We start from the raw sequence: 57,671 nt of genomic DNA on the forward strand, positions 1-57,671 counted from the left end.
TCAAAATAGTTAAAATAAACAATAGCGAGTTTTTATTCACTATTGTTTATTGAGCAGTAACAAGTATTTACGACACTTGTTACTGAATTATTTTTATCAGGTTAAAGCTACCTTTATTTTTTAACTTTAGGTCTTAGCTTGAGATCATGAAAATCAAAACTAAAATCTGTGGCATGAGATACCGCTTTCATTGTGACATATTCAATTTCACCGACTTCATTCAAGTGAAAATTGACAAAAGCGTCAGCTTCAAGGCTTCTATCATCCCAACGTACAATAAAAGTATTGTATTGATAATGCTCTAACTTACCTTTCAACTCAGGTGTGTTAGTAAATTGCATATTAAGTTGGTTGTTTTTATAAGTAATATTAATATCACCATACCAATTGTCAGTATACATTTGTGCATAGGCTTTTAGTCGCAATGAGTGAGAAGAATTTTTATCAACAACATCTGCGGCTTTGGCAAGTCGAACAGTTTCTTTCGCTTTTTTAGCTTGTCGTTTGTCATGAAAATAAGTTACCCAATCTTTAGGTGTCAGCTCAAGGTACTCATTTAATATATCTAAATAAATAGCGTTAAATGCATCACCTGATTGCTGATTCGTTAAAATAACCATGGCTAAATTTTCTTCTGGTACTACAACAACTTTTGACACCATACCCAAGATACCACCACTATGATGGATTAACTTCACGCCATGATAATCCTTTAAAAACCAACCTAAACCATAAGCAGCAAAATGGGTTTTATCTTGTTTAGTCTCAGCCGCAGAAACAGGTAAAATTGTACGCGCTTGCCACATGGCAGTGCTTTGCTCTGCTGAAAACAAGCGAGCTTCTTGATTAGCAATATTCGTATATGCGCCTTTATTTAACTGTGCTTTTAACCAGAGTGTCATATCGTTAACGCTTGATGCGACAGCACCAGCAGAGGTGAATTTTTCTAAGAAATTACCACCAACCACGGTTAGTTCACCGTTTACCGGCACATGCGCTCGTGCAACGTTGTGGTTGTTCTTAGGAATAAGAGAAAACGTTGGACGAGTATTGCTCATTCCTAACGGTGTGAAAATTCTCGTTTGAATAGCTTCTTGCCATGTCATTGAGGTTAACTTAGCAATAATTTCGCCAGCAATAACATACATTAAGTTGTCGTAAGCAAATTCACTTCGAAAACTAGAAACTTGCGGTAAATGTTTTAGCCCTTGAATCACATCAGCATTAGTTAACGTGGTTTGTGGCCAAATCATTAAATCGCCAGCACCTTTACCTAAACCAGAATTATGTGATAATAAATCGATAATGGTAAATTCTCGAGTAACATAAGCATCTGGCATTTGAAATTCAGGGATAATATCAATTACCTTGGTTTCCCAAGTTAACTTACCTTCGTCAACTAGGCTTGCCAAAAGTGCTGTCGTCATCGCTTTCGTGTTTGAAGCAATACCAAATAAAGTATCAGGCGTAACTTTGTCACTTTCGCCTTCTTCAATAACACCAAAGCCCTTGCTCATAACAACGTTGTTATCTTTGATAATAGCAACTGCAACACCTGGAACTTGAAAGGTCTTCATTGCTTTTTCTATTGTCGCTTCAATATTATTGTTTTTTTCTTTCAGGCTACTTGCTTGCGCCGTCAATGATGAAAACAATACTAATACTGTAAGCGTTTTCTGTATTAAGTTCATGTATATACCTAAATTTTTGTAGACTAAATTATACTATTTCAATACCAAGATTAGATAAACCTTCTGACAAAACCATCTCTTTCGCTAACTGACATGAGCGTTTGTTTTCTGCAGCTAACTTTAAAAAATCAAAGAGTTCATCTTGAGTTTCTTTTTCCCATACTGATAAAGGATGTTCGTTTACATCCTCAGTTTTAACGTCGGTTGCACCTTCATCAAGCAGTAGCAGTTCAACGTAATAACTTACGCTGTTATGTGATAGTCGGCTGATGCTTGTAATGTCTTCATGGTCTTTGTCTTTACCGTTAGACTGAATAAGCTGTAATAGAGACATCATCGCCATACAAACATCAAGTGCTGGAAAAACACCAAAAGAATCGAAGGCTTCTGGATCTGGCGTTTGCTCTTCTAATTTATTCAGCTGCGCATTAATATTAATTTTAACTGAGTTGTTTTTATCTAACCATTGCCACACTAAATCAAGTTGATTTCTCAAAATGGCATAATCGCCAAACTGGCTGCTTTCACTAAACATTTGATAGTTAGGTAACATGCGTTCTAATAATGCGCTAGCAAAGGCGACTTGTTGCCAATGACTTAATTTTACAAAGGGGATATGTATAGCCAAATTTTTTCTCATTTATGATAACAGCGAGACAACCATTATAAATGAGCTGCCCTCTTTAGTGGAGGTGTATTTTTTAGTAATAGAAACAAAAAAGGAGCACAAGCTCCTTTTTTAATATTAACTATTCATGTGAATCTAGCTTGCTGCAGCTGCTTCTTGAACAGGAAGAATTTGAACGTTTGACACTTTAGTTTCAGAAGAAAGGTTACGTAATTTAACTAAATTGTTAACTTGCGATAAAGAACCTAACATTGAGTAAATAGGTACAAATAAACCACGTTTATGGAAATCTAGTACTTTATCATCTGATAAGCCTTTTACTTTTTCTTCATTAATAGTGAATATGCCTACTAATTTCTTTTTCTCGCCTGCTGCTAATGTGATGTTTAGCTCAATTTCTTGAAGTAAGTCATTTTCTTGTAATTCTTTAATGAAGTTTTCTGTCATTCTTTCATTATCATACAAACGGCCTAATGCTTTTTGTACGTTAACAAGTACTTCAGACTCTTTACCATCTTCTTCAAATAATGCTAAATCTTTATCTTCGCCTACAAATTCACTATCAACATCAATACAAGCTGTTAATGTGTTTTCTTTCTCTGGATCTAAACCTAGTGAAAAAGGAACCATTGAAATGCTTTGTGGCATTGATAAGGCTGTCCATTTTTCATCTTTTAAAAATAAATTCTCGCCTGCTTCTAAACCTAGCATAGCAACACTGCGGAAACGCTCAGAATCTGGGTTTTTAACGAAAACAAGAGGAAAGCTTGCAGATGCTTGTGCATATTCAGCTGCTGCAACAGGGATAATATTTTGTCCAGCTACGTGTGAGATATTGCGTGTGTTCGAAATTTTTAAGTTTTGATGTTGTTCTTTTCTTACTGGAACGAAATTCGCCATGATTTATTCTCTTGTTTGGTGCTACTATTTATACACTGTTTAAATATAGGGGCACGTTTGTAATAATGTAATTGAATCAGTGAATTTAATTACTGTGTTCTTTTTTGGTATAAGTAAGTTATGGAGGCACCTGTTTTAGCTTTCAATGCTAAATTTAAAATAATTTACTAAAAATTTAATTTTCTGGTAATTATTTACGAAACTTATTATAAAATAAGGACTAATTTATGTTCAAGGTAGGGTTATGATGGTTAATAACATAGTTAAAACATTGGCTTCTTTTACTATACTAATATTAGCAACCTCAGCATTTTCCCAGCCTAAATTTTCACTTATACATCAACGTAATGATCAAAACTTAGCTGAAATACAGATTAAAAACAATACGTTAGAAACTTTAATTTGTTATGTTGCCATTGATGGCCATAAAATATATTTTCGCTTACCCGCCAACCAACCTTCAACTTGGTATAACGCAACAGATCCACGCTATAATTTTAGTAATTTTAGTACCTGGTGTGACTATTTATCTTTGCATCCCAGATATATGCCCAAGAAAAGATAAAAAATATACACGATGACAAACCACACCGCATAATTATGTTATGTGCTCTGACAAATACTCCACAAGTAATCTGATTTTTGGTGATAAGTGGCGATTGTGAGGATAAAGTGCCCATATACCTTCATCAAGCTCTCTCATATTGTCTAACAGTGAAATTAGTTGTCCGTTTTGTAAGTAAGCCTGAACGTAGTAATCAGGTAATTGTACTATTCCCAAGCCTTTAAGAGCTGCATCTACTAGGCTATATCCACTGTTATAACGTAATCTTCCAGTCACTCGGATATTTTTTTCTTTGCCTGCATCGCTAAAGTGCCAATAATCTAAAGTGCCTAACAAGCAGCTATGCTTGCTAAGTTCAGATAAAGAATGTGGTACACCATACTGATTTAAGTAAGCAGGTGAAGCACAAAGGTAGTTGGTTCGCTTGCCTAGTTTTTTAGCCATCATGGTTGAATCAGGTAACTTGCCAAGACGAATAGCCAAATCATACCCTTCTTCCACTAAGTCTATTTTTTGATTACTTAGATTTGCATAAACCTCTACATCACTATATTTTTTTACAAAATCATTTACCAAAGGCATTATTTTTTGTTCGCCATAGGTTGTTGGCGCTGTGAGTTTAATTTTTCCATGGGGCCTTGATTGCAAGTTAGAAATAGCGCGTTCTGCTTCATCCAAACCATCAAGAACACTGCGACAGTGCTGATAAAAAACACGCCCTTCTTCTGTTAATGAAACTTTGCGAGTGGTGCGATAAAACAATTTTGTATCTAAACGAATTTCTAACGCACTCACTTGTCGACTTACTTGCGCTGTAGAAATGGCCAATTTTTTTGACGCTTTGGTGAAACTCTCTGTTTCTGCAACATGAACAAACTCGCTAATACCTTCCCACTTCATTATTGTTACCTGTGTGTAAAAGTGATTTACAATAGAGGCATATTATCATCGCTGAAGAAACAAATATAATAGATGTTACTTTCGCTAGACAACAATCACCAACAAAGCAGTGAGAATTAACATGTCAGATAAATTTATTAAATCAAAAGCCGCTATTGCCTGGGGTCCTAAACAAGCCCTGTCAATTGAAGAAATCGATGTAATGCTACCTAGAAAAGGTGAAGTATTAGTTAAAGTGATTGCGTCTGGCGTATGCCATACCGATGCCTTTACTTTATCGGGTGAAGATCCTGAAGGCATTTTTCCGGTAATTTTAGGCCATGAAGGCGGCGGTATTGTTGAGCAAGTAGGCGAAGGCGTAACCAGCGTTAGTGTGGGCGACCATGTTATTCCGTTATACACACCAGAATGTCGAGAGTGTAAATTTTGCTTATCTGGTAAAACTAACCTTTGTCAAAAAATAAGAGAAACACAGGGAAAGGGCTTAATGCCAGACGGTACAACCCGCTTTTATAAAGACGGACAACCAATTTTTCATTATATGGGCTGCTCTACCTTTTCTGAATACACCGTATTACCCGAAATATCATTAGCAAAAGTTAATAAAGAAGCACCATTAGAAGAAGTTTGCTTATTAGGTTGTGGCGTTACCACAGGTATGGGCGCGGTAATGAATACAGCAAAAGTTGAAGAAGGCGCAACAGTCGCTATTTTTGGCCTTGGCGGTATTGGTCTTTCTGCCGTTATTGGTGCAACCATGGCAAAAGCCAGTCGTATTATTGTTATTGATATTAATGAAAGTAAATTTGAATTAGCGAAAAAATTAGGGGCGACTGATTGTATTAATCCAAAGAACTTCGATAAGCCAATTCAAGACGTTATTGTTGAATTAACTGATGGTGGTGTTGACTACTCTTTTGAATGTGTAGGTAACGTTAACTTAATGCGTTCAGCGTTAGAGTGCTGCCATAAAGGTTGGGGTGAATCTGTCATTATTGGTGTTGCAGGTGCAGGACAAGAAATTTCAACGCGTCCGTTTCAATTAGTGACTGGTCGTGTATGGCGTGGCACTGCTTTTGGTGGCGTTAAAGGTCGTACAGAATTACCAGACTATGTAGAGCGTTATTTAGCAGGTGAGTTTAAATTAAGTGATTTTATTACCCATACAATGAGCCTTGAAGAAATTAATGAATCGTTTGAATTAATGCACAAAGGCGAAAGTATTCGCAGTGTTATCCATTTCGCTAAGTAACCCTTTTATTATAGTCCACATTTACTCGCTCTTTTGTTATTTAAAATGAAGTCTAAAATGAAAGAGCAGTACAGTAAGGTTTTAACATGACCATTGAAAACTTAAGTGTAAATAAAAGCTTTGGCGGTTGGCATAAGCAATATAGTCACCGGTCTAGCACGTTAAATTGTAACATGCGATTTGCTATTTACTTGCCTCCACAGGCATCAAATGGCGAAAAAGTTCCAGTATTATATTGGCTTTCTGGGCTGACATGCTCTGATGAAAACTTTATGCAAAAAGCAGGGGCGCAACGTATAGCCGCAGAGTTAGGTATTGCCATTGTAGCCCCTGATACTAGCCCTAGAGGTGACAATGTCGCAAATGATACCGGTTATGATTTAGGGCAAGGTGCTGGTTTTTATGTCAACGCAACGCAAGCACCTTGGAATAGCCATTTTCACATGTATGATTATGTCGTTAATGAATTACCTAAACTGATAGAGTCTACCTTCCCAGTAACAGATAAACGTGCAATATCGGGGCACTCTATGGGCGGGCATGGCGCATTAACTATCGCGATGTTAAACCCTGAACGTTATCGTTCAATGTCGGCGTTTAGCCCTATTTGCAATCCTGTAAACTGTCCTTGGGGACAGAAAGCATTTACCGCTTATTTAGGTAAAAATAAAGCAAATTGGCAGCGACATGACGCAAGTGAATTAATGCGAGTTGCAGAGCACTTTGTTCCCGCTAAAGTAGATCAAGGCGGAGCAGATGACTTTCTTACAGAGCAGCTAAAACCAGAATCATTAACACTGGCAGCACAAGTAAGTGGTTACCCTTTAGATCTACAGATGCACGAAGGTTATGACCATAGCTACTATTTTATTGCGAGTTTTATTGAGGAGCATCTGCGTTTTCACGCAAACTATCTAAAAAAATAACTATCACTATCAACTGCGTTGTGGCTTTTAAAAGCCACAACGTTATTTTAGACCAAACGATTGACTAACCACGTCAATTATTAACCAAGACGGTGTAAAGCACAGATCTTGTTACCCGATGGATCTTTAAGATAAGCCAAATAAAGTTGAGTTTCTCCTAACCCTCTAACGCCTGGTGCATCTTCACAAGCAACACCCCCATTAGCAATACCTGCAGCATGCCATGCATCCGCCTGTTCAGGGGAGCTTGCAGCAAAACCGATAGTCGTCCCATTGCCATGGCTAGCATCGCCACCATCAATAGGTTTAGTTAAGGCGAAAATTCCCGTTTCTGTAAAATAGAAACAACGGCCTAATTCGTCTATAACGCCTGCTTTATGACCCAATTCACCTAAAATAGCATCGTAAAATACTTTTGATGCAGCTATGTCGTTGGCACCTATCATAATATGACTAAACATTTTCTCCCCTTTTTTTAAGTTAAATAAAAAAATAAAGAATAGCACTAAAACGAATCAAGCAATCTATTTTTCTCTTTTTAAATAATACAAAAAAAAATGAACTAATTCATTTTATCTTAAGTTGATTACCTTAAGAGTATTGCTCTAAAAATAGTTATGATATAACATATCATATTAGAATTTATACCACTGGAAATTAAGATGCTCAAAATATCACGAGTAGCTGCCCTAATTGGTTTGCTACTACCTACAAGCTTAATGGCACAATCAATACAAGGCGAAGTAAAAAACAGTAATGGCGAATCTATCGCTGGTGCAACTGTTCGCGTTGAAGGCACAAATACAGTAACGGTTACCGATAAAAATGGTCATTTCTCTTTGAAAGATCTTACTTCTGGTATGAATGAATTTCATATTACCGCGACAGGTTTTGCCCATTTACATCAAGATATTGTTTTATCCGACGATAAAATGAAAACAGTCAGTTTGGTACTAGAACGCTCACCTATTGAAGTCATTGATATAGTTTCCACCCCTATGCATATGTCGGTAATGGAATCAGCAGCACCCGTTAGTGTACTAAGTGGCGAAACCTTACGTCGCCAACAAGCTGCAACTTTAGGTGATAGCCTTGAAAAGTTACCTGGTGTGCAAAGTAATTTTCATGGCAATGTGGCGAGTACGCCTATTATCCGTGGCTTAAGTGGTCCGCGTGTGATGATTGCACAAAATGGTTTAGATGCGAGCGATGTATCAAGAGTAGGGCCAGATCACTCTGTGGCATCGGAAGCGTCTACCTCTCAACAAATAGAAGTACTTCGTGGTCCTGCTACTTTATTTTATGGTAGTGGTGCCATTGGTGGTGTAGTAAACGTAGTTGATGGACGCGTACCATCAGACAGCACGACTAAAGGCGAATGGCTACTTGAAACCAACTCTGTTGATGATCGTAAATTAGCTTCATTTAATGTAACCACGGGCACCGAATCATTTGGCTTTTATGCAGATGGTTACTGGCGTGAATCAAATGACTACGAAGTACCTGTAGAAGCCGAGTTAGAAGAAGATGATGGGCATGACCATGATGAAGATGAACATAGTTCTGGTGATTATACTGTCGACAGCAGCGCTGAAGAGTCGAATGGTTTTACCTTAGGAACAAGTTACTTGTTTGATGAAGGTTATGTTGGTGTTGCTGTTGAACAATTCAATCGTAAATACGGTGTTCCAGGGCATTCTCACGGCGATGAAAAAGTTTATGCTGACTTAGAGCAAACACGTGTGCAATTGTTGGGTGAATACAATTTTCAAAATAAATTCGTTAAAAAAGTAAAATTAGCGTCTGGTTTTACTGACTATGAGCATGCTGAAATTGAAGGCGGTGCAGTAGGGACATTATTTGAGAATCAAACTCAAGAAATTAAGTTGGATTTAACTCACAACATTTTATACAACTGGAATGGTGGTATTAGCTTTCATTTTAAAGATAGTGATGTTGCCGCGCAGGGAGAAGAAGCTTTTACCCCACCATCAAATACCCAAACCTTCGCTGCAGCCTTAATGGAAGAAAGACATTTTGGCGATTTTTTAGTGCAATTGGGCGCTCGTATTGAGCATGTTAAGTTAACAGCCGATAATGTATTACTGCCAACGCTCGATGCACATGCTCACGATGAAACCGAAGAAGACGCTCATGATCATGGCCACGAAGAAGAAGCTAGTGCTACAAGAGTATTCGCTGTTGAGCAAACGTTTACCCCAGTGAGTATATCAGCAGGTTTAGTGTGGGATTTTACCCCAGGTTATAACTTAGGCTTGTCACTTTCTCGCTCGGAACGCGCACCATCAGCGTCTGAATTAATGTCATTCGGTCCACATATCGGTACTGCTTCATACGAAGTAGGCGCATTATTTTCAACCAATACTGATAATGGCTTAATTGGGTTATCTAATGAAGTTATTGATCTAGAAACAGCCAACAATATCGACTTAACGTTCAGAAAAACTCAAGGTGAAGTCGCCTTTGTATTTAATGCTTTCTACAACCAAGTAGACAATTACTATTATCAAAATGATACGGGACTTTATGCGGAAAGTGGTCATGACCATGGTGAAGATGTGCACGATCATGATGAACATAGCGATGAATTACCTGTTTACATATTTCAAACAGATGATGTAGTACTGCATGGTTTTGAAGCGCAAGTGGCTTGGCAAGTAAGTAATACTTTCAAAGCGACGGTATTTTCTGATTATGTTCGCGCTAAATTGAAAGACGGCGGTAATTTACCACGTACACCACCGCTTCGCTTTGGTAGTCAATTCAGCTATGAAAATGAACAACTTAGCGCACACCTTGATATCACTCGTTATCAAGATCAAAGCGATACAGCTGAATATGAAACGTCAACCGATGGCTATACCTTGGTAGATGCTAGTGTGTCTTACGATTTAGGCATATTGAATCATGATGTTGCGCTGTACTTAAAAGCTACAAACTTAACCGATACAGAAGCACGCGTGCATACGTCATTTATTAAAGATATTGCACCACGTCCAGGTCGCAGCTTTGCACTGGGCATTAGAGGCTACTTCTAAAAAAAATAATAATACTAATTTGATTATACCAACCGAGCTAATTAACTCGTTTGGTATTACATTAACTAATTAAGGAAAATAACTAATGAAAAACTCATTCCAACTTAATCTTATTGCGGCTTCTCTGACGGCTTTATTTCTCAGTGGTTGTGGCGATGCAGAAACCAATATTGTTGAAAAAGATTCGATAGAAGTACCTGATGATAGCGATGACCATGATCACGACGATGATGGTGATGACCATGATCACGGTGACGAATATACAATTGAATCATTGGGACGACTAGCGGTGTTATCTGCCGAAAGTAATACCACAACCTTATATGATTTAGACGACGGCGATCTACTTGATACATTTTCATTAATTTATGATGGTAATGCCATAACTGCTTCTGCAGGTTACCGCTTTGCCGTAATCGCTAGTAGAAATAACGATTATGTTGGCTTTATTGATAGTGGCTTATGGCGTGAAGATCACGTTGAGCATTTACACGATTACCAACAAGCACCGGTAATGAGTGATTATCAATTAAACGGTAGTAGCCCAACACACATCATCAAAAGCGATGATGAAATGATTATATTTAATGACGGTAATGCTGATGCAGGTGTATCAGCCTCTGTAAAAGTGTTAAAAGATACTGATATTAGTGGTGAAACAAGTGAACTTCCGCATATTGATTACAGTATCAATATGCACGGCGTAGCACTGGCTCATGATGAATATTTATTAAGTACTGTTCGTCGTGACGATACTGAGACTACGTCTGCAGGCACATTACCTGATCAGGTAGCTGTTTATCATTTACACGGTAATGAATATGAACAAGAACAAATTTTAGATATTACTTGTCCTGACTTACATGCCGCATCACAAAACGATGATTACGTTGTTTTTGGTTGTACTGATGGAGTTTTAGTTGCTCATGAACATGATGGTGAATTTGAAGCAGTAAAAATTGCAAATATTGAATCAGTAGGTAGCTCTCGTATAGGTAGTATCTACGGTCATGAAGAAAGTGATTCATTAATTGGTGTTGCTGCTGATTTGCTATTCGCTATTAATCCTGAAGTCAACACGATGGAAAAACTTGAATGGCAACTTGCTGAGGGTGTTAGTGCGGTTTCTTATGCTTTTTCACATGAAGCAGAATACTTTTTAGTGTTAGATAGCGCAGGCTACCTTAACATTCTAAATTCGCATTCACATGATGGCGAAGCACATTGGGAGTTGGCAACTAGCATAGATATTTCTGAAGAAGATATTTCTACTATGCCTGAAGGTATGTCATTTAGTATGACTGCCGCTCAAAATGGTGATCATGTATACGTGGCCGACCCTATTGCAAAACATATCCTTCAAATAGACTTAGCAACAATGACTATTGAAGACGATATTGAAATAGGTTTTTCTGCTAGTGCTATAACTTGGTTAGGTATTGCTGAAGAAGCGCACGATCACTAAGTATTGTTCACAAAACTTAGTTAAGTAGAGGCTCCAACAATGATGGGGTCTCTATATTTTATTTACCTTTCGCCCACATATAATCAATAACAGGCGATAACCTCTCTGCAATTCTCGCTATTTTTATCAGCGTACATAGCCAACACGTCAGCTAAAACACAATAAATTTGTCAAAAGTAACCATTCAATTGAAAAAAAATAAAGGTTTCTCCGCCATTACTGTTACAGTGTTTAAATTCTCTAATATTAGCTAAACGCAGATCATGATATTATAGAAATATAACAAGGTTCGACAACACTTAACGCGATAAATGAAATTAGTTTGAGATAAAAAAATGAATAAAGTTGACGAAATTATCGTACATGCAGAGCAGTATTGTAAAAAACACGGCACCCGTTTAACACCGAAAAGAAAACAAGTATTATTCTCTCTTATTAAATCGGAAAAAGCGCTTTCTGCCTATGATTTAATTGATTTATTTGAGAAAGATTTTGGTGAGAAAATACCGGCTATGTCGGTATACCGCATTTTAGAATTTCTTGAAAAAGAACACTTAGTACATAAATTAAGTTTAGCGAATAAATATATCGCCTGTGCACATATCACCTGTGATCACGCCCATGGTGTACCGCAATTCTTAATTTGTGGTACATGTAATGACGTTAAAGAAATCACGATCAACAAATCGACCATTGATGAACTTAAACAGAATATTGAAAACGCCGGTTTTCAACTCGTTAGCCCGCAACTAGAAATGAACTGTATTTGTAATAGCTGCTCTGAAAAATAACTTAGTTATTGTAAGAGCCATTGCTCCCCTCTGGACTTAGAAATACAATAAAAAAACAGTGACTTAACATCAAATAAAAAATAATACGTTAAGCTTTCGTGTTTAAAAAATTGTTCAGGCCTTCTTCAAACCAATAGTCAAATTCTTGCTGATGATTAGGGTAAACTTCAAAAAGTAGTTGTTCAATATCATCTTCAGATAACACAGTACAAGGGTCTTCCATTTCCTTTGCTAATATTGCCCAAAGAACTTGCCTGCCATTTTCATTACTCATCAAAAAATAGAACAAAGCTTTACTTTGCTGATAAAGCTCGTGTGTTTTAACGCCATGCCAATCGGTTTTAGAAAACAATATTGTCGATATCTGCTCGGGGTATTGTCGATGTTTCAACCAAGTAAAATCAAATAACTGAATATCACCATTTTCTGATATTGCTTGGTAGTACTCTGCCATGCCTTCATTAATAAAACGTAAGGTGTAGCCAAAATATGTGTAATTAAGTGCATGTATTGCTTCGTGAACACCGACTTTAATCCCTTGTCCATAGTTTTTCACGTCAATTAAAGAGACGTTATAATAGGAAATGTACATTCCCTGAGTTCCTTCAGGTTCACGTCTATATTTTCTGGCTAAATCTTCATAATCTGCTCGGGTACTACTAAAGAGCATAGTTAACAACACTGTTTGATTCAATTCAATATTAAGTGATCTTTCAATATGCTGAAAAGCTGTATTCAACTTCTTTTTTAGTTCAAGGGTAAAGCTATCAGATTTAGCGTTGAGATTAGTATTAAGCTGAAAGTATTGATTTGTTAATACTAGCTTCTCTGGTCTTTTACATTGAACGTTTGGTGGTTCAACGAAGCTTGGTCGATTCACTTGAAAAGAATCAATGTCTTGATGAGATTGATCAACATCAGGCATGTGCGACTGAGCAGCACTTTTTACTTGTTGGTTTTTTGCAGGGACAAGCAGCTCAGCGGTATTTTCGTCCTCAATATTAGGTAGAAGTGTATTTACGACTAAATCAATGTAACGCTCACCGACAGTGAATGTTAGGGTGATAAGAATTACAGCAATCAATAAATAATAAATTTTTTTAGTCATTATGTTTCTAGTACACAAACAATAATTATTTGCTTTAGTGAAAGGGGATTACGATAAAAAACATACGGTTCATCATTCCCCATTACACATAAATCAAGGCTAACGCTTAGGCCAAATGGTGTTGCAACAATAACAATATTAAGGTCACAGAGCCAATATACTAGCAATGCTTAATTAAATAATTATTTTAATCAATAAAATCAAGTGTTAGCAGTAACCGACGTTCACCATTTGGTGCAGCAGGAGAACGGTGAACCAAACCAAATCCTTGGGTTTCATCCCAATTTTCGCCTTTTAGTAGCGCAACATCACCTTGATTAAGATGATTGATATTGTTTAGATCAGAAAAAAGCCCAGACTCTTCATCTGATTTTCCTTCATTCCCTGCGCCTAGCTTTGTACGATCAATCAAAGCATGTTCAAGCCACTCACTTGCGATACCTTGATAAGTTGTCACTAATCGACATGGGATACGATCTACATGAAAACGTGGGCACATTGCCTTCTCTAATAGTGTTAACCGTAACCCTGCATACTTAAGATCAAAAAAACAACAAAACATATCAACTAATAAAGCGATATCTTTACTCAGAGTTACGGCTGCATTATCGCTACCTAAAGCGTTACATAGCAGATCAAATGCATCCTCCGGTGACACAGTTAATCTCGTTGACTTTATCGGGCTTTCTTTTATAAACAACGCTACTGCAGAGTCTAGTTCTGGTGATAATTTACGTTTCCAAATGGCTATATTTATCTCTTCTTGGTATATATTAGAAAGCACTTGTGGATTAAATTCTTCTACTGAGCTCTCTGCTTTTAGGGTGTCTGCTGCAGGGCTTTGTGTGATTGCTTTTACTGCATTTTTCTCATTATTGCCATTAAGAACATCAGTGATCAATTCAGTAGTGGTAGCGGCTATTACATTCATTATTCTTCCTCCCACTCAGGGAAAGGGTCATGCAAGGTTAGCCAGTAATCTTTCCCTTTCAATAATTCTTCTTCTGATAACAAACAGCTATCTAGTGCTGTAATCATTGCGGCTTCATCTAAATTTTGACCGATAAAAACAAGCTCTTGACGCATATCACCAAAAGGTTCAACCCACTTTTCTTCAATTGCATCTAAAGACTCTTCATCTGTAGGCCAGTTTTCTCTGGGGATAGCTCGCCAAAACATTCCCGCAAAACCGTATCGTGCAATGCCCCCAGCTTGACTCCATTGTCCACAAAATTGAGGACGTGTTGCCAACCAAAAGTAGCCTTTTGAACGAATAAGCTTGCCAAATTGTTCGGTGTTATGAAGAAATTGATAGAATTTTTCAGGATTAAAAGGAGAGCGTGCTACGTAATTAAAACTAGCAATACCATACTCTTCTGTTTCTGGTATATGCTCACCACGCATCTCTTTAAGCCAGCCAGGTGCTTGCTGCGCCAGTTCAAAGTCAAACAAACCTGTATTCAAAATATCGTTTATATCAACTTTCCCTGAAGATATTGGGATTATTTTAGCGCGCGTATTAAGCGCTTTAATCGTAGCGATAAGCTGGTTGAGAGCTGAAGTATCGACCAAATCGGTTTTACTAATAAGTATTACATCGGCAAATTCAACTTGATCAACAAGTAAATCAGCAACACTACGCTCATCTTCCTCGCCAAGAGACTCTGCAGTGTCTTGCAGATACGTTGCCTTGTCGTAATCTTTTAAGAAATTAACAGCATCAACAACGGTTACCATCGTATCTAAAGTGGCTACATCTGATAATGACACGCCATCTTCATCAGCAAATGTAAACGTTTCAGCGATAGGTAATGGCTCAGATATTCCAGTAGATTCGATAACAAGGTAATCAAAATTGCCACTTTTTGCTAACTTGTTCACTTCTAGCAATAAGTCTTCTCTTAATGTACAACAAATACAACCATTGCTCATTTCAACGAGTTTTTCATTACTACGATTAAGTGATACTTCATTCTTAATGGTAGCCGCATCAATATTTATCTCACTCATGTCATTAACAATAACAGCGACTTTCTTGCCCTCTCTATTATTAAGAATATGGCTTAATACCGTTGTTTTCCCTGCGCCAAGAAAGCCCGAAAGTACCGTAACGGGGAGCTTATGTTCAATCATATGTAATTTATCTCTGATTCACCTACTAATTAAAGATATGTTACAACGTATCATTGTGTTTTTCTAGTATACTCTTAACAATTATTTTTTAATGATGCGAAGAAAAATGTTTTCTAGCCTAAACTAATACCGGCATACATATTTAGAAACAATTAGGCTGGTCTTAATCTTCAAACTATGAAATTTATTTAATGTTCTGAAGGTCTTTTCAGTATCGATATTTTATAACCCCTTCTACTTAACCTTATAGGCATTTTTTATAATGATAAATTTTAAACCCTTTCTAATTAGCTTGTTAATTTCACTAAGCTTTATGTCGGAAGCCGCACTAGCAAAAGATTTAGACACCGATGTAAAAATACAACCCAAAGTAATTTTCTTTGATGTTAATGAAACATTATTAGATCTTGGTAATGTCGGTAAATCAGTTTCTAAAGCCTTGGGCGGACGAGATGAGCTTGTTCCTTACTGGTTTACCACAATGCTACACTATTCTTTAGTGGGCAATATGATTGGTGAATACAATAGCTTTGGTGAAATTGGTATCGCATCACTAGAAATGATTGCTAATCAGAAAAACATACCACTAACGAAAGAAGAAGCGCGTAAGGCAGTACTTACTCCTTTTAGAGATTTAGCCCCTCACCCTGATGTAGTTGAAGGATTAAAAAGATTACGTGCAATGGGTTATACCTTGATCACATTAACCAACTCATCTGATGCAGGTATTGCTGCTCAATTAAAAAATGCCAAACTAGCAGAGTATTTTGATGGTTCATTAACAGTACAAAACTTACAAACCTTTAAACCTGACTTAAAAGTTTATCAATGGGCGCAAGAGCAAATGAACGTTGCTCCTGAAGATGCCATGTTAATTGCGGCTCATGCATGGGATATAGCTGGTGCAGAAAAAGCAGGATGGAGCACAGCTTTCATTCTTCGCCCGGGTAAAGCGCTTTATCCGCTAGCAGGAAAGCCTGACCTTACAGGTAAAGATTTACTAGAAATAGTTGACCAATTAGAACCTAATGCTGCAACTAAGTAATAGTAAATATTCATTCTGTAGATATTTATTGTTTGGTATTAATGTATTCAAACACTAAACATAAAATATAAGACATAAAAAAAGCGGTCAATATCAATTGAACCGCTTTTTTATTTCACTAAATCCGGGTGAAAATCTCCTATGCCTTAACTCTTGATCAGGTTATCAAGTTCCTTTCTTGCTAAGTACTTGTCCATGGTTGAGCGTAATAACTTGTAAAGTAAAATTGAACCGTCAATTTCTTCTTTACGGTTCGTTAAACTTTCAATATTTAAACCGAGTGGTAAATCATAAGGTACTAACGCATCTAATATTTGCTGTAAGCTATTACAACAAATGCGAATAGACTCATATAAAGGTTTTTCTGCATTAAGTATACGCAAGCTGGTTGCTTCAGGAACACGCACACCTAACCAGTCAATAAACTCTAACGTTTTTTTACTACCACAAGGTGAAAAGGTTAAAATAATACGTTGTGGTTTTAAGCCTTGCTGTTGGCATTCAATAGCGTAACGAGTCAACATATCAATAGTGGCTTGAGGGTCATAAATTGCTTGTGATATAAAGAAATTACAGCCTTGTTGATGCTTTTCAATTAAGCGTTGGTGTTCATTACCTTTTTTAGCATGACGCTCGGCAATCGTAATGCCGCCAATAAAAAAATTGTTCTGATTTTGTACCAGCGTTTGGTATGCTTCACCAAGCGGTAAGCTAATTTCATTATTCTTTGATGGGCTACCCACCAGCACTACATCACGAACACCAAACTTTTGCCATGCTTCATCAGCCCAAGTATTAAATGCTGCTGCATCTGACTGCACTACACTTTTGTATGTAATAACTGGACGTTTTGATTTTTTGTTTAATAACGACGAATATAAACGTGGATCATGTGTACTTTTAAACGGAAAAGGACGAGGAACATTCGTTCTTGAATCTTCATCTTGAATGTCATAAATAATTAACCCGTCAAAATCGATATCACTGACACGATCAAGTAATTTAGTAGCAATATCTTCTACTTGTTCAATAGGAGTATCACTTTTTGGCGGTGTAGTGCCAATAAAGTAAACACCACGGGAATTATCGTTATACCTAATTCTTAATTCTGATTCATTTTCTAGCATAATTATTTCGCAAGTTATGAGTGAAAGCCGATTTTGATGATGAAGGCTCATTAATGAACAGCAGTATATCAGTAAACTTTACACTTTTAAATAGACGTTTAGCCGTCTAGAAGACAAAAAGGCTAATCGCATCTTTTTAGGTTTATTTCGCTAGTATGGGTAATTACGTATGGAGAAACAGGTAAAGAAATAGGATTTTTAAATTTAGAATTAATAAGTTAGATAAAAAACTTAGCTAACCTCATATATGATTTACTTCCATATATGAGGTTAAATGAGGATTACCTTTAAAACTGGTAAGAGGCGGTTAATCGAATATCTCGTCCTGCTTCTTTAATCCCTACAATGCTTTCGTAACCGTCAATATGTCCATAATCAGCAACACTACCATGACTTCGGTAAGATTCATCAAGCAAGTTTTGCACAGCTAAATCGAATGTTAAATTTTCTATCGGTGAATATTTAACATAAGCATCAACTACCGTATAACTAGGCTTATCAATTGTTTCAAGCTCGGTAAGCCAACCTAATTCAATAGAGCGATGGAACACTTCAATGTTATTTAAGCTGGCAACATAGTTGATGTTAAAACCCATTTCTAGTTCATCGGTCATTTCATAGTTAACATTTACGTTTAATGAATCGCCAACTGCATTACCTAAACCACCATATTCATATGCCGCTAAATCAACACCGTCTAAAATAACCGTGCTAGATCCTGACGCATCATTGGCATCAGGCCAAACAAATGGGGCATTATTTAACTCGACGTTATTACTGTTGTAGCTAACGATCACGTCAAAATTATTGGCTTGATAACCAACAACTAACTCAAAGCCAGTCGACTCTAAATCACCAATATTTTCATAAAAAACACCTTCGCCACCTTTAAATTTATCAAAAACAACATCGCTGATTTCGCTAATATACGCTGAAGCTTCAAAAATAAACGTGCCATCATTGTATTGTAAACCAAGCTCTTTGTTAGCAACGTTTTCAGGCTCTAAATTATTGTTATGGGTCAATTCTCCCACCGTGAACGCATCAGCAACTTGTCTGCCACGTAATGCTTCAGCATAGCTAGCCGATAGTTTTAAGTTGTCGGTTAAACTATAAACTACACCAAAGTTACTGCTAAAACCGTCTTGTTTTTTAGTTGAGAAAGTTTCGCTTATCGTTACTGGATCTCCACTCGTATCAGTTTCAACAACCCAATTACCATCAACTTGTATCCAATTGGCTGACTGGCCTACATGGTCTAGTTCATAGGAATCATGACGTATACCAAAGCTAACGAGTAAATCATCATTAAATTGCCAATGATCTTGCACATATAACCCGGTAACAGTTCCTTCTTCATCATAAATACCACCAAAGTCCTCATAAGATTGCGCATGTACTTTGTCAACTTTACGTTCAACACCATAAGTTAATGAGTGATCGCCTAAGTCACTGGTATTGCGGATGTCAAAACCTGTGGTTTCTATTGAGGCATCCCAGGTGTACAACTCACGTTTAAATGAGGAATCGGTTTGATATAGCGTGGTTTCTAGATTAATTAAATCACTTAGATACCAAGTATGATTGAGGACTATCGTTTCACGCTCACCCCAAGATTCATATAATGGATCATCAGCTAGCGGTGCCCAGTTAGTTTGCTTGCCGAATTTACCTTCTTCTTTGCGACTTTCATAACTAACTGTAAGCTTTTGATTTTCGGTTAAGTCCGCATTTACTTTTACAAAGGCGAGTGTTTGATCTGCAGCAGAGCCAGGAATTTCTTTTCCGTCACCATCTTCCATATTATCTCGGCTAACATTAACAAAAGACGCTAAAACACCAACCTCTTCTGTCGCTTTACCGTATAAAGAAATACTTTCTTTATGGCCGCTATTTGAGAAATAGCTAGCCTTAGCAATACCACCAAACTGCTCACCTTCACTCAGTAAGTTATCAGCACTTTTGGTTTTAAAACGAATAGCACCGCCAACAGCTCCTGTGCCTGCTGTTGCTTCACCCGCGCCAGCTTGCACTTCAACACTTTGTAATAATTCAGGTTCAATTGATACTCGACCAATATGATGAAATAACGTACTTGTTTGTGGGGCACCATCAACGGTTACATTTACCATTGAGTCTTCTAAACCACGTACATAAACTTTTTGTGCGACACCTAAAGATCCACCCACAGTCACAGAAGGAGTTTGACGAAATATGTCTGCTAAATCATTTGCTTGATATTTCTCAAGCTGCTCTGGCGTTATTTTTGTGTTGGTAGTAGCACCAACAACAACAATTTTTTCAATAGCTTTTACTTCCGCTACATTCTCTTGTGTATTAGCATATACGCTAGTATTCACGAAAGCTGCGGCAACACCTACACTTACAAGTGCCTTACGAAACACGTTTTTTTGCTTGGGTATAAATGACATGATAAATTCTCAGTTGCTTTATTAATGAGAATTATTACTATTTAGCTTAGCTATTAATACAACTTTTACATTTGTTACATTTACGTAATAGGAATCATTATCGTTACATTAAGGCCGCCTGCTTGATGATTTTCCGCAAATATATCTGCCCTAACACTATTTAAAAGACGTTTCGCTAGTGCTAAACCAAGGCCAAAACTGTCACTGCCATCTTCACGTGAGTTATCTACTCGAAAAAAAGGCCTGAATATTTTATCTAAATATTGCATTGGCACTCCAGGTCCTTGATCAGTAACCTCAATGCAATAATGACTGTTTTGTTGGCTTAATTTCACTCGTACTTTTTTACCTATAGGTGTATAACGCAACGCATTACGAATAATATTCTCTAACGCAGGACAAAGTGCTTGGTGACTACTATTACTAATAACCGCATTGTTAGGCGTTTCAAGTATTAATTCTCGGTCTGAAAATTCAAATTTAGCATCATCAATAACAACATCTAGTAAATCCACTAAATCTACCGCTTCACGCTGAATAATAGGCTTTTCATTATCTAGCCAAGCGAGTGTTAACGTGTCTTCTACTAATTTACGGATATAGGTAGACTCTCTCGATATTCGTTCGAGATGTTGATGACTATTGTCAATTTCAAAGTTATTTACTGCAATATCTAAGCGAGTTAATGGTGTACGTAATTCATGTGACAAATCTGAGATAAGTTGTCGTTGATTAGCAATTAATTCGCCAATTCGGCTAGCCATTTGATCAAACGTAGACGCTAAATGAGCAAGTTCGTCATTTCTGCTACCAAGTAATTTTCTCACTCTAACGTCAAAGTTTCCTTTACTAAACGCCGAGGTCGCTTTGTCTAATTGATGTAAGGGCGTGATAATGTGTCGATATAGCCATGTTGAAAGTAAAACTAATACCGCCAATGGTAAAATTACTTGTAAAACGATTCGAGTAGTTAACCAGTAAGCGCCAGGCCTCATTCTCTCTGGCAATTCAATTAAAAAACTGGCGTTACTATCCGGAAACTGCAACTCCATTGTCGGATTACGCTCAAAATATAAATGTATTTTCCAGTCAACATTACGCCCAAAATGCTGACCCGTTATTAAATCCTCTTTAAGTTGCTCACCGGCAATATGCTCAATATCAAAGCTAGCTACAGCCATCCATGTATTTTCTTGTTTGTGCAAGATATCTAACCATTGGTTTAGGCTCTTCTGGTCACCTAATGAATAAAGGCGTTCAGCTTCGGCTCCCCACGCCTTTAATTGAGTGCGATCTTTTTCAGCAATAAAGCTCATTCCTTCTTCAGCTTTAGAGGTCAACACACTTAAAACATAAAAAAAAGCAACAAGTCCAGTAGCAATAATTAAACATGATTTCCAAAGATATTGCCTATTCATTTAAAACAATATCCTTTGCCATGCACTGTTTGTAAGCGATCACCTAACCAATTAGCTTCATTAAGTTTTCTGCGTACTCGGCTTAAATGCATATCTAAACTGCGGTCATATACTCCTAGCTTTTTATTTAATACCGCTTGATATAAATCAGCTTTACTAATAATTTCATTCTGCTGTGATATTAACTCCCACAGCAACTTAAATTGTATGGTAGTGAACTCTACTTCTTCACCATTTACCTTGATGAACTGCTTAGCAGCATTGAGTGTTAAGCCATCAATAGTTATTTCAGTAGCTTTCTTTGGTGATATTTTTGGCTGACTTCGTCTAAGTAAACCTTCTATTCTTAATAGCAGCTCTTGGCTATTAAATGGTTTCGCGACATAGTCATCTGCACCGTGAATTAACCCCAAAATTCGCTCTTCTTCAGCGCCTTTCGCAGAAATCATAATCACCGGTTGTTGACTTGTTTCTCTTAACGTTTTTAATAAAGAAACACCGTCTAATTGAGGTAACATTTTATCAAGTAAAATAAGCTGATGCTGTTGTGTTTGAGCTAGTTTCAACCCTGAAACACCATCAAAACATTGCTCGACGATATAGCCTGTTTTAGTTAATAAGTCGGCGAGGTAATTATTTAGAATACTGTCGTCTTCAATTAACAAGACTTTTATTTTTGACACAATATAGATCCGACACAACAATGAATGATAACTATTACTATTTGTAACACTAATATTAATGTCTGTAAAAGTAAAAATAGATGAAATAACGGAAGTAAGCTTTTCTCCGCCGCTTAACTGTCACTTTCATATCCGCTTTACCCGGGTTTTCAATCACCACAACGTCGTTATTAGAGAAAGGACTTAAAGGGTTAACAGCAATCACTGTCAGTAAAATACCTCAGACCACAATTAAACGTCTCTAATATTGATATTTACTTAGCTTGCTAAGTAAATTGATCGCTGTATAATACTTAGCAAGCTAAGTATTATGAAAATTGTGAGAATTATTATGTCAAAGCCACTACCTAATAAACAAAATGTCAATAATCCAAGCCTAGGTTGGTTGCTAAGTAGAGTAACTCGTCTATGGCGTGGCGTTATATCTCAAGCAGTGAACCCCATGGAAATGACAGAAGCGAGATGGTCAGCGATGATGAATCTTAAAATGTTAGGAGAAGGGACTTCACAACATATGTTAGCTACCGAATTAGGTATAGAAATGCCTTCTTTAACCCGTACAGTTAACCAACTCGTTAATTTAAACTTAGTCGAACGACGTCCTCATCCAAGCGATGGTAGATGTCATTGTTTATGGTTTACCCCTGCAGGAAGTGAATGCATAGAAATGTTAACCGGTAGTGTAAACATGGTTCGCGCAGAGCTTACTAAAGGAATATCTAACGATGAACTCAACGCACTATTTAAGGTACTTCGCAAACTAGAACAAAACGCTTCTATTATGCTTAACAAATATCATGAAGGTGAGAAATAACCATGGCTCCAGATCAAATCTTTAAACGTTGGGTGCATGTTGCACTTGTCGTCTTTGCTATTTCTTTTGTCTATTTTTTATATGCCGATTTATGGATGCCGATTAGTACACAATCTAGAGTATTGCACCCTGTAGCAAATATTTCAGCCAAAGTGAATGGCCAAGTAAATAAGGTCTACATCAACAATAATCAAAGCATACAACAAGGCCAGCTACTGTTTAGTTTAGATAAAGAACCTTATAAAATTGCTGTTGATAAAGCAAAATTAGCCTTAGAAAGTGTTGCCCAAACTAACCATCAATTAGACGCTGCGATTACCGCTGCACAAGCGATGGTAAAAGTATCAAAAGCCAATATTGACGAACTAAAACTAGAGGTAGAGCGAGTAGAACGTTTAATTAAATTGGATACCGTTTCTCGTCAACTTTATGATAAAATCATGTCTAATTATCAGTCGGCACTAGCTCAAGTAGACGCATCTAAAGCCGATGTATTGAAGCTTCAAACTCAACGAGGATACGCTGGCGGTAACAACTTACTCTTACGTCAAGCCGAAAACACCTTACAAAACGCTGAACTGCAATTAAGCTATACAGACGTACATTCAGCAGTCTCTGGCCGGGTAACCAATTTACAATTACAACCAGGAAAATATGCACAAGCCGGTAACCCTGTTGCTGCAATCGTGTTAAAAAAAGGTGACATTGTCGCTGATTTTCGGGAAAAATCATTAAGCAACGTGAAAATAGGCAATAAAGCCTCAATCGTATTTGACGCTTTGCCAGGTAAAGTATTCGCTGGCACAATAGTCGCCATTGATGCCGGAGTAAAAGACGGTCAACTAAATGCTGACGGCGTGCTTGCTGATCCTGTTAACTCAGACCGTTGGGTGCGCGATGCACAGTATATGCGTACTCATATAGCCATCACTGATCAGCCTACATTACTCGAAACGATGCCCTCTGGCGCCAGAGCGACGGTACAATTACACCCAGGCGAAGGGCTGACGCATTGGTTAGGCAGCGCGCAAGCTTATATCATCAGTATCATTCATTACATCTACTAGTCGCAATATAATGAAACGTATCCTTAAAAAGCCCCTGTCTGGCGAAAGCAATATACTTAATCTTTCGCATAGAGCACTTACTGGCAACGAAATACAACAATGTTTACGGGTCGCTTTTGGTGCTACTTTAGGTTTCACTATTAGTAAATTAATGGACTGGAATTACGGCACCTTCTTTACTGTGTATCCGATGTTGTTATTGGGTTTAGTACCGGTACTCAATGCGCATATTATTCGTCAGTTTTTAGCAAATATGGCGGTAGCGAGCGTATTTATACTGCTAGTACACGGCATGATTGGTGACCAACCCATTCCCATGACTATTGCTGTCTTTTTGATGTTCGCTTTTATGTTTCGATGCATGTCTCAAGGCCCTTATTTTTTATTTGGAGCCTTAGGCATCGTCAGTTTATCGGTGCAATTACATTTTGTTAGTTACAGTAACGTGTCAGCAAATGATCTCGTTATGTCAAACGCTACCGCCTGCATTTTAACGGTTTTTCTGGCCATTTTAATGCATATAATATTTCCTGATGTGGAAGGCAGAGGCAAACCTCCTATTGTTAATAAACCGAAAAGTAACAGTCGTCACGAAGTTATTTTGGCCGCAACTGTCGCAACCTTATCTTTTGTTGTTTTTCAGGTACTCGATTTACAAGACTCGCTATCAGCACAAGTTTCTTCGGTATTAATTTTATTTCCTCTTAACTGGTACGGCGCTGGTCGTGCGGCACTAAACCGAGCAATTGGTACACTAGTAGGATGTAATGTTGGATTAGCTTGGCAACTGATATTACTGCAACATTCCGGTATTTTATGGTTTGTTAGCATCGCTCTGTGGATTAGTATCATGCTATTTGCGCGTTACCATGCCCTCGAAGGCGGCGGCTCTGGTGCAGGGTTTGGCGCAATGACAACCATGGGGATTTTATTTGGTCAATATTTAACGCCACAGCAAGACTTAGTGTATAACAGCCTATACCGTTTTACTTCGGTGTCTGTTTCTGTGGGATTAACATTAATAGTTGTCTACTTAATGCACCGACTGCTAAATAAATTTGTCAGTACTCGATTTGTGCTAGATCAGCCATAATTAAAAACTCACGTTTTCAGGAATCGTTTATTAAATTTCTAATGACTCACTGTTTTTGAAAATACATTGATAACAACGGCTTACACCAAAATCAGCAGCATTCCTATTATTGCCGGTAAGTCTAGTATTTGTTTATACAATTATTGAGGCAATTAAGACTATACCCATTCCCGCCCAGATAGCATACGCGATACCTATTGGAACCGTTTTAAGTACAAGCGAAAGGAAATAGAATACAACCACATAACCCACTACTGCGTTCTTTATTTAATAATTAGAACAACTAGTTATTAAAATAAATGCTTTTATTTGGCCGTTTTTCCTGCGTATAAAGTAGATCACTTAATTAATGAAACTGGTATAAACAATAACGTTAACGTTACCTAATGCACAGTTTGTTATACAAAAAAACCTAACTTAATGTATCGAAACAAATTAAGTTAGGTTTAGTTTTTGCTCATCATTCAATTTATTTTATAGCACTTAATAAGTTACATACGGCGTCATACCTTGATAATCAACTGCCATTGCAATGCTTAATGCCGTAATATTAATAATTGAAAACGCAAATACCTGACGCGCCCAACCAACAATATCGATATCACGACGATATCCGCGCAAAGCCATAAGTAACCACCAAAAACTGGTTGTACAGGCAACTGCCATAAAGGCTGCCCCGGTAAAACCACCAATAGGTAATAACATAACAACAAGCGCATATATTGCAATGTACATAACAATGTGATGTTTCGCTTTATCGATACCCTGTGACACTGGTAATACTGGAATATTAGCCGCTTGATAATCTTTAAAGCGGAAGATGGCAATTGCATACGAGTGCGGCATTTGCCATAAACAGAACATCACTAATAAAATTAAGGCTTGCATATCAAACGTTCCCGTTACCGCACAGTAGCCAACAACAGGCGGAACCGCACCTGAAAGACTACCGACAAAAGTACCGTAAACAGAATTACGCTTCATATATAGGCTGTAAACACCGACATAGATAAAGTAACCAAAAGCTGCAAAAAACACAGCCACAGGCGTTGTATAGGCGATTAATAAACCAAAGCCAATAATCCCTAATACAACTCCATGACTTAATGCTGTGATAGCAGACATTTCGCCAGTAACTGTCACGCGTTTACGGGTTCGAGCCATGATGATATCTATATCTCTATCAATCACGTTATTAATGGCACAACCCGAAGCAATGACAAACGATAAACCACTCAGGGTTGCAGCCATTAACCAAGGGTCAACAACGCCCCGAGAAGCTAATAAAAAACCACCTGCTACGCTGATGAAATTCCCCATAATAATGCCCGGTTTAGTCACACTTAAATACCGACGAAACATATTAACCTCTCTTAACAACATTTATTAGCTGCAATTAGTACATCATCATTGCGTTGGATGCGTAAATAATCCAAACAGATAACCCAACCACCATAATGATAATGAGCGCACTGAACAGAAACGAGAAACTACTTGCTCGTCCATCTTCAGTGATAAAGTTAAGATGTAAAAAATACTTCAAATGCACGAAAATTTGGATGATAGCTAAACTGACAATACTCCACAGTGTCGTCACTTTTGAATAATCGCCACTCATCACTAGATAAAATGGAATCGCGGTTAAGATAATCGATAATACAAAACCTATTAGGTAACTTTTAACGTTACCGTGCGATGCATCATGATGTGTTTCATTATTGCTCATTACATTGCCCCCATTAAATAAACAACCGTAAATACGCAGATCCATACAATATCTAAAAAATGCCAAAATAAGCTTAAACAACTTAAACGGGTGACCGTCGCTTTACCTAAGCCACGACGAGCAACTTCTATCATCATAATGGTCATCCAAATTAACCCAGCGGTTACGTGTAAACCATGTAAGCCAACTAAGGCGAAAAATGAACTCAGAAAAGCACTTTGCTGTGGACCATTACCGTGTGCAATTAAATGCTGGAATTCATAAATTTCCATTCCAATAAATACCGCACCCAAACAAAAAGTAATCGCTAAGAATACTAATGTCAGGGCTTTCTTTTGGCTATGGGCTGCAATCATTGCAAAACCAAACGTAATACTACTTACCAATAAAGCAGCTGTTTCAATCGCGACAAAATCTAATTCGAAAATATCTTTACCAGAAACGCCCCCCGCCGTGTTCATAAATAACACGGCATAAGTCGCAAAGAATGAGGCAAATAATAGGCAATCAGTCATTAAATATAACCAAAAACCAAAGACAGTATCACCCGAAGTGTCATGATGTTCATGTACTGGGTGTGTTGATACCGCGTCTACGTTTACAGAAAGTGTACTCATGCTTTTACTCCTTCACGACCACTTAAATTATAAGCTTGTTCAGTTTTTGCTATTTCTTCAGGTTGTACATAATAGTCAACATCATTGCTATAGCAACGTTTAATAAATACGCTAATAGCGCCAACAAGCCCAACAATAGCCAACCACCAAATATGCCAAATCATTGCAAAACAGAACACAGATAAGGTTGCTCCCATGAATACACCCGCTGATGTATTTTTAGGCATATGTATTGGGCTATAACTTGTTTTACCTTGATAATGCAGACCTTTTTCTTTCATATCAGTCCATGCGTCAATATCATCAACATGCGGAATTTCAGCAAAGTTATACGCTTGTGGTGGCGATGACGTTGCCCACTCAAGTGTGTGGCCGTTCCATGGATCACCCGTTTTGTCATCTAACACTTCGCGATCTCTAAAGCTCACATACAATTGAATAACTTGCGCAATGATGCCAAACATAATAATCACGGCACCTACCGCTGCAATATATAACCAAATATTCCAATCTGGATTATTAGTGTGGTTTAAACGACGTGTCATCCCTAAGAAACCCAATACATATAACGGCATGAAAGCAACAAAGAAACCAACGATCCAGCACCAAAATGACACTTTTCCCCAGTATTCATTGAGCTTAAAGCCCATGGCTTTCGGGGAACCAAAATGCAAAACCAGCAAGGTAACCAAATACTGCACCACCAATAATAGTGTTATGAAAATGCGCAATGAGGAACAAACTGTTATGCAGCACATAATCGGCACCAGGAATAGCTAACAATACGCCTGTCATACCACCAACAGTGAAGGTCACCATAAAGCCAATAGTCCACAATACAGGTACTGTGATACGTAAACGGCCACGATAAATGGTAAATAACCAGTTGAAGAGTTTAACCCCCGTTGGAACAGCAATAATCATAGTCATTACACCAAAAAATGCATTAACGTTGGCGCTTGAACCCATAGTGAAGAAATGATGCAACCAAACAATAAAGCCTAAAATTGAAATAGCACCACTTGCATAAATCATTGATTTATAGCCGAATAAACGTTTACTAGTAAAGGTAGAGATAACTTCAGAGAAAACACCAAAAGCAGGTAATACTAAAATATAAACTTCAGGATGACCCCACGCCCAAAACAAATTAATGTACATCATGGCGTTACCGCCACCATCATTAGTGAAAAAATGAAAATCCATGTATCGATCAAGCGTTAACATCGCTAATACTGCGGTTAAAATTGGGAATGATGCGGCAATTAATATGTTTGCCCAAGTACAGGTCCAAGTGAAAATAGGCATTTTCATTAGTGTCATACCTGGTGCACGCATTTTAAACACGGTGACTAAAAAGTTAACCGCCGTTAATAGTGTTCCCAGCCCAGATATCTGCAAGGCCCAAATATAATAATCGACCCCCACCCCAGGGCTAAAACTCAACTCCGACAGTGGTGGATAAGCAACCCAACCTGTTTTAGCAAATTCACCAAAAACTAGTGAAAGATTAATTAATATTGCACCACTAGCGGTTAACCAAAAGCTCAAATTATTAAGAAAGGGGAATGCCACATCACGCGCACCAATTTGTAATGGCAAAACGATATTCATTAAACCAACCATAAATGGCATTGCCATAAAGATGATCATAATGACACCATGCGCCGTGAAAATTTGGTCATAATGTTCAGGGGGCAGATAACCTGCAGCACCACTCGTTGCAAGTGCTAACTGCGCTCGCATCATAATGGCATCACTAAAACCACGAAACAGCATAATTAAAGCAAGTAAAATGTACATAACGCCTAAACGTTTATGGTCAACCGAGGTGATCCATTCTCGCCACAATATCCCCCATTTTTTATACTTTGTAATAAGCGCAAAAAGAACAAGCCCTACAAATACAATGACAGCCATAGTAACCATAATAATGGGTTCATGAAATGGAATGGCATCTAACGTTAAATTACCTAAAAATGGCATAGTTATTCCTCGCCTTGGATGTGAGATGATTGCGCTGGATGTTTATCCATTTTATGTTCCATTTTTTTCATACCGGTCATGTCTTTCATACCTGACATGCCTGCCATATATTTCATAATAATGGTATGGAACAAGTCTTTTTCAACATCGCCATAGTAGCTTACAGGGTTGTTTTCACTGGCTTTGGCTAACTCATAATATTCAGCTTTGGTTAATGTGTTTTTCTGTGCCTTAACTTCACTTACCCATTTATCAAAGTCCGCTTGGGTAGGTGTGGCAATAGCATTAAACTTCATTCCTGAGAAACCAGCACCACTGTAATTTGCAGAAAACCCTTTAAAAGTACCTGGTTCATTCGCAATTAAATGCAATTTGGTTTGCATCCCTGCCATGGAGTAAATTTGACTACCCAATTGCGGAATAAAAAAAGAATTCATGGTGCTTTCTGACGTGATTTTGTATTCAACGGGTACGTTAGCCGGAAAGACCAATTCATTCACCGTAGCAATACCTTGCTCTGGGTAAATGAATAACCATTTCCAATTTAACGAAACAACTTCAACGGTAATATGTTTACCATCAAGCGGCTTATAAGGGTCTAACCGATGAGTAGATTCCCAGGTTATAATACCTAAGATAATAACGATAATAATCGGAACAGCCCAAACGACAGCTTCAATTTTATTAGAGTGCGCCCATTTTGGGGCATAAATTTCATGAGTACGTGTATCTCTATATTTCCAAGAAAAATATAAAGTCATCACAATAACGGGGATAACAACAAGTAGCATAAGAACAGTGGCGATAATGATTAAGTTTTTTTCATCAATACCTACCTGCCCTTTCGGATCAAGCACTCCGCCTTCACAGCCTGACAATATCAGTACAATGCTAGCTAAAGCTATATTACAAAGGTTTCGAATTAACAATGGAATATCCTACTAACACCAATGCCATTAAATTATTGTCTACTTGTGCTGATTAAAATAAGTCAAAGTTGCGTTGTTTTTAATTACAATAGCCAGCTATCGCTCAATCAAACGCCTTACCTTGATCTATTTTTTCTTCGCACAACAAGATCAAAAATTTAATGTAAATGGTATAACCTAAATTCAAACAAATTATTTTATTAGATAAAACAACAATATAAGTTTTTCCCGACGAATTTTAAGCAGCAGAATGTCCACTATTAAAAGGTGAGAAAATATAATGAAGTAGTTGAAATACAGACGTACTGCTGCCACAAGAGAGAGCTAAACAGTTAAAAAATAAAAGTCGTAATCAACTATTTATATAAGGGAGGTGCACGACAACCGTGCGTATGTATGCCTATAAAAGACTGTAAAGATTCGCTAAACTCAAAAGCTGTTTTGCGTAAAACAATACCTGCCCTATGTGTAGGGAAGATAATAAAAAATAACCAATATAAACCGATGAGCAAACAACCGTTCATGGCTGGTTGCATAAAGAAATAAACAATATTCGTAAGAATTGACTCAGATAAAGCCCCTTCGTTGAATAAATAATTTAATTCAGAGAGATCTTCAATAAAGCCACTTAATAACATCATCGAACTGATGATTAATATACTAAGAGCGGTAAAGAGTCTTGCACTAAAAAAAGTGACAGGCACACTCAATTTCAACTGACTTACTGTCGATTGAGTATTTGTATGCGGGCAGTTTTTACAGCTCAAACCTATAACCTTAATGATGATCTAACCAGCTTACGATTAAATAAGCCTTACTATAGTTTGCACTTTTTATTGATGATGTAGATCAATAAAAGCGTAATAAACTAGAATTTCGCCATTGTATCAAGGTTATTAAATAGTGACTAGTCTGTGGTAACGCTATTTTGAGGTAGTTGCATAAAAATGCGTTTGAGTGGTTTGATTGTTATTTATAGATCAATTTAATAAAAATACCACAATAACGCGTTGAGGTATAAAGCCAAGGTTTCCTCCTTGCTCATAGAAAAGAGGAATTTAATCATGTTAAGTAATTAATCTTTTAAAAATGTGTATTCATCGCAACTAAGTATCTTTTTAATCATTGTTACTTGATAACATGGTAAGACTGTTTAACAACAAGGAACAAAAATGAAAATCTTTTCCCCTCTAACGCTTTTAGCTATGGTCAGTTTTTCTGGCTTTGCTAGCCAACCAGAGTCCACACTGCAACTTGAAAATGTCTTTGATCTTGAATATGCCAATCAACTTGAAATGACTAACAACGGTAAAACCGTTTATTTTGTCCGTAACCGTATGGATATTAAAAGTGACCGTAAAGTCAGTAATATCTGGTCAGTAGATAGTGATTCGACATTATTACAGCCGTTAACATCTGGCGTTCATATGGATTATTCGCCAGTACTTTCACCTGATGAATCTCGCTTAGCATTTATTTCAACACGAGACGGTAGTAGCCAAATTTATATCAAATGGCTAAAAACTGGCGCTGTAGCCAAAATAAGTAACTTAATCGAAAGCCCTAGCAGCTTGCACTGGTCACCAAACGGTAAACAATTAATATTTAGTAAATTTGTACCTGCTAAAGTTGCTTCGCCTGTTAACTTACCTGGTAAACCTGAAGGTGCAGATTGGGCCGATCCAGCCAAATATATCGATGAAGTGTATTACCGTGCTGATGGCGGAGGCTATACTAAACCAGGCTTTAGCCACTTATTTAGTATTGATGCAAATGGCGGTAATGCTAGTCAACTAACATCAGGTAACTTTAATCACGGTGGTGCTATTAGCTTTGCTGAAGATGGCAATAGTCTTTATTTCTCATCAAATCGTTACGATGAATATAAACTTAAGCCAACAAATTCTGAAATATACACGTTGGATTTAACAAGCTTAACCATTACAGCTGTAACAGATAGAGTTGGCCCAGATAGCCAACCGAGAGTATCTCCTAATGGTCGCTACCTTGCCTATACAGGTTATGACGACAAGCGAACTAACTATGAAAATACTCAACTTTATATTCGTGATTTAAAGTCAGGTAAAACAACAAGTTTAACTACTGATTTTGACCGTAGTGTTGGGCAAATTAAATGGGCTGACGATTCCAAGGGTGTTTACTTTAGCTACGCCAGCGAAGGACAAACAGTACTTGCTTATCAACCACGTAATGGCAAACGCAAAGTGCTAACTGAGCGAATTGGCAGTGTTTCTTTTGGTCGTCCTTATTCAGGTGGTGATTTTGATGTAAGTGAAGATGGTGATGTGGCAATAACTTTTGCAGATACTCAACGCCCTGCTGATGTTGCTTTAGTTAAACGCGGTAAAACCCAACGTTTAACGCATTTAAATGATGATGCGTTAGGCAATAAACAATTAGCAAAAGTCGAAGAAATTTGGCTTAAATCAAGTCATGACAGCCTGCCTATTCAAGGTTGGGTTGCGTATCCACCAGGGTTTGATAGCAAGAAAAAGTACCCGCTTATATTAGAGATTCATGGTGGACCGGTTGCTAATTATGGCCCGCACTTTAGTGCCGAAGTACAATTATTTGCAGCGAAAGGTAATGTTGTTTTATATATGAACCCACGTGGTAGTGATTCTTATGGTAAAGAATTTGCCCAAACCATTCATCATAATTACCCAAGTAACGATTTTGATGACTTAATGACGGGTGTTGATGCTTTAATTGCCAAAGGGTTTATTGATGAGTCTAATTTGTTTGTTACTGGCGGCTCTGGTGGCGGCGTATTAACAGCATGGATTGTTGGTCATACAGACCGTTTTGCTGCTGCAGTAGTTGCCAAACCTGTTATCAATTGGATAAGCTTTGTCTTAACGGCTGATTTTTATCCTTTCTTTGCTGATTATTGGTTCCCTGGTAAACCATGGGATCACATTGAACATTATATGAAACGCTCACCTATTAGCTATGTAGGCAATGTTAAAACTCCAACAATGCTATTGACTGGTGAAGCTGATTACCGCACCCCTATTTCAGAAACAGAGCAATTTTATCAAGCATTAAAATTACAAGACGTTGATACTGCCATGGTACGCATTCCTGATGCTTCACATGGCATAACAAAACGACCGTCTAACTTAATGGCAAAAGTGGCTTATATTCAATGGTGGTTTGATAAACACAGCAATAAATAGCACTAATGATTTTGACAAGGGAATAACCATTCTCTTCAATCAATAATGCCTTGCCGACATGGATGTCGGTACTTAAGTTATGTTTGGAACGTATAACTTGTGCCTCTAAACCTTTTAACTCTCGTTGAGTGAGAAGAAACTTATTGGAATTGGTATAAGCCCCCTTATACAGTGTTGTGAAAGGGGGTCTTATAAAAAGATATTAACTATTTATTTTTCAAGTGGTTAACAAAATAATTAATCATTAACTAAGCAGTTAACGCGCCAATTTTTCTTTTAAGTTTAGGTAGGGCAAAAGCTAAAAAGCTTTTCATTTTTTGCGGCATATACTTTTTAGATTTATGTATTAAATGTACTGGCACAGTCTCAGGTTCAAATTCCGGTAGGATAATACTCAGTTCGCCGGTATCTACCGCGTCTTTAACTTGATAATGCAATTGTTGTGTTATCCCTACGCCATTTATCGCAGCGGTAACCGCAGATTCACTATCTGTAACGGTGAGTCTAGATGAAATGTTTATATTAATATTCATTTGAGCATCAGGAAGGTAATAGCGCCAATGTGGAGGAGTATTTTCTGTGTTTAGTAAGATACATGCAAAGTTAGATAAATCGTAAGGCGATGATAATTGACTATATTGCTCTAAAACTTGCTGATTTGCGCAGGTAACAATTCGAATCTTTCCCACTTGCGTTGCGATCATTGAGCTGTCAGGTAAAACCCCAATTCTAACGGCCATATCAACTTCATTTTCAAACAAGTTCATATTTCCATCTGATAAAATGAGTTGCACATTTATATTTGAATATAAAGACAGAAATTCAGTAACAATAGGCAATACATACTTTTTTCCAAACATAACCGGCGCAGTAATAACCAACTCACCTCTTGGCTCCAAATATTCACCTTTGACTTCACGCTCGGCTTCTTCAACCTGTTCAATAATCCTTTTACAGGCTCGAATATAGTCAGTGCCAGCAATAGTTAATGACAACTTTCGAGTTGTTCTATGTAGCACTCGCACACCAAGTTGATTTTCAAGTTCAGATACTTTCCGACTTAATGTAGGTAACGGCACATTCAATGCTTTGCTTGCAGCAGAGAAGCTACCAAGCTCGACTACCTTAATTAACATTGTCATTGCTTGTAATCTATCCATCATTATCTCATTTATTGAAAATATCATTGTCAAATTTACAGTATTATCTTTTAAATAACAAAGTGTCATAGTGGATCTATTAAAAATCAACCAAAAATCTTATAAACGGTTTACATATGATGAATTCACAAATTGCGATTGCCTATGACCATGTCGGAATTAGAGTAAGCAACAGACAACAATCTATTAAGTTTTATGAATCGCTAGGATTCAAAGAGACTTATCGTATTCCAGAGGCTGAAGCCAATGAAATGATGACCTCGGCTGGCGTTAGAATTAACCTTATTTTTAATGGCGCAACCACAAAAGATCGAAAAAATGTGCTGCTTGATGAGGCAATTAAACAACCAGGGATTACACATCCGGCATTCGTTATTAATGACATAAATCAGTTTGAAAGCTGGCTATTAAAAGAAGGAATAGAAATCACTGAGGGGCCTAAAAAATTGGGTCCGAGAAGAATGACTTTATTTATCCGTGATCCAGACGGCAATGTACTGGAATTTAACCAACTACTATCTGAGGAAAAAAACAATGAAATTATATGACTTAGAACTATCAGGCAATTGTTATAAAGTAAGATTATTTGCATCACTTATTAATGCTCCATTAGATACTGTACCTGTTGATTATCTTCAAGGAGAACATAAAGGAGAAACGTTACTTAAACTAAACCCGTGGGGTGAAATTCCAATTCTAGAAGACGGTAACGTCGTATTAAGAGATGGCCAAGCTATATTAGTATATTTAGCGAATAAATATGGTGGTGAAGCATGGTGGCCTAGCGAAGCGCATTTACAAGCTGATGTTATGCAGTGGTTATCGGTTGCAGCTAACGAAATACAACATGGGCCAAATACCTCTCGATTAATTGAAAAGTTTGGTGTTGAAAGCGACCTTGCTTTGTCGTTAGCACGTTCAACTCAGATATTAACGTTAATCAACAACCATCTTGCTGACAAAGATTGGTTAGCGGTAAATCGTCCAACAATTGCAGACTGTGCCGTTTATCCTTATATTTCAATTGCACACGAAGGTGGTGTTTCAGTTGATGAATATACTCATATTCAAGCATGGATGAAGCGTTTAGAGCAATTACCTGGTTATATATCGATGCCTGGTAATTAGCACAATAGGTGACAGGTTCAGTGTGAATTTTTGAAAGTATTAGGAAGGAATATTGAATTTCATAAATAAGCTTAAGCTATTCTACTTTATCAGAATAGCTTAAGCTGTATGATACTTTATTGTTCACTTACAGGTTAAAATCACCCTAAATTCAACTTATTCAACCGTAACCGATTTTGCTAAATTTCTTGGCTGATCAACATCTGTACCTTTAATAATAGCAACATAATATGAAAGTAATTGCAGTGGTAAGGTGTAAACAATCGGTGCAATTATGTCATCACAATGCGGTACGTTAATAACCTTCATAGTGTCGTCACTGGCAAAATGTGCATCTATATCAGCAAATACATACATTAAACCACCACGAGCACGTACTTCTTCTACGTTTGATTTTAATTTTTCAATTAAATCATTTCTCGGTGCAACAACAATAACTGGCATTTCAGCATCAATAAGGGCTAGCGGGCCATGCTTAAGTTCACCAGCGGCATAAGCTTCTGCATGAATATAAGAAATCTCTTTGAGTTTAAGTGCACCTTCCATCGCAATTGGGTATTGATCACCACGACCTAAGAATAATGCATGTTGTTTGTCTGCAAAATCTTCCGCAAGATCTTCAATTGAAGGCGCTAATGCCAATACTTCTTCAAGTTTGTTAGGTAAGGTTAATAGCGATTTAGCAATGCTTTCTTGTTGTGCTACCGGCATACCGTGATGTTTACCTATCGCCAGCGTCATCATTAACAAACCAACAAGCTGAGTTGTAAATGCTTTCGTTGAAGCTACACCTATTTCAGCGCCCGCTTTTGTCATAAATGATAAATCTGATTCTCGAACTAACGATGAACCCGGTACGTTACAAATACTTAAACTTGATGTGTAGCCAATTTCTTTTGCTAAACGTAAAGCCGCTAATGTATCAGCTGTTTCACCTGATTGTGACAAGGTTACAATCATTGAGTTTTTAGGCACAAATGATTTACGGTATCTAAACTCACTCGCGATTTCGATATTACAAGAAATACCCGCAAGCTCTTCTAACCAATAACGTGCAACCATACCTGAATGGTAACTAGTACCGCAGGCAATTATTTGTACGTGTTCAACATTTTTAAAAATGTCGTCAGCGCCATTACCAAAGGTTTCTATATTAAGTTCAGTTCCTAATAAACGCCCTTCTAGCGTGTTTCTAATAGCTGAAGGTTGTTCATAAGTTTCTTTAAGCATGTAGTGACGGTATTCACCTTTATCACCACTATCATGGTTTACCGAAGCTTCTTTTGCTTCTCGCTCGATTGGGTCGCCATTAGCATCAAATATATTAACGTTAACACGAGTAACTTCAGCAACATCACCTTCTTCTAAAAAGGCAAATTTTCGAGTAACGGGTAATAAGGCCATCATATCTGAAGCAATGAAGTTTTCGCCTAAGCCATAGCCTATAACTAATGGACTTCCTGAACGCGCAACAATAATACGATCTTTATCTGTACTATCCATTACAACAGTACCGTAGGCACCTTCAAGTTGCTGAACAGCTTTTTGTACTGCTGCTAATAACGTGTCACTCGTTTTTAGTTCATGATGAACTAAATGGCCAATAACTTCGGTATCAGTTTGAGAAACAAACTCATATCCTAAACCTTGAAGCTGTTTACGTAATGCTTCATGATTTTCAATAATACCATTATGAACAACCGCGATATTGCCGCTAGAAAGATGAGGGTGAGCATTTACTTCGCTTGGAGAACCATGTGTTGCCCAACGAGTATGAGCAATACCTGTACCGCCAGATAACGGTGTTTCCTGTAATGCTTGATCTAATTCCTGTACTTTACCTAAACGCTTAACACTGGTTAATTTGTTATGCTGATCTATTGTTGCAATTCCTGCTGAATCATAACCTCTGTACTCTAAACGTTTTAGTCCTTCGACCAAAATATCAGCTACGTCACGTTGTGCTACTGCACCGACTATGCCACACATAGTTTATATCCTTTATTTTTAATTAGCTGACTTGGCGCATATTATGTTTACGCCTTGAGCTATTAGCTGCAATCTTACTGATTCAGATAAATCATCATCAGTGATGAGGGTGTGTATTTGTTGCCATCCTAATTCTAAGTTAGGTATTTTTTTTGCTATTTTATATGATTCAATCATAACAATAACTTCACGCGAAACTTCTGCCATGACACGACTTAAGCCGGTTAACTCATTAAAAGTTGTTGTTCCGCGATCAATATCGATACCATCGGCACCAATAAATAGCTGATCAAAGTCATAAGAGCGAAGCACTTGCTCTGCAACTTGTCCTTGAAAAGCTTCTGAATTGGCGTCCCAGGTACCGCCGGTCATCAATAAGGTAGGCTCATTTTCTAAGGCATGAATTTCGTTAGCTATGCTAAGTGCATTAGTCATTACAACTAAACCTTGTTTGCTTTGAAGTTCACTTACTAAAGCCGAAGTAGTTTGGCCACTATCAATAATAATTCGATTATGATCTCGAACGAGTGTTGCTGCATATTTAGCTATTGCTTTCTTTTGTAGAGAAAGCTTTTCACTTTTTGATTCAGTAATCTCTCTAGGTAAAGCTATGGCTCCACCATAACGCCTTAATAACAAACCACTATTTTCTAGTGAAGCTAAATCTTTTCTAATAGAAACTTCTGAAATATCAAACTGCTTAGCCAAACTATCAACGCTCACTTCTCCGTTGATATTAAGTTCGGTAATAATGCTATGACGACGCTGTTGAGTATTTCTTTTAGACATAATGTATTAGATAAATTACCAGTTAACTTTCACTTTGAACGCTATTATCTTTCATTTCGAAACCTTTTGCAATTTATCCCCTAAAAAATAGACAACATATTATTTACATGACACGCACTAAAAAACAAATGTTTTTTATAAATAATGAAGTGATGATCGGGTGATTAAATTAGCAGATAGTAATTATTTTAGAAGAGACAAGGTAGTAAATTATGCTTAAAAAAGTTTTCTGCATCCAAAATACATACATAACCGTTTAATAGAGTATGCTTATTCATAAGTTTTAAATGGCTGGAGTTACAATGGAACATGAAGAGCACTTAAATTGGCTAATATTTGTTACCAACAAACTCTATTATTCGACGATAAGAAATTAATTAGCCAATAGGTAATCATACTCTGGTGTTTTTACGAATTTATCTGCCGCCTGTTGTAAGCGTTGAGCGATTGCCTTGTCCGTGCCTTTATTCAAAGCAATATAACTAACCCGCTGATTCTTCATAGTGATTTTTTTATAATGAATTCCTATGTTGGGCCTATTCATAGCCTGTAGTTGCGCTCTTGCATTATTCGGATCGGTGTAAATCAAATCAACTCGACCATTGGCTAATAAGCTAATCATTTGTTCACGTGAAGAAACAATGTATAAATTCTTTTTATCAGAAAAACCCGCAGCAACAAGCTCCTTGTGCTCAGCTGAATTTAAAATAACAGCAATAAGCTTTTCTTTTGCTTGCTCTATCGTATCAACATAGTTTTCTGTCTTACTTTCTAATGAAATAAAGACACGTGCTGGACGGCTCACTTTAATTATCCAATAAAAACTATCTTCCCGCTCAGGTGTTCTGATCATACTTAAAATTAACGTATTGGGATTTTTTTTAGCGATTGAAAATGCACGAGCCCAAGGCATAAACGCAACACTAGCCGTAAGCTGTGCTTCAGCTAATATTGCGTTAAGAATGTCAATAGTCGGACCTTTGTTTTTGTCTTTTTCCGGGTATTGAAGTAAAGGGTGAGCATTAGCAACAACCTTCAACTCAACCGATATATCGTCTTTTGCAATAGAGTATAAAGGTTGAATAAAAAGTAAATAAGATAACCATATTAGAATTTTTCGTGACATAAAACACGTTACTCAATTATTATATAAATATCGTTAGTTACATAAAATACTAACGATAAACTATTTTTTTACCGGTCGTGGCCAATTTTGTATATTACGTTGTCTAGAACGGGCAACCGCTAAGTCATTATTATCAACTTCTTTCGCAATAACAGACCCTGCACCTACGGTGGCAGTTTCGCCAATAATAACAGGCGCAACTAAAGAGCTATTTGAGCCAATGAAGGCATTATCCTTAATAATTGTTTGTGCTTTATTAACACCATCATAATTACAAGTAATAGTACCAGCGCCTATGTTCACTTTTTTCCCAATAAGTGTATCGCCAAGATAGGTTAAATGTCCGGCTTTACTGCCTTCGCCCAACGTAGTTTTCTTCATTTCAACAAAGTTACCCACATGTGAGTCTTTGTGCATCACTGTGCCAGGGCGAATTCTAGCAAAAGGACCTACTGAACAACTTTCACCAATAACCGCATCTTCAATAATAGTATTAGGTTTAATTTCAACATTATCATTAACGGTACAATTTTTAAGAATACAATTTGCACCAACTTTTACACCATTGGCTAAGACAACTTTACCTTCAAAGATACAATTAATATCGATACTTACTTCACTACCAACGGTTAAAGATCCGCGAATATCAATACGAGCAGGATCGCGCAAACTTGCTCCTTCAATCATCAATGCTTCCGCTAAACGTGCTTGGTAAGCGCGCTCTAAAGTCGCTAATTGCACTCTATTATTTGCACCTTCCACTTCAACTTCAGTCTCAGGGTGAGCAGTCGCAATCAATTTACCTTCATTATGAGCTGCCGCTATGATATCTGTTAGGTAATATTCACCTTGTGCATTCTCGTTAGAAAGACCACTTAACCAGCGCTTTAAGTCTCCACCATTAGCTAACAAAATACCGGTATTCGCTTCTTTAATCGTAAGTTGCTCTGGCGATGCATCTTTTTGTTCTACAATCCCTACCACTTGATCGTCAACACGGACGATGCGGCCATAACCAGAGGGGTTAGTTAAGTGCACAGTTAAAAGCGCCATGCCATTACTAGGTTTAGCTTTTAGTAAGTTTTCTAAAGTAGAAACCTTGGTTAATGGTACATCACCATATAAAACCAATACATCTTCATCGTCAGTCAAAAATGGCGACGCTTGATCAACCGCATGACCTGTACCTAACTGTTCGGTTTGCTCAACAAAAGTTAAATCCTTACCTGAATCATCACCTGTTAATGTAGCTTTAAGCACATCGCCACCGAAACCATAAACAACATAAATGTTTTCAGCGCCTAAGTAGCGTGCGCTATCAATAACATGTGAAACCATTGGTTTATCAGCAACAACATGAAGTACTTTAGGTAAAGAAGAGCGCATACGAGTACCTTTACCCGCGGCAAGAATAACGACAGAGAGAGACATGATAAATCCATTCAAATAAATATATTGTGTATGCTTATTATTGTACCTACCTTTGCACTCGCTTTGCTATTAATTTTATTTATTGTGCTCTATTAAAAATAAAATAAGTGCTCGCCCCTGCACAGCTTGTGTGCGACTTTTCTTTTTCTCGCCCTCTATTTAAGCATCATAGCAAGATAAATAATAACGCACGAAAACATTAACAATATAAAACAATAGGTTACTCTTTATTTGTAGCTTGGTATATTTTTTGCGATACCTCTATCAATATTGAATATAGAGTGATGAACAAGATATGAATGTAAGAGTTAAATTAACGAAGATAAGAGATAAACCTGTAGGCCATGCTGTTCTGCTTGCCCCTTAAGGAATGACGATGAACACATTAAATAATTATAAATACTTCATGGTTGATGTATTTACTGAGCAACCTTTTCACGGTGTACCTTTACCTGTTTTTTCTGACGCCAGTGGTTTGTCCGATAGACAAATGCAACAAATTTCAACTGAACTAAATGCGAGTTGTACCATTTTTTTACAAAGGGCCGATAAAAATAATCGCCGAGATATTAGAGTTTTTTCAAAAGAATGTGAATTACCTTGCAGCGTTCATGCGATTCAAGCAGCAAGTTATGTTTTAGCGAGCACTGTTATCCCGTTAATAAACAACCATAACCTTATTTCTTTTTCATCAACAATGAAGGGGCATGAAAAAATTATAAACAGTCATGTTTCTAAAAATGATGATGGTGAAATAGGTATTATCCAACAAACTTATGATACGCATGCTGCTATAGATTATTACACACCTACAACTGAAGAGTTGGCGGCAATGCTGTCCCTTAACCCTGCTGATATAGGCTTCGATAACTATCGCCCGTTAATTGTTTCCTGCGGTATCCCTTATTTGATTGTTCCGATTATGTCTTACACGGCAATACGTGAAGCTAAATTCAATGAAGCTGCTTGGAGTAATTCTTCAGCACCGAGTTCGTTAGCACAGGAAATACTGCTTTTCGCTAATAATACCGATGATAATTCTGCCGACTTTCATGCTCGTTTGTTAGGACCTACTTTTGCTCATAATGAAGATCCACCTATTGGTAGTGTAATTCCCGCTTTTGCTAGCCACATTTGTGATCACCCTCATATACAAAAAGGTACACATGTTTTCGGTATTCAAAGGGGTGACAATAATGGCCGTCAAAGTCACTTTTTCATTGAGATGGATAATCAACAAAGTAAAGATTTAACCATACGTGTTGGTGGTTATGCTGTATTGGTGGGAGAAGGACAAATCAGAGTTTACTAAGACATTCATTTTATAATCGATAAAATAACCTACCCATTCCATTTCACTCTCTGGATTTCACATGTGAAGCGGAATGGTTTTTTACGATTGCAATTCAAAAAACCTAGTGCTATAACCAATAACTTTTCTAAAATTAACAGACTACATTAATCAACATGAAATATATTATTGGCGCTTATGCTACCGCTCCTTCGGGCAATGCTTGGGATAAAAATAAAGAATCAGATTACTATCAACAATTAAAGGATATTGAATCTATTCAAGGTTTGGAGCATCCATTTACCGGCGAATTACATACCCATGATGATGATTGGTTTCTAGAGAACATTGACCCACAATGGCAATTTGTATTTACGTCTATTCCTGGTGTTATGGGCAACCTTGGTAAAAACCCTCATTTTGGCATTGCCTCAAATAACGAAGAAGGTAGGTTAGCCGCTATCGCGTTTTATCAACAAGCCCTGCAAGCGATAGTAAAATTAAATACTCACTTGAACAGGCAAGCAGTACCTTTCATTAAAATTCATACTGCGCCAAGAATCACGGCTGAGGCTAAATCATCTGTCGCGGCTTTACAAAAATCCTTTGAAACCATGCAATCTTGGGATTGGCAAGGCGCAAAACTGGTGATTGAACATTGTGATGCGTATGTTGAAGGTCAAGCAGCGCAAAAAGGCTTTATGTCGCTAGAAGATGAAATAACCGCTATTCAAAACGTTAACAGTAAACATGATGCCGACATTGGTATTAGCATTAATTGGGGACGCTCTGCGATTGAAACACGTAGCGTTGAAGGCCCAATACAACATATAAAACAAGCTTATGACTGTGGTTTATTAAAAGGTATTATTTTTTCAGGCGCATCAGGTGTTGAAGGACCTTACGGTCAATGGCGTGATACCCATATGCCGCATGCCCAAGCGCTTGATGTACCAAGTTTTGCAGAAGGTTCTTCTTTAACGCTTAATGAAATAGAACGATCTCTTGCACAATGCCAGTATGAAAAACTTGGTTTTCTTGGCGGAAAAATAGCAATACGCCCGAATGATATAAGTGTCAACGAACGTGTTTCTTATATAAAAAGTTTACTTTCGTTACTTGATAAAGTGACCAGTAAATAAGTTTTTACCCACGAGCAGTAATGGGGAATAACTCAAAACGTGTTAAGTAAATTAACACGTTTCTATTAAACGAATCTTACCAATCAAGCCCTTTTTGCGCCTTTACGCCAGCCTTAAAAGCATGTTTGATCGGTTGTACTTCTGACACGGTATCAGCCAACTCAATTAAACGACGATGGCAAGCCCGACCAGTAATAATGACGTGTTGCATTTTAGGGCGGTTATTTAACGCTTCAATAATTTCATCTAACTCAATATAACCATACTTCACCATGTAGGTCATTTCATCAAGTAAAACAATGCTAAGAGTTTCGTCGCTCAGCATTTCTTTGCTTATTTGCCAAGCCACTTTCGCTGCGGCTATATCAGTTTCTGTGCTTTGTGTTTCCCATGTAAACCCGGTACCCATTACATGATGTTGAACAGGAAATTGTTTTAGAATGTTCATTTCACCACATTCCCACTTACTGCCTTTAATAAATTGCACCACACCGGCTTTTTGACCATGACCAATAGCGCGCAATACCGTACCAAAACCTGAGGTACTCTTACCTTTGCCATTACCTGTGATTACCACGAAAACACCACGTTCTTCGGTCGCTTTAGCGACACGTTCGTCGACTTTGGCTTTAATTTTTTTTTGGCGTTCAATGTGTTTTTGTTCTTTGTCGTTATTAATGATGTCTGTCATTAGTTTCCTCTTTTACTATTTTTCAATTCGCATCGTTATTTTAAGATGATTAATCATTACTTATTAGTATTAGCTTTCCAGTTTCTGGATCTTTATATACTTGTCCCATCGACTGGTAACCGGCTTGGCTTTGTAACTTATTTTTTAATGCTTCAGGGGTGGATGTCAGTTCTTTACCGACAGAGTCAACGGGTTGAACTTTCTCAACATTTTCTTGTTGATTCACGTCAAAGTGTTGTGCAATCTCAGGACTTAAAGCCACCAGTGCGGCAATTAGCCCACAAGAAAAAACCAGCATAATATCAATCAAGTTGGCTAAGGGGCCTAAAGGCTCTTGTTCTTGACTGTCAAATTGGCTACTGCGCCATGAATTACTCATACGTTCAGCTCATCGTCTAACTGTTGCATGGCATTGTCATACCAACGTCTACGCATACGTCCTAAAACGAAACCCATAACACCGGCAAGTAAACCGATAATGGTGGTATCAAACGCTACTGTCATCGCAGTAGTTAAAATACTAATATCACCCGTTCCTAATGCAGATAACCCTGGCCCTAACGGAATTAATGTCCCCATTAAGCCCAACATAGGGGCAATACGGGTAATAAAGTCAGCGCGCTCTATCCGTTTTTTGCCTTGTTTAATTAGCTCTGTTCTTTGCTTGGCCGCCATCAGCGCAGGAATCACTGAAAAACGTTCGCCAATGGCTAAACCAAATTCGTACACGGCTAATGCGGTGAAAAATAATAAGCCCCACACTACCGGTTGCAATAACCATGACGTGATTAAATGCATTAACTCTAACGAAAAACCATACAACATATTAAGACTCTACTTTCGGTAATTGACGACGAGAACGCAGATAACCAGTAAGCACTAACAGTAATAGCACAGCGATCACACCCAACAATAAATAGCGCTGCTCAGATGATTGTTCGGTATTTGCTTCATCTGAAGCTTTATCAGCTGCTGAGCTTGAACTAGCTTTAGCGTCATCTGTATTTTTTACTTTTAATTCAGTACTAATTTCTTGAATATGTTGAACCCCAGAAGCAGCATCACCTACTGGCGTATGATTAGCCGCAGCTAATACCTCAGCTAATTGACGATTAACCTCTGCTGACAACATCGGTTTAATAAAGTCATAAATAGGGTGGTTTGCGTGCGTGTGACCGCTACCTGGAATACCATTTTCTATAATGTTTTTAGCAAATTTTTCGGCCAGTGCTTGTTGCGTTGATTGATCCGCTTGCCAAAAACCTTTTTCAATCGCCACTAACATCACTGCTAAGATATTACTTTGCACATGCACGTTATGTGCTTGTTGTAAGAATTCATCTAAACCAATGTCTAAACTATCATCAATATAGATCGCTTTTAAATCTTCCCATACCCACGAACGAATAATTTCTGGACTTGTTGCTTGCCAACCCCAAAGGTTCTCAATAAATTCACTGCCCATAGTTCGTGCGCCAGCGTAACCTTGTTTCATTAAGGGCTGGATCCATTGTCGATTAAGAAAGCGTCCGCGCAGCTCTGACAACAAAGCTGTTTGCAGTGGCTCTATTGACATATTTTTACTGTTTGCATGCGAGATAACAAAACTGTTTGGTTGTTTACCTGCAATCGTTTCAATGGCTAAATTTAAGCCGCCAAGATAATCATAAGCATCGTTATTATCAATTAAGCCATAAAGGTTACTTGCGCGCCCTAAATACGTATTATTAACATGAGCTAATTGTTCGCGAAATAAGGATTGAACATTACTGCCCATTTCAACATTCTCATTAGGCACACCATAAGCATGGCTCATACGTTTAATATAAGCGTCGCCTAATTCTTTTCGCTCTTGCCAAGCACCTGAACGTTCAGCTAAACGGTTAATACCTGCGCCATAAGCGCCGGGCGCCGTTCCAAAAATACGATAACTGGCTTGACGACCTAACAACTCAGGGCTTATATCGCTATTTGAACGTAATAAGGCTTGCGCTTCACGTAGCCAATTACTGGCAACCATATTACTGGTTAACGGTTCATCAAAGGCATGCTTTTCATTTTCAATAATATGGTCAACAGGCTTTAACGCGGCGTGCAAAGCCATGATAAGCGCAGGGTGATCGCGTTCAATAGTATTTTTACTTGCTGCTAGCGCCAATAAAACCGATCGATCTAGCCATGCTAATTGCTGAGCATATAAATCGCGGAACAATCCTGAGGTTGTAAAAACAATATCTCTACGTTGAGTACGCTCTTTATCAAGCGGTATCAAGGTTAAAGACTTTAATATGCCTCGACGATTCCATACTGGTTTTACCCCAAGCATGTCCATACCAAAGGCAATCATAGCGCCTTCGTCACGAACAGCATCAGACGCCCATAAAATAACGGCCTCTTTATGGGTTTTATCGACAATAGGATTTTCAGATCGCGCTTTACTTGCTAACTGTTGACCGGTAGCAAAACCCAGTTGTGATGGAATTAAGCTACCATCTAAGGCATAAAAGTTACGACCTGTTGGCAGCGCATCAGGTGTTCTTATCGGGTCATTGCCTTTACCTGGCGCAACAAAACCGCCATTTAAGGCGTTTAAAAAGGCTGACATTTCACTTTTTGGTGATTTAATCAGGTTTTCTCTAATTTGATTACGCTGAGTATCATTAAAATCTAACTCGCCTTTTTCAATAGATGTCATCATGGTTTCAATGGCATTTTCTTGCCAATCTTTGCCATAAATGTGTAAGCCTAATGGCATAAAATCTTCTTGTAACTTAGTTAGGTAATGCCCGACTTCATGCAATAAAAAGTCATCATCAACCTCGCCAAAACCAATACCACGTACTTGTAGTTCTTCATCCATACTTGCCACAAGTTCGTCAGTTAAATTTAAGACCTTAATTTTATGACGCAGGGCTTTAATGGCTTTTTTCTTGGTGTCGATATTCGATGCCGCTTCGGCACTTTCAATTAACTGTCGCAATTGTAATAGACCATCGTACAGCTCTGTGGTTGCTAAAGGCGGAGTTAAGTGATCTAACATCACCGCAACACCTCGACGCTTGGCTTGAATACCCTCACCTACGCCATCTACAATATAAGGATAAACACTGGGAATGTTGGCAATGATTAATGACGGATAATCACTTGCCGATAAACCTACCGCTCGTTTAGGCAAAAACTCATACGTAGAATGTCGACCTAAATGCACAATAGCATTCGCCTTAAACACATCACGTAAGTGATAGTAAAATGCTAAATATTGGTGTGGCGGTGGAAATGTCATATTGGCATGCAATAACTCTTCATTAAGCTCCCAACCTCTTGGTGGTTGTGGGCCTAAAAAGATATTACCAAACTGCACACCGGGTAACAAAATCTCATCATTCCAAACCATGGTTTTACCCGGCACACTACCCCAGCCACGTATGCCTTCAATTTGCATATTAAGCAACGCATTTTTAAGTTCTTCGGCTTGGTTAAATTGTTTTGCCAACACAGTGTTGTTTTCAAGTTTCAGCGAAATAATACGCTTATATTCTTGTGTAAGCTGCGCCAATAAGTTTAACGCACGGTCACGACCTTTATGTCTTATGCCGTCTAATGCGTGATGTAGATCAATTGAGGTACTTTCTACATTGTTGAGTAATGCCGTTAACACTGAACCTTGCTCAATGATGGGGAGCTGCGCTAGTTGCTGTGCGCCTTGTTGAAAAAGGTAAAATTCAATTCTGGCATGTAAATAACCCAGTGGCCCATCAACCATTTCAGCTTTAACAATATCAGGTAAGGTATCAAAGTAAGTTTGATACTCTCTGGCCGACATTTTATTGATTAACGGTGCCATTTGGTTAAGCGCGCCAGCGTCTTGCGGTAAATTTACCGCTTTTAATTGTAAAAGATCTAACAGTTCATCAGCAGACTTAGGAAAGTCAGCCTCTGGACCAAGATCATAACCTTGCGCTTTTAATGTTTGTAATATGTGCCATAACGATTGTTGTACATCTAAGTTATCGGCACCAATATTATGACGACCGGGCGGGTGATTATAATAAACAATAGCGACTTTTTTAGCCGCGTTATCAAGTCTGCTTAAGGCTAACCAAGCATCAACTCGTGCCTGTAAACGTATAACTTCCTCTGTTAGCACTTCGCTCATTGAAATACTTGCACCCGTTGCTTTATCGAGTTTCTCACTTGACGCTAAGGCGAGAATATGAGGCTGAGAAACACCTTGTAACTCAGGCATGGCAACGCGGTAATGTACGGTATCGCTCGGTAACCCGGTGGGTGAAAGCTTATATTCAAGTGCGCTTAATTCGGTCATTCTTATCCCTTTAAATACAGGGATATTCAATTCATTAAATTTTTGAGTGACAGATTCGCGGCCTTCACCACCGCCAATAACAAAATCTTGCAATGCAATAAGTGCTAACGGTTGTGTTGATTTAATTTGACGAATAATGTCAATGGCTTGCTCGCTCGATTTACCCCAGCCAGCCAGTACTGATATACACTGCCACTGAGGTTGACATAATTGTTGATGTAACTGCCATTGCCCAGGTTGATCGCCCGTATCATGATCAACAATGAATACGATGGGTGCACTTTGATTTTCAGCGATTTTTTTGTTTAATTGCGTCTCGTTAATGAGCTGCTCTTGCCAATAGAAACGAATAGGTTGCAGAGGTAAAACACGCTTTGCCTGATCTATTAATGTTTTGCTACTTGGTGTTACGTTTGTAAGCGTATTTACTTTCAGCCACTTAAATAATTCTCCTAGGTTTTCTTTACCTTTATTTTGCCAATAAGCTCGCGCTTGTAGCCAAGCAGCAAACTGTGGCCACTGTGTTTGCTTTAGAGTAAGTGCTTGCAAGTAATTATCTTTATCAATTGAAGCCATTAAATCTTGTACTTGTTTACTGGCCAGCGCCGCAACATTACCACCTTGTGCATCGTTATGTAGCACCATTAAACGTCTATCGGTATTCAATACCCACCGCGTTTGCTTGTTTTCATAAGTTAATGCTAATAACCGCTCTACGGATTCACCAAATACGCCAGCAATAATTAACCCTTGATGTTGATTAATTAACTGCTGTATTTCTGTGTTTGTTAGTTGATTCAATTGACTAACACTGCGAATGCTAACACCAGTAGTGAACGCTTGATTTTCCAATGCTTGATTATCTAAAAACTGGTGAGCGCCCGCAACAATGGTTGCTGCGGATCGATCTGAAACAAACGCCAATAATTTAGTTTCTTTGGCATTTGACATAAAACTGCTAAGCAAGGCAATGAATAAGAAGCTAATAAGGCAATAATATTTCATAAAAAATCTCATAAAAAAAACGTTACTTACATAACGCTTTATCAATAGAACAAAGTGAACAATAAGGTGAATGCTAAATAGATGAACTAGGTAGCAATAATCGCCCTATAAATAACGGGTTTTATCAAAAATACGTAATGATAACGTTGGATTACTCGGTAAATACCAATGCATATATGACGCAAGAATATTGTTATGTTGATAAACAAACTCACCTGCTCGTTCACTGGGGTGATGCGTTGTTTGATAACTAGGTACTAATTCAACATCAGCACTGGAGTAATGAAAGCTATGACCTCGCATTCTATTGTTAATCGATATATCTTCAGAAACGTTGCTTTTATCTTGCGCAAAAGAGGGTAAATCAACCCATTGAGAGCCTATTGCAGCAAGCTTTTTCTGCATTACCGCTTTGCCTGGTACAAGCCCAAGCATAGAGAACTCTTGCCCTGACATATCCGTTAGTTGATCAAGCAAATACAACATCCCCCCACATTCAGCAACAATAGGTTTATTACTTGCGGCAAAGTCTCTTACATCACTAATAAAAGATATATTATTCATTAGCTGTTCAGCATAAAGCTCTGGATAGCCACCCGGAATATATAAAATATCGCCTTCAGGCAAGTGAGCATCCGCAATGGCTGAACAATAAACCAGCTCGGCTCCAGCTTGTTCTAAAAATGAAATGTTGGCCGCATAAATAAAACTAAAAGCATTATCTTTTATAATAATAATGCGTGTGCCTGCGAGCGCCTGTTTAGTTATAACGTCTTTATCACTCTGGCTTGCAACGCTAAAGAACTCTACTTCGGCTGGTAAATCAGCTAAGCCGGTATTGCCGATATGGCTTGCCGCTTTATCTAACTGAGCATCAATATCACTGAGCTCTTGTGCGAGCACTAAACCTAAGTGACGCGCTGGCAGGGTAATAACATCATCTTTAGGGATACGGCCAAAAAATCGAAACTCTTCTGGTAAACAGGTGCTTATCAGCTCAACATGACGATCGGTATTAACGCGATTGGCAATAACGCCGGCAAAAGGGAGATTTTTTCTAAATGTTGCCAAACCGTAAGTAACAGCCGCGAATGTTTGTGCCATTGCTTTCGCGTCAATCACGCCAAGTACTGGTATATTAAAATATTCGGCTAAGTCGGCACTACTCGGTGTGCCATCAAACAGTCCCATAACGCCTTCAATTAAAATAAGATCAGATTCCATCGCAGCACGATGCAATAGCGCTTGGCAGCCTTCCTCACCTACTAACCATAGATCTAATTGATACACCAATTCACCACTGGCTTGTCGTAAAATCATTGGATCAATAAAATCAGGGCCTACTTTAAACACCGTTACCTTACGACCTTGATCTCTATGGTAACGGGCAATAGCCGCTGTAACCGTGGTTTTACCTGAGCCAGAATGAGGTGCAGCAACAATCAATGCTGGGCACATAACGCCACTGCCTGCTTTATGCTCTACCTGCTTTTGAAAAGGAAGTGTTTTATTGTCTACTGCCATGAGATGCTTCTTTTATATTAATTACGGTTAGTGGTTATTATTACGAGTAATAGCATTAGTATTTATCGCTTTATCGGTAAAGAAGTGACTGATTGTAAAATCAATTACGATAGCCGAGATAACATAGAAGATAGGATTAGAAATCGATTTAAAATAATATTTCTCAACACGAGTTGCGTATTCTACCCATGATAAATTAGGGAAATTACCTGAGAATGCATAATAACTACCATTTGAGATAAAGAAAGCAACCGAGCTAGCAATAAATAGGCTTAACGCAACTTTAATAACATTATTTTGCCAAGCACTCGTTTGCCAATTAGGTTTAGTATAAAAACCGGCAGTAAACATAACAGCATAACTAAACACTAATGCTGGATAAGAGGTCGTGATGCAATCACCAAATTGTCCTCGATAATAAGAGGAAGCAAGATCGATAGTGACCGACAGAATATAGAAAACCCAGAACATTTTAATGTTACGTAAATACATTCCTGCTAAGAAGAAGATAGCAATTGAGGCACTAGGCAAATGATTAAAACTAGAAAAATGATGTGTTCGTGTAGCAAGCATTAACAATACTAATACTGAAAATACGGCAATAAGTATATTCAAAGGGGCTTTTTGATCAGTTGATTTCATAACGTTCTCATTAAATAAATAGTTATTTAACGGTGTAGGAAATCAAAGGCAGTAGATGATAAAAAGACTATTTAACTCTGTAAGCGTAATCGATTTAGCCTATTTTCATAGATAATCGGCACGAATGAGAGGTAATCAAGACTTCACGCTGCCATTTAGGAAATGTTAACTAAATTCAGCACATATACTTATCTCTGAATCACCGCCCACCGCAGTTGTCGAGTATGCCTATTTATAGTAGAAAACATCTATAAAACGCTATAAACACTTAATAAATGAAAATAAATAGGGTTGATTAGGCCGGTCTCCGGACTTCTGATCATTGCATTTGCAACACCTTCCCATACAGCACTAACGTAATATTCTACTTAGCGACTCAATACAGTGGTTTTGTTGCTGCTCACAGTTACCGTTGCGGGGGCAGTACTGGTATTTCACCAGTTTCACGTTTCACCTTCATGGCATTATTGTGTGATAAATCACCAGAGACGATAAATCAATCGAATAATGTTTGAAGACACCTAAATCTGCGCAAATAATACGTGATGGCCTCAAGTTATTCAACAACTAACACAGCTAAATGGCAAGCAGTGCTACCCACATTTACAGTTGAGAATATTTGCATTGAACCTGAGCATTGATTTAGTTACGCTACGCGCCCTTTAAAATTATGATAAAACGTTAAGGTCTGTTGACCTTTCGCGGTTAAATTTTGTTATTTAGTATTAAAAATCAATGAACACACACTTATATTTAGCCCGCCATGGTCAAACACAATGGAATGCAGTGCATCGCTATCAAGGTCAATTAGATAGCGAATTAACACCGTTGGGTAAAGCGCAATCGAAACAGCTTGCACAATTGGTTGCTAATAAAAAAATAGACACTATTATTTCGTCTTCTCTTGGGCGCGCGATGAGCACCGCCATGATTTGCCAACAGAAGTTGAACGTTCCTGTTATTAACTTAGAAGCGATTACCGAGCGAAATTTAGGCCGCTGGCAAGGGCAATATGTCAATGATATTAAAACTGAAAAACATTTTGACGAAATATTACATCAATATACGGCATTGCAACCCACCGATGGCGAAAGTGCGATAGATTGCGGAACACGTATTGATAATGCCCTGCAACGATTAGCAAAAAAACATATCAATAAAAACTTATTAGTGATCTTTCATGGTGAAGCGTTACGTTGTTTTTTAGCAAAGCTAGGTCAACAGTCAACGCGCAATGCTTATGAATTATTCGACAATGGCTCTACCTTTCATTTAACGTATAATCATGACAATAAAAACTTTCAATGTGAAACGTTAACAACGAAGTAAATTAACCATGTTGTGGATAGAAAATATAATCGGCCAAGCCATGTTATTAGCGCCTTATTTCGCTACAACTCTTACAATTTTATTGGCTTTACTGCTTGATAAAACATTAGGCGAAGCTAAACATTATCATTACCTTGTGGGCTTTGGTTGGCTTGCAGACAAAATAGAATTGGCGCTTAATGCAAACTCCTCTCCTGATAAGTTAAAAAATTATTTTCAAAGTATGGCTCAGGCTAATCAGCAACAATCTACTCTAAGAATTAAACTATTAGGCACCTTTGCTTGGTGCTTACTTGTACTACCTCTGCCGACCTTTTATTTTTTGTTTATGAATGATTTAGTCTGGTATTGGCAGATATTACTCGATGCCTGTGTACTTTATTTAGCGATTGGCCTCAATAGCTTACATCAGCATGCTATGCAGATTTACCTCCCATTAAAAGCAGGTAAAATAGAGCAAGCACGACATTTTACCGGTTATATTGTGAGTAGAGAAACTAGCGCACTTTCACCACAAGCAATGTCGAGGGCAACGGTTGAGTCTATGCTCGAAAATGGCCATGATTCGGTTATCGCCTCTATGGTTTATTATATTATCGGCGGCGCGCCATTGGTTATTTTACATCGCTTCGCTAACACGCTCGATGCTATGTGGGGCTACAAAAATACTCGTTTCAATGACTTTGGTTATGCCAGCGCCAAGCTTGATGACTTATTAGGTTTTTTTTCAGGAAAGGTTTGTACGCTACTGTATGCAATACAAGGTAATATTAAACAATCGGTTATCAATGCTTATCAGCAAGGTAATCAATATAAAAGCCACAATGGTGGTTGGGTGATGGCGGCTGGCGCTACCGTGATGAAAATAACACTCGGCGGCAATGCCTTGTATCATGGTAAAACCGTTACTTCACCAACCTTAGGTTTAGGAAGATCGGTCAGCATAGACGACATGCCACGCAGTATCACATTAGTAAAACGGGCTGCGATCCTGTTAGTTTTTTTTGTGCTTATCTTGCAATTGAGCTGTTATTTTAGTTACCACGATAGCTAACGCTATATTTAAATTTATTACTTTTAGGGAAAACTTTTGGCTCTTATTCACGGTGGACAATTACAGCGAGTGGCGAAACAATTTAACATTGCCCCTGAAAACTGGTTAGATTTATCTACCGGTATAGCCCCACTTAGCTATCCTATTCCATCAATACCTGAACAGTTGTACCAAGTATTACCTCAACCCAATAGTGCGTTAGAAACTGCCGCCAAAGGTTATTACAACACTAACAGCTTACTAATCACTAACGGTAGCCAAGCGATAATAAAGCTCTTACCGACGTTATGGCATGAAGAAAATAAACATTCAACAACGGTTTATTTACCTGAGCAAGGCTATAAAGAACATGCCTTAGCGTGGCAAACAGCCGGTTTTATAGTGTGTTGGTATCAAGACACTTTACCTGAAATTACCGAGATTAAAGAAAATTCGGTGTTGGTGGTGATTAATCCAAATAATCCAACCGGACAGCTCTATCAAAAAGCAACGTTGCTCAGCTATCAACAAAAATTAGCGCAAAGTAATGGTTTATTCGTTATTGATGAAGCCTTTATTGACGTAATTGAGCCGGCGCAATCAATGGCTAATATAAGCATTAGCAACAGCGACAAAAACACCTTGATATTACGCTCATTTGGCAAGTTTTTTGGTTTAGCTGGAATTCGTATTGGTTTTTTAATCGGTAACGACGATTGGTTAGCAAGGTTTAGTGATCACCTTGGTCCTTGGCAAGTTAATGGCCCGGCACAGTTTATTGCGCAAAAAGCCCTAGAAGATAAACACTGGCAAAGGCAGCAACAACAAACCCTAAAAACGTTAAGCAGCCAGTTACAGACATTACTCACTGAAAATTTACCCATGCAACAAATAACGACAATATCTGGCACTGCTCTATTTCAAACGGTTTATTTTAAAGCAGGTAGAGACGATACAAGCCTTGAGAATAAAAACATTGATGGCAAAAAAAGTGCTGAAAATTACTATATTGCGTTATGCAAACAAGGGGTTTATGTAAGACTGACGGATGATAAGTGTGCATTGCGGTTTGGTATACCAAAAGCAGAAGATTTTGAACGACTCGCTAACGCTTTAGCGAATATAAAAAATTAAATTGACTTTAAAAGGCAAAAAACTAAAACCTAAAAATTAAGAACTAAGAACGTAAAAAGGTAAATGACTGCTCTACCTTTTTACGTTATATATTTTTGTGTGATATCAACGAATCAATTAAAAAGTATAAGTACCTGTTAATTGAAAGTTAACACCGTCAGTCAGGTAATCTTCAGCAACCCTATATTCTTCGTCAAAAAGGTTATTGACTTTACCGACAATAGAAAAGTCCTCTGACACTTGGTAACCTACTGAAATATTAGTTAAAAGTTCTGATTGCAAGGTAACGGTGTTTTTATTATCTTCACTTCTACCTCTAAAATCAAAGACAATATTCGTAGTAAAATCACCAATTTGATAACCCAAAGTATAGGTTACGGTAACTTTTGGACGACGCAATAATGCTTTACCTGTTAACTTGTTTTCTGCTTCTACATAAGCCGCCGCGACTAAATGAGAAAGCTCTCCCGTTTGTAATGAAACCGTTAAATCAACACCTTTAGCGGTAGCAAGATCGACATTAGCTGGCTGCCAATCACCGTCAGCATTGGGTGCCCATGCAATTAGGTTTTCTATTTCAGTATCATAGAAACTTAACTCAACACTGCCATTATTAAATTGATTACGCACAAGTATTTCTGAGCTCTCTACTTTTTCAGGCTTTAACAATGGATTACCCGAACCAGGCCAATATAAGTCATTAAATGTTGGCGCTTTAAAGCCCGTACCTTTACTTAAACTTAATAACCAGTCGTCATTGAATTGATAACCTGCTGAAAGGTTGTAAGTAACTTCTTTGTCTAAGCCATCAATATCGTCTTGACGCACCGCGCCTTCAAATAAAAATTGACCTTCGTGATGACGAGCTTGAACAAATACAGCTGATGCTTTTCGCGCATTTACCTCATAGTCAGAGCTAGTATTTGAAACACGCTCTTTATACCAATCGAAACCACCTGTAAGGTTTGTTTTATCATTTAATTGATACTGGGCAAACAAACCAAATTGGTCTCGTTTCGTGGTGATTTCACTAACTACTTTTGGTGTAGTATTACTTTTGAATGAACCACCTTGGTCTTGCGACTTAGCAAATGAGGTTTCAATTGCAAGTTTATCCGCGTTATAAGCGCCACCTAGTTTAACTGAATAATTTTCATATTCATTTTCATCTGAGCCAGCCGATTTACTGTCGTAATCTGAACCGCCTTTTTCATAATGAGAAACTAAATCAAGGGTATATTCTTTGGATAATTTACTTTGACCATTAACACTAAAAGATTGACGATCATAACCATCATCATCTTCTTGGCCAGCATGTTCTGTTGCGTTAAAGCCATCACTTTCTTCTAAAGCGGCAGCAATAGTCAATGAATTATCTTCATCACCAAGACCGATAGCCGCTTCTGTTTTCCAGTAACCATTACTACCGATACCAGCAGTAACAAACCCTTCTTTGGAATTAAGCTTTTTAGTAAAAATTTGAATCACACCGCCAATAGCATCAGATCCCCAAAGCGCACCTCGAGGGCCTTTTACCACTTCAATACGTTCAATTAAAGCAACAGACATTGAAGAGAAACTCGTGCTACCTGTTGTTGCAGAGCCAATACGAACGCCATCAACTAATACCAGAGTATGATTACTATTAGTACCACGCATAAATACAGAAGAAGATTGACCTGCCCCGCCTAAATTAGCAACAGTAACCCCTGCCACGGTATTAAGTAGTTCAGTAACATTTTGCGGTTGGATCGCTTCAATTTCAGCGCGACCGATAACCACAGTTGCTGAAAGTGATAAAAACTGTTCTTGTTGAGTTCGATTTGCCGTAACAACAATGTTTTCTATGTCAGCACTTTTTTCAGTAACGGTATTAGCGACTGAACTTGATGCTGCAGAAAATAATACTGACGTTACAGCAATTTGAGTAAGTGTTTTCTTGAACTGTGCTTTCTTAAGCTGTGTTTTCTTAAACTGTATTTTCTTAAATAATGTTTTTGCTTTCATATTACCTCGCTCTATGACGCCCGCCGCATCATGTTGATCATTGAGCTATGTATTTTTAGCTCAATGATAATTAAGTAAGTACAAGGTATCGGACTTAAACTTATCGTAACTGCGATAAGTTATTACCGTTGCGGGGGCAGTACTTAATTCTCATAAGTTTCCCTCGTTTCTTACTATAATAAAGTGGAAGTATTTCCACCCTTGAATCTATTTATACCAAATCAATTAAATTGGTATAATACACTTAACGAAGCGTATTAATTCTTATAAATTTCATGTTGATAGTGAAGGCAGTTATAGGGTGTTGCCAGTGGTAACACCCGCTTTTAAAATTTGTTCAATATCGTCCATATGCAAGTATTGCTCGCATA

Annotated in this window: 49 protein-coding genes, 2 pseudogenes and 2 riboswitches (2 of these 53 only partly in view); of the genes and pseudogenes, 19 read left to right on the forward strand and 32 right to left on the reverse strand. The window is 37.9% G+C overall.

Annotated elements, in window-relative coordinates:
* Nucleotides 1–13, forward strand: the 3' portion of a protein-coding gene (gene rsmD, locus GQS55_RS19385) for a 16S rRNA (guanine(966)-N(2))-methyltransferase RsmD (protein ID WP_236559704.1). It extends 590 nt beyond the left edge of the window; the window shows 13 of its 603 coding nt (coding positions 591–603); its start codon lies off the left edge, out of view; the stop codon is at nucleotides 11–13.
* Between the two features lie 100 nt (nucleotides 14–113).
* On the opposite strand, the gene GQS55_RS19390 is transcribed toward rsmD, so the two are convergent.
* The 3 genes from GQS55_RS19390 to GQS55_RS19400 all read right to left on the reverse strand — a co-directional run bounded on the left by GQS55_RS19390 (nucleotide 114) and on the right by GQS55_RS19400 (nucleotide 3,219).
* Nucleotides 114–1,691, reverse strand: a complete 1,578-nt coding sequence (locus GQS55_RS19390) for a serine hydrolase (RefSeq protein ID WP_159822300.1) — start codon at nucleotides 1,689–1,691, stop codon at nucleotides 114–116.
* Nucleotides 1,692–1,719: 28 nt separating this feature from the next.
* On the reverse strand, nucleotides 1,720–2,331 hold the full coding sequence (locus GQS55_RS19395) for a YjaG family protein (RefSeq protein WP_236559705.1): 612 nt from the start codon (nucleotides 2,329–2,331) through the stop codon (nucleotides 1,720–1,722).
* Between the two features lie 123 nt (nucleotides 2,332–2,454).
* Complete coding sequence (locus GQS55_RS19400; protein ID WP_159822302.1) at nucleotides 2,455–3,219, reverse strand: SapC family protein; 765 nt, start codon at nucleotides 3,217–3,219, stop codon at nucleotides 2,455–2,457.
* 244 nt (nucleotides 3,220–3,463) lie between these two features.
* Between GQS55_RS19400 and GQS55_RS19405 the strand changes: the two genes are divergently transcribed.
* Nucleotides 3,464–3,784 carry a hypothetical protein gene (locus tag GQS55_RS19405; protein ID WP_236559706.1) on the forward strand — a complete coding sequence of 107 codons (321 nt, stop codon included), beginning with the start codon at nucleotides 3,464–3,466 and terminating at the stop codon, nucleotides 3,782–3,784.
* 33 nt (nucleotides 3,785–3,817) lie between these two features.
* Here GQS55_RS19405 and GQS55_RS19410 read toward each other — a convergent pair whose 3' ends face one another.
* Nucleotides 3,818–4,684, reverse strand: a complete 867-nt coding sequence (locus tag GQS55_RS19410) for a LysR family transcriptional regulator (protein WP_159822304.1) — start codon at nucleotides 4,682–4,684, stop codon at nucleotides 3,818–3,820.
* 121 nt (nucleotides 4,685–4,805) lie between these two features.
* Between GQS55_RS19410 and GQS55_RS19415 the strand changes: the two genes are divergently transcribed.
* A complete protein-coding gene (locus GQS55_RS19415; protein WP_159822306.1) occupies nucleotides 4,806–5,936 on the forward strand; it encodes an S-(hydroxymethyl)glutathione dehydrogenase/class III alcohol dehydrogenase in 1,131 nt (376 codons plus the stop codon).
* 86 nt (nucleotides 5,937–6,022) lie between these two features.
* The gene (gene fghA / locus GQS55_RS19420; protein ID WP_159822308.1) at nucleotides 6,023–6,862 is read left to right on the forward strand and encodes an S-formylglutathione hydrolase; all 840 of its coding nucleotides are present in this window, start codon (nucleotides 6,023–6,025) and stop codon (nucleotides 6,860–6,862) included.
* Nucleotides 6,863–6,942: 80 nt separating this feature from the next.
* Here fghA and GQS55_RS19425 read toward each other — a convergent pair whose 3' ends face one another.
* Complete coding sequence (locus GQS55_RS19425; RefSeq protein ID WP_159822310.1) at nucleotides 6,943–7,323, reverse strand: VOC family protein; 381 nt, start codon at nucleotides 7,321–7,323, stop codon at nucleotides 6,943–6,945.
* Nucleotides 7,324–7,524: 201 nt separating this feature from the next.
* Between GQS55_RS19425 and GQS55_RS19430 the strand changes: the two genes are divergently transcribed.
* From GQS55_RS19430 to GQS55_RS19440, 3 genes are all read left to right on the forward strand, one after another.
* Complete coding sequence (locus tag GQS55_RS19430) at nucleotides 7,525–9,921, forward strand: TonB-dependent receptor (RefSeq protein ID WP_159822312.1); 2,397 nt, start codon at nucleotides 7,525–7,527, stop codon at nucleotides 9,919–9,921.
* 85 nt (nucleotides 9,922–10,006) lie between these two features.
* Nucleotides 10,007–11,386, forward strand: coding sequence for a 5-methyltetrahydrofolate--homocysteine methyltransferase (locus GQS55_RS19435; RefSeq protein ID WP_159822314.1), 1,380 nt, complete (start codon nucleotides 10,007–10,009; stop codon nucleotides 11,384–11,386).
* Nucleotides 11,387–11,721: 335 nt separating this feature from the next.
* Nucleotides 11,722–12,177: a Fur family transcriptional regulator gene (locus tag GQS55_RS19440; RefSeq protein WP_159822316.1), complete on the forward strand. Its 456-nt coding sequence runs from the start codon at nucleotides 11,722–11,724 to the stop codon at nucleotides 12,175–12,177.
* Nucleotides 12,178–12,265: 88 nt separating this feature from the next.
* Here the strand turns inward: GQS55_RS19440 and GQS55_RS19445 are convergent, their stop codons facing one another.
* The 3 genes from GQS55_RS19445 to zigA form a co-directional block, all read right to left on the reverse strand.
* The gene (locus GQS55_RS19445; RefSeq protein ID WP_159822318.1) at nucleotides 12,266–13,285 is read right to left on the reverse strand and encodes a hypothetical protein; all 1,020 of its coding nucleotides are present in this window, start codon (nucleotides 13,283–13,285) and stop codon (nucleotides 12,266–12,268) included.
* Nucleotides 13,286–13,472: 187 nt separating this feature from the next.
* Complete coding sequence (locus tag GQS55_RS19450) at nucleotides 13,473–14,216, reverse strand: DUF1826 domain-containing protein (RefSeq protein WP_159822320.1); 744 nt, start codon at nucleotides 14,214–14,216, stop codon at nucleotides 13,473–13,475.
* Nucleotides 14,216–15,418, reverse strand: coding sequence for a zinc metallochaperone GTPase ZigA (gene zigA, locus GQS55_RS19455; protein WP_159822322.1), 1,203 nt, complete (start codon nucleotides 15,416–15,418; stop codon nucleotides 14,216–14,218). Before zigA ends, GQS55_RS19450 begins: the two co-directional genes overlap by 1 nt.
* Nucleotides 15,419–15,680: 262 nt before the next feature.
* Between zigA and GQS55_RS19460 the strand changes: the two genes are divergently transcribed.
* Nucleotides 15,681–16,463, forward strand: coding sequence for a haloacid dehalogenase type II (locus tag GQS55_RS19460; RefSeq protein WP_236559707.1), 783 nt, complete (start codon nucleotides 15,681–15,683; stop codon nucleotides 16,461–16,463).
* A gap of 146 nt (nucleotides 16,464–16,609) precedes the next feature.
* Here GQS55_RS19460 and GQS55_RS19465 read toward each other — a convergent pair whose 3' ends face one another.
* The 4 genes from GQS55_RS19465 to GQS55_RS19480 all read right to left on the reverse strand — a co-directional run bounded on the left by GQS55_RS19465 (nucleotide 16,610) and on the right by GQS55_RS19480 (nucleotide 22,123).
* Nucleotides 16,610–17,590, reverse strand: a complete 981-nt coding sequence (locus GQS55_RS19465; protein WP_159822324.1) for a methylenetetrahydrofolate reductase — start codon at nucleotides 17,588–17,590, stop codon at nucleotides 16,610–16,612.
* Nucleotides 17,591–17,877: 287 nt separating this feature from the next.
* Nucleotides 17,878–20,022 (reverse strand): TonB-dependent receptor domain-containing protein, encoded by a 2,145-nt coding sequence (locus GQS55_RS19470; RefSeq protein ID WP_159822326.1) that lies wholly within the window; start codon nucleotides 20,020–20,022, stop codon nucleotides 17,878–17,880.
* 80 nt (nucleotides 20,023–20,102) lie between these two features.
* Nucleotides 20,103–21,440: a histidine kinase sensor domain-containing protein gene (locus GQS55_RS19475; RefSeq protein ID WP_159822328.1), complete on the reverse strand. Its 1,338-nt coding sequence runs from the start codon at nucleotides 21,438–21,440 to the stop codon at nucleotides 20,103–20,105.
* Nucleotides 21,437–22,123, reverse strand: a complete 687-nt coding sequence (locus tag GQS55_RS19480) for a response regulator transcription factor (RefSeq protein ID WP_159822330.1) — start codon at nucleotides 22,121–22,123, stop codon at nucleotides 21,437–21,439. Before GQS55_RS19480 ends, GQS55_RS19475 begins: the two co-directional genes overlap by 4 nt.
* A 331-nt stretch (nucleotides 22,124–22,454) precedes the next feature.
* Between GQS55_RS19480 and GQS55_RS19485 the strand changes: the two genes are divergently transcribed.
* From GQS55_RS19485 to GQS55_RS19495, 3 genes are read left to right on the forward strand one after another with little or no spacing between them, the layout of a single operon-like run.
* Complete coding sequence (locus GQS55_RS19485) at nucleotides 22,455–22,937, forward strand: MarR family winged helix-turn-helix transcriptional regulator (RefSeq protein WP_159822332.1); 483 nt, start codon at nucleotides 22,455–22,457, stop codon at nucleotides 22,935–22,937.
* 2 nt (nucleotides 22,938–22,939) lie between these two features.
* Nucleotides 22,940–24,004 carry an HlyD family secretion protein gene (locus tag GQS55_RS19490; RefSeq protein WP_159822334.1) on the forward strand — a complete coding sequence of 355 codons (1,065 nt, stop codon included), beginning with the start codon at nucleotides 22,940–22,942 and terminating at the stop codon, nucleotides 24,002–24,004.
* Nucleotides 24,005–24,011: 7 nt separating this feature from the next.
* Nucleotides 24,012–25,097, forward strand: a complete 1,086-nt coding sequence (locus GQS55_RS19495; RefSeq protein WP_442872201.1) for a DUF2955 domain-containing protein — start codon at nucleotides 24,012–24,014, stop codon at nucleotides 25,095–25,097.
* A gap of 80 nt (nucleotides 25,098–25,177) precedes the next feature.
* Here GQS55_RS19495 and GQS55_RS19500 read toward each other — a convergent pair.
* The 7 genes and pseudogenes from GQS55_RS19500 to GQS55_RS19530 all read right to left on the reverse strand — a co-directional run.
* A pseudogene (locus GQS55_RS19500) lies at nucleotides 25,178–25,352 on the reverse strand (SMR family transporter); the annotation flags it as partial.
* Nucleotides 25,353–25,580: 228 nt separating this feature from the next.
* Nucleotides 25,581–26,459 (reverse strand): heme o synthase, encoded by an 879-nt coding sequence (cyoE, locus tag GQS55_RS19505; protein ID WP_159822338.1) that lies wholly within the window; start codon nucleotides 26,457–26,459, stop codon nucleotides 25,581–25,583.
* A 34-nt stretch (nucleotides 26,460–26,493) separates the two neighbouring features.
* Nucleotides 26,494–26,823 (reverse strand): cytochrome o ubiquinol oxidase subunit IV, encoded by a 330-nt coding sequence (cyoD, locus tag GQS55_RS19510; RefSeq protein WP_159822340.1) that lies wholly within the window; start codon nucleotides 26,821–26,823, stop codon nucleotides 26,494–26,496.
* Nucleotides 26,823–27,440 carry a cytochrome o ubiquinol oxidase subunit III gene (gene cyoC, locus GQS55_RS19515; protein WP_159822342.1) on the reverse strand — a complete coding sequence of 206 codons (618 nt, stop codon included), beginning with the start codon at nucleotides 27,438–27,440 and terminating at the stop codon, nucleotides 26,823–26,825. Before cyoC ends, cyoD begins: the two co-directional genes overlap by 1 nt.
* Nucleotides 27,437–29,426, reverse strand: a pseudogene (cyoB, locus tag GQS55_RS19520) (cytochrome o ubiquinol oxidase subunit I). The gene cyoC and the pseudogene cyoB overlap by 4 nt, the downstream one beginning before the upstream one ends.
* Before the next feature lie 2 nt (nucleotides 29,427–29,428).
* The gene (gene cyoA / locus GQS55_RS19525; RefSeq protein WP_159822344.1) at nucleotides 29,429–30,355 is read right to left on the reverse strand and encodes a ubiquinol oxidase subunit II; all 927 of its coding nucleotides are present in this window, start codon (nucleotides 30,353–30,355) and stop codon (nucleotides 29,429–29,431) included.
* Nucleotides 30,356–30,711: 356 nt separating this feature from the next.
* Nucleotides 30,712–31,122, reverse strand: a complete 411-nt coding sequence (locus GQS55_RS19530) for a hypothetical protein (protein ID WP_159822346.1) — start codon at nucleotides 31,120–31,122, stop codon at nucleotides 30,712–30,714.
* 438 nt (nucleotides 31,123–31,560) lie between these two features.
* Here GQS55_RS19530 and GQS55_RS19535 point away from each other — a divergent pair, with 438 nt between their 5' ends.
* Nucleotides 31,561–33,555: a S9 family peptidase gene (locus tag GQS55_RS19535; RefSeq protein WP_236559873.1), complete on the forward strand. Its 1,995-nt coding sequence runs from the start codon at nucleotides 31,561–31,563 to the stop codon at nucleotides 33,553–33,555.
* A 248-nt stretch (nucleotides 33,556–33,803) separates the two neighbouring features.
* Here GQS55_RS19535 and GQS55_RS19540 read toward each other — a convergent pair whose 3' ends face one another.
* Complete coding sequence (locus tag GQS55_RS19540; RefSeq protein ID WP_159822350.1) at nucleotides 33,804–34,715, reverse strand: LysR family transcriptional regulator; 912 nt, start codon at nucleotides 34,713–34,715, stop codon at nucleotides 33,804–33,806.
* Between the two features lie 116 nt (nucleotides 34,716–34,831).
* Here GQS55_RS19540 and GQS55_RS19545 point away from each other — a divergent pair, with 116 nt between their 5' ends.
* Both GQS55_RS19545 and GQS55_RS19550 read left to right on the forward strand, forming a co-directional pair.
* Nucleotides 34,832–35,263 carry a VOC family protein gene (locus tag GQS55_RS19545; protein ID WP_159822352.1) on the forward strand — a complete coding sequence of 144 codons (432 nt, stop codon included), beginning with the start codon at nucleotides 34,832–34,834 and terminating at the stop codon, nucleotides 35,261–35,263.
* Nucleotides 35,250–35,843 carry a glutathione S-transferase family protein gene (locus GQS55_RS19550; protein WP_159822354.1) on the forward strand — a complete coding sequence of 198 codons (594 nt, stop codon included), beginning with the start codon at nucleotides 35,250–35,252 and terminating at the stop codon, nucleotides 35,841–35,843. The genes GQS55_RS19545 and GQS55_RS19550 overlap by 14 nt, the downstream gene beginning before the upstream one ends.
* 156 nt (nucleotides 35,844–35,999) lie before the next feature.
* Here GQS55_RS19550 and glmS read toward each other — a convergent pair whose 3' ends face one another.
* The 4 genes from glmS to glmU form a co-directional block, all read right to left on the reverse strand.
* Nucleotides 36,000–37,832 carry a glutamine--fructose-6-phosphate transaminase (isomerizing) gene (glmS, locus tag GQS55_RS19555; protein WP_159822356.1) on the reverse strand — a complete coding sequence of 611 codons (1,833 nt, stop codon included), beginning with the start codon at nucleotides 37,830–37,832 and terminating at the stop codon, nucleotides 36,000–36,002.
* An 18-nt stretch (nucleotides 37,833–37,850) separates the two neighbouring features.
* Nucleotides 37,851–38,621, reverse strand: a complete 771-nt coding sequence (locus GQS55_RS19560) for a DeoR/GlpR family DNA-binding transcription regulator (protein ID WP_159822358.1) — start codon at nucleotides 38,619–38,621, stop codon at nucleotides 37,851–37,853.
* Nucleotides 38,622–38,994: 373 nt separating this feature from the next.
* Nucleotides 38,995–39,747: a substrate-binding periplasmic protein gene (locus tag GQS55_RS19565; RefSeq protein ID WP_159822360.1), complete on the reverse strand. Its 753-nt coding sequence runs from the start codon at nucleotides 39,745–39,747 to the stop codon at nucleotides 38,995–38,997.
* 60 nt (nucleotides 39,748–39,807) lie between these two features.
* Nucleotides 39,808–41,178 carry a bifunctional UDP-N-acetylglucosamine diphosphorylase/glucosamine-1-phosphate N-acetyltransferase GlmU gene (gene glmU, locus GQS55_RS19570; protein WP_159822362.1) on the reverse strand — a complete coding sequence of 457 codons (1,371 nt, stop codon included), beginning with the start codon at nucleotides 41,176–41,178 and terminating at the stop codon, nucleotides 39,808–39,810.
* 376 nt (nucleotides 41,179–41,554) lie between these two features.
* Here glmU and GQS55_RS19575 point away from each other — a divergent pair, with 376 nt between their 5' ends.
* Together GQS55_RS19575 and GQS55_RS19580 are read left to right on the forward strand one after the other, a co-directional pair.
* A complete protein-coding gene (locus tag GQS55_RS19575) occupies nucleotides 41,555–42,490 on the forward strand; it encodes a PhzF family phenazine biosynthesis protein (protein ID WP_159822364.1) in 936 nt (311 codons plus the stop codon).
* 155 nt (nucleotides 42,491–42,645) lie between these two features.
* Entirely contained in the window at nucleotides 42,646–43,611 is a 966-nt protein-coding gene (locus GQS55_RS19580; RefSeq protein WP_159822366.1) for a DUF4862 family protein, read from the forward strand.
* 76 nt (nucleotides 43,612–43,687) lie between these two features.
* Here GQS55_RS19580 and cobO read toward each other — a convergent pair whose 3' ends face one another.
* The 6 genes from cobO to GQS55_RS19610 form a co-directional block, all read right to left on the reverse strand.
* Nucleotides 43,688–44,302, reverse strand: coding sequence for a cob(I)yrinic acid a,c-diamide adenosyltransferase (gene cobO / locus GQS55_RS19585; protein ID WP_159822368.1), 615 nt, complete (start codon nucleotides 44,300–44,302; stop codon nucleotides 43,688–43,690).
* A gap of 49 nt (nucleotides 44,303–44,351) precedes the next feature.
* On the reverse strand, nucleotides 44,352–44,681 hold the full coding sequence (locus GQS55_RS19590; protein WP_159822369.1) for a DUF2149 domain-containing protein: 330 nt from the start codon (nucleotides 44,679–44,681) through the stop codon (nucleotides 44,352–44,354).
* On the reverse strand, nucleotides 44,678–45,127 hold the full coding sequence (locus GQS55_RS19595; RefSeq protein ID WP_159822371.1) for a MotA/TolQ/ExbB proton channel family protein: 450 nt from the start codon (nucleotides 45,125–45,127) through the stop codon (nucleotides 44,678–44,680). Before GQS55_RS19595 ends, GQS55_RS19590 begins: the two co-directional genes overlap by 4 nt.
* 1 nt (nucleotide 45,128) lies before the next feature.
* On the reverse strand, nucleotides 45,129–49,577 hold the full coding sequence (locus GQS55_RS19600) for a cobaltochelatase subunit CobN (protein WP_201294545.1): 4,449 nt from the start codon (nucleotides 49,575–49,577) through the stop codon (nucleotides 45,129–45,131).
* 159 nt (nucleotides 49,578–49,736) lie between these two features.
* Nucleotides 49,737–51,155: a cobyrinate a,c-diamide synthase gene (locus GQS55_RS19605; protein WP_236559708.1), complete on the reverse strand. Its 1,419-nt coding sequence runs from the start codon at nucleotides 51,153–51,155 to the stop codon at nucleotides 49,737–49,739.
* Between the two features lie 27 nt (nucleotides 51,156–51,182).
* Nucleotides 51,183–51,797, reverse strand: a complete 615-nt coding sequence (locus tag GQS55_RS19610; RefSeq protein ID WP_159822373.1) for a hypothetical protein — start codon at nucleotides 51,795–51,797, stop codon at nucleotides 51,183–51,185.
* A 281-nt stretch (nucleotides 51,798–52,078) separates the two neighbouring features.
* Nucleotides 52,079–52,297: riboswitch (cobalamin riboswitch) on the reverse strand.
* Between the two features lie 235 nt (nucleotides 52,298–52,532).
* On the opposite strand from GQS55_RS19610, the gene GQS55_RS19615 reads away from it, so the two are divergent.
* From GQS55_RS19615 to cobD, 3 genes are read left to right on the forward strand one after another with little or no spacing between them, the layout of a single operon-like run.
* Entirely contained in the window at nucleotides 52,533–53,126 is a 594-nt protein-coding gene (locus tag GQS55_RS19615; protein WP_159822375.1) for a histidine phosphatase family protein, read from the forward strand.
* A gap of 7 nt (nucleotides 53,127–53,133) precedes the next feature.
* On the forward strand, nucleotides 53,134–54,180 hold the full coding sequence (locus GQS55_RS19620) for a cobalamin biosynthesis protein CobD/CbiB (RefSeq protein ID WP_159822377.1): 1,047 nt from the start codon (nucleotides 53,134–53,136) through the stop codon (nucleotides 54,178–54,180).
* Between the two features lie 36 nt (nucleotides 54,181–54,216).
* Nucleotides 54,217–55,293, forward strand: coding sequence for a threonine-phosphate decarboxylase CobD (cobD, locus tag GQS55_RS19625; protein WP_159822379.1), 1,077 nt, complete (start codon nucleotides 54,217–54,219; stop codon nucleotides 55,291–55,293).
* A 117-nt stretch (nucleotides 55,294–55,410) separates the two neighbouring features.
* Here the strand turns inward: cobD and GQS55_RS19630 are convergent, their stop codons facing one another.
* Together GQS55_RS19630 and GQS55_RS19635 are read right to left on the reverse strand one after the other, a co-directional pair.
* Complete coding sequence (locus tag GQS55_RS19630; protein WP_159822381.1) at nucleotides 55,411–57,300, reverse strand: TonB-dependent receptor domain-containing protein; 1,890 nt, start codon at nucleotides 57,298–57,300, stop codon at nucleotides 55,411–55,413.
* Nucleotides 57,301–57,367: 67 nt separating this feature from the next.
* A riboswitch (cobalamin riboswitch) is annotated at nucleotides 57,368–57,505 on the reverse strand.
* Nucleotides 57,506–57,594: 89 nt separating this feature from the next.
* On the reverse strand, nucleotides 57,595–57,671 hold the 3' portion of the coding sequence (locus tag GQS55_RS19635; protein ID WP_159822383.1) for a cobyric acid synthase. The gene runs 1,432 nt beyond the window's last position; only the last 77 of its 1,509 coding nucleotides appear in the window; its start codon lies off the right edge, out of view; its stop codon occupies nucleotides 57,595–57,597.

The organism is Colwellia sp. 20A7 (genome assembly GCF_009832865.1).
In the GTDB taxonomy this organism is placed as follows: Bacteria; Pseudomonadota; Gammaproteobacteria; order Enterobacterales; family Alteromonadaceae; genus Colwellia.

Excerpts from the sequence above, each read along its gene's own strand:
- GQS55_RS19400 (WP_159822302.1), bottom strand. The coding sequence starts at position 3,219 with ATGGCGAATTTCGTTCCAGTAAGAAAAGAACAACATCAAAACTTAAAA.
- GQS55_RS19615 (WP_159822375.1), top strand. The coding sequence starts at position 52,533 with ATGAACACACACTTATATTTAGCCCGCCATGGTCAAACACAATGGAAT.
- glmU (WP_159822362.1), bottom strand. The coding sequence starts at position 41,178 with ATGTCTCTCTCTGTCGTTATTCTTGCCGCGGGTAAAGGTACTCGTATG.
- GQS55_RS19630 (WP_159822381.1), bottom strand. The coding sequence starts at position 57,300 with ATGAAAGCAAAAACATTATTTAAGAAAATACAGTTTAAGAAAACACAG.
- GQS55_RS19580 (WP_159822366.1), top strand. The coding sequence starts at position 42,646 with ATGAAATATATTATTGGCGCTTATGCTACCGCTCCTTCGGGCAATGCT.
- GQS55_RS19605 (WP_236559708.1), bottom strand. The coding sequence starts at position 51,155 with ATGGCAGTAGACAATAAAACACTTCCTTTTCAAAAGCAGGTAGAGCAT.
- GQS55_RS19470 (WP_159822326.1), bottom strand. The coding sequence starts at position 20,022 with ATGTCATTTATACCCAAGCAAAAAAACGTGTTTCGTAAGGCACTTGTA.
- GQS55_RS19390 (WP_159822300.1), bottom strand. The coding sequence starts at position 1,691 with ATGAACTTAATACAGAAAACGCTTACAGTATTAGTATTGTTTTCATCA.
- GQS55_RS19460 (WP_236559707.1), top strand. The coding sequence starts at position 15,681 with ATGATAAATTTTAAACCCTTTCTAATTAGCTTGTTAATTTCACTAAGC.
- GQS55_RS19565 (WP_159822360.1), bottom strand. The coding sequence starts at position 39,747 with ATGTCACGAAAAATTCTAATATGGTTATCTTATTTACTTTTTATTCAA.
- GQS55_RS19445 (WP_159822318.1), bottom strand. The coding sequence starts at position 13,285 with ATGACTAAAAAAATTTATTATTTATTGATTGCTGTAATTCTTATCACC.
- GQS55_RS19475 (WP_159822328.1), bottom strand. The coding sequence starts at position 21,440 with ATGAATAGGCAATATCTTTGGAAATCATGTTTAATTATTGCTACTGGA.
- GQS55_RS19620 (WP_159822377.1), top strand. The coding sequence starts at position 53,134 with ATGTTGTGGATAGAAAATATAATCGGCCAAGCCATGTTATTAGCGCCT.
- GQS55_RS19425 (WP_159822310.1), bottom strand. The coding sequence starts at position 7,323 with ATGTTTAGTCATATTATGATAGGTGCCAACGACATAGCTGCATCAAAA.
- GQS55_RS19545 (WP_159822352.1), top strand. The coding sequence starts at position 34,832 with ATGATGAATTCACAAATTGCGATTGCCTATGACCATGTCGGAATTAGA.
- GQS55_RS19465 (WP_159822324.1), bottom strand. The coding sequence starts at position 17,590 with ATGCTAGAAAATGAATCAGAATTAAGAATTAGGTATAACGATAATTCC.
- cyoD (WP_159822340.1), bottom strand. The coding sequence starts at position 26,823 with ATGAGCAATAATGAAACACATCATGATGCATCGCACGGTAACGTTAAA.
- GQS55_RS19405 (WP_236559706.1), top strand. The coding sequence starts at position 3,464 with ATGATGGTTAATAACATAGTTAAAACATTGGCTTCTTTTACTATACTA.
- GQS55_RS19440 (WP_159822316.1), top strand. The coding sequence starts at position 11,722 with ATGAATAAAGTTGACGAAATTATCGTACATGCAGAGCAGTATTGTAAA.
- GQS55_RS19600 (WP_201294545.1), bottom strand. The coding sequence starts at position 49,577 with ATGTCAAATGCCAAAGAAACTAAATTATTGGCGTTTGTTTCAGATCGA.
- GQS55_RS19590 (WP_159822369.1), bottom strand. The coding sequence starts at position 44,681 with ATGAGTAATTCATGGCGCAGTAGCCAATTTGACAGTCAAGAACAAGAG.
- cobO (WP_159822368.1), bottom strand. The coding sequence starts at position 44,302 with ATGACAGACATCATTAATAACGACAAAGAACAAAAACACATTGAACGC.
- GQS55_RS19430 (WP_159822312.1), top strand. The coding sequence starts at position 7,525 with ATGCTCAAAATATCACGAGTAGCTGCCCTAATTGGTTTGCTACTACCT.
- glmS (WP_159822356.1), bottom strand. The coding sequence starts at position 37,832 with ATGTGTGGCATAGTCGGTGCAGTAGCACAACGTGACGTAGCTGATATT.
- GQS55_RS19415 (WP_159822306.1), top strand. The coding sequence starts at position 4,806 with ATGTCAGATAAATTTATTAAATCAAAAGCCGCTATTGCCTGGGGTCCT.
- GQS55_RS19550 (WP_159822354.1), top strand. The coding sequence starts at position 35,250 with ATGAAATTATATGACTTAGAACTATCAGGCAATTGTTATAAAGTAAGA.
- cyoC (WP_159822342.1), bottom strand. The coding sequence starts at position 27,440 with ATGAGTACACTTTCTGTAAACGTAGACGCGGTATCAACACACCCAGTA.
- cyoE (WP_159822338.1), bottom strand. The coding sequence starts at position 26,459 with ATGTTTCGTCGGTATTTAAGTGTGACTAAACCGGGCATTATTATGGGG.
- GQS55_RS19435 (WP_159822314.1), top strand. The coding sequence starts at position 10,007 with ATGAAAAACTCATTCCAACTTAATCTTATTGCGGCTTCTCTGACGGCT.
- zigA (WP_159822322.1), bottom strand. The coding sequence starts at position 15,418 with ATGATTGAACATAAGCTCCCCGTTACGGTACTTTCGGGCTTTCTTGGC.
- GQS55_RS19575 (WP_159822364.1), top strand. The coding sequence starts at position 41,555 with ATGAACACATTAAATAATTATAAATACTTCATGGTTGATGTATTTACT.
- GQS55_RS19610 (WP_159822373.1), bottom strand. The coding sequence starts at position 51,797 with ATGAAATCAACTGATCAAAAAGCCCCTTTGAATATACTTATTGCCGTA.
- GQS55_RS19450 (WP_159822320.1), bottom strand. The coding sequence starts at position 14,216 with ATGAATGTAATAGCCGCTACCACTACTGAATTGATCACTGATGTTCTT.
- GQS55_RS19485 (WP_159822332.1), top strand. The coding sequence starts at position 22,455 with ATGTCAAAGCCACTACCTAATAAACAAAATGTCAATAATCCAAGCCTA.
- GQS55_RS19535 (WP_236559873.1), top strand. The coding sequence starts at position 31,561 with ATGGTCAGTTTTTCTGGCTTTGCTAGCCAACCAGAGTCCACACTGCAA.
- GQS55_RS19490 (WP_159822334.1), top strand. The coding sequence starts at position 22,940 with ATGGCTCCAGATCAAATCTTTAAACGTTGGGTGCATGTTGCACTTGTC.
- fghA (WP_159822308.1), top strand. The coding sequence starts at position 6,023 with ATGACCATTGAAAACTTAAGTGTAAATAAAAGCTTTGGCGGTTGGCAT.
- GQS55_RS19540 (WP_159822350.1), bottom strand. The coding sequence starts at position 34,715 with ATGGATAGATTACAAGCAATGACAATGTTAATTAAGGTAGTCGAGCTT.
- GQS55_RS19410 (WP_159822304.1), bottom strand. The coding sequence starts at position 4,684 with ATGAAGTGGGAAGGTATTAGCGAGTTTGTTCATGTTGCAGAAACAGAG.
- GQS55_RS19560 (WP_159822358.1), bottom strand. The coding sequence starts at position 38,621 with ATGTCTAAAAGAAATACTCAACAGCGTCGTCATAGCATTATTACCGAA.
- GQS55_RS19395 (WP_236559705.1), bottom strand. The coding sequence starts at position 2,331 with ATGAGAAAAAATTTGGCTATACATATCCCCTTTGTAAAATTAAGTCAT.
- GQS55_RS19595 (WP_159822371.1), bottom strand. The coding sequence starts at position 45,127 with ATGTTGTATGGTTTTTCGTTAGAGTTAATGCATTTAATCACGTCATGG.